The organism is Microbacterium invictum (genome assembly GCF_014197265.1).
GTDB lineage: Bacteria > Actinomycetota > Actinomycetes > Actinomycetales > Microbacteriaceae > Microbacterium > Microbacterium invictum.
In genome coordinates, this window is record NZ_JACIFH010000001.1 from 732,756 (window position 1) to 788,747 (window position 55,992).

A 55,992-nucleotide genomic window follows, 5' to 3' on the forward strand; every position below is an offset into this window, starting at 1 on the left:
AAGACAAGCCGCATGCGCCCCAGGGCCAGGACTGGGACGACGCGGTCGCCTATTGGCGCACGCTGCCGTCCGATGAGGGCGCCGTCTACGACGCCGAGGTGTTCCTCGACGCAGGTGAACTCGAGCCGTTCGTCACGTGGGGAACCAACCCCGGTCAGGGCGTGTCCCTGTCGGATGTCGTCCCCTCGCCCGACCAGTTCGACGACCCCAATGAGCGCGCCGCCGCCGAGCGCGCCTTGCAGTACATGGATCTGACGCCGGGCACTCCGCTGAAGGACGTGCCGGTGGATGCCGTGTTCATGGGCTCCTGCACCAACAGCCGCATCGAGGATCTACGACAGTTCGCGTCGATCATCCGCGGACACACGAAGGCCGAAGGCGTGCGTGTCATGGTGGTTCCGGGCTCCGCGCGCGTGCGGCTGGAGGCCGAGGCCGAGGGACTCGATAAGGTGATCACCGATTTCGGCGCGGAGTGGCGGTTCGCCGGCTGCTCGATGTGCCTGGGCATGAACCCCGACCAGCTCGCGCCGGGGGAGCGCTGCGCCTCCACCAGCAACCGCAACTTCGAGGGTCGGCAGGGCAAGGGCGGGCGCACGCACCTCGTGTCGCCGCTCGTGGCAGCCGCCACCGCAGTGCTCGGCCATCTCGCGAGCCCCAGCGATCTGCAGGTTCTGACCGGGGCGGAGGCCTGACATGGACAAGTTCACCACGCACACCGGCGTCGCCGCTCCGCTGAAGCGCTCCGCCGTCGACACCGACCAGATCATCCCGGCCGTCTACCTCAAGCGCGTCACCAAGACCGGCTTCGAGGACGCCCTGTTCTCCAGCTGGCGCCAGGACCCCGAGTTCGTGCTGAACCAGCCGGCGTTCCAGGGTGCGTCGGTGCTGGTCGCAGGACCGGACTTCGGTACCGGCTCGAGCCGTGAGCACGCCGTATGGGCGCTGCGCGACTTCGGGTTCAAGGTCGTGCTGAGCCCCCGATTCGCCGACATCTTCCGCGGCAACGCCGGGAAGCAGGGTCTGGTGACCGGTGTCGTCTCCGAGACGGACATCGACGCCATCTGGGCGAAGATCGACGCCGAGCCCGGCATCGTGATGACCGTGAGCCTCGAGGACCGCACGGCACGTATCGGTGACCTCCAGGTGGGTTTCGAGATCGATGATTACACTAGGTGGCGGCTCCTCGAAGGGCTCGACGACATCGGGCTCACACTGCGCAGCGCGGATGAGATCGCTGCGTTCGAGGCGCGCCGAGAGGCGTGGCGACCCCGGACGATCCCCGTTCCGTAGCCCGACTCCGGCTCCTCACAAGGGAGTACGGCAGAATACTTTCCTCGAGACCAAGTGAGGCCCATCGGATGAACACACTCCTCAGCGCGTCGGCATCATCGCACCCCGGCGGCGGGGAGGGCGAGCTTCCGGGCGAGATCCTCTCGATCCGCGGCGGCCGACCGCTGACGGGTCGTGTCGATGTGAAAGGTGCGAAGAACCTCGCCACCAAGGCGATGGTCGCCGCCCTCCTCGGCGGCACCGAGAGCGTCCTCCGTGACGTCCCGGTGATCAGTGACGTCCAGGTCGTACGGTCGCTCCTCGAGGTGCATGGCGTCACGGTCACCGACGACGGCGAGGGCGTGCTGCGCCTCGACCCGAGCGGCGCCGAGTCCGCGCACATGGAGGAGATCGACGCCCATGCAGGGGCCTCGCGCATCCCGATACTGTTCTGCGGGCCGCTGCTGCACCTGCTCGGTCAGGCCTTCATCCCCGACCTGGGTGGATGCCGGATCGGCGACCGGCCCATCGACTTCCACCTCGATGCACTCCGTGCTTTCGGCGCGGTCGTCGAGAAGCTGCCCAGCGGCATCCGGCTGTCCGCTCCTGACGGGTTGCACGGCGCGGACATCGAACTGCCGTACCCGAGCGTCGGCGCCACCGAACAGGTCCTGCTCACGGCGGTGCGCGCGAAGGGCACGACCGAGCTGCGGGGAGCGGCCATCGAACCCGAGATCATGGATCTCATCGCAGTGCTGCAGAAGATGGGCGCGATCATCTCGTATGAGCCGAACCGCGTCATCTTCATCGAGGGTGTCGACAGCCTGCGCGGGTACGACCACCGCTGCATCTTCGACCGCAACGAAGCAGCGTCCTGGGCATGCGCCGCGCTGGCGACCGACGGCGACATCTTCGTCGGCGGTGCGAAGCAGCAGGAGATGCTGACGTTCCTCAATGTCTTCCGCAAGGCCGGCGGCGACTTCGACATCGCCGAGGACGGCATCCGCTTCCGCCGTGGCGGTGCGCTGAAGCCCGTCGTGGTCGAGACCGACGTGCACCCGGGGTTCATGACCGACTGGCAGCAGCCTCTCATCGTGGCGCTGACCCAGGCCGACGGCGAGTCGATCGTGCACGAGACCGTGTACGAGAACCGCCTCGGCTTCACGCGGGCACTCGTGCAGATGGGCGCCGACATCGTGGTCCACCCGGAGGGCATCGCCGCGCCCGACCGGCGGGTGCCGCGTCGTGCGCTCGAGCAGGCGGCCGTCATCAACGGACCCACTCCGCTGCACGGCGCCGATGTGGTGGTCCCCGACCTGCGCGGCGGGTACAGCTATGTCATCGCCGCACTCGCGGCCGAAGGCGAGTCGACCGTGCGCAACATCGGCATCATCCGCCGCGGCTACGAGAAGTTCCTCGACAAGCTGACCGCGCTGGGCGCCGACTTCGACGTGGTGGGCTGAAGCGGTGGGGGGCAGCCCGCGTCGGCGCGCGTCGGCCGAGAAGACGCGACCGAGTGTCTTCTGGCCGGCCGCCGCGGTGGTCGTGCCGCTGGTCGGGCTGATCGCCAAGATCGAGGTCGACGGTGGCGAACACCTGCCGCTCGAAGGGCCGTACGTGCTCGCCCCCAACCACTACAGCGAGTTCGATCCGGTCATCGTCGCCGCCGCCACCTGGCGCCTCGGCCGCGCACCGCGGTTCATGGCGAAGGAGAGTCTGTTCACGGTCCCCGTCCTGGGCTGGCTGCTGCGCGCCACCGGCATGGTCCCCGTCGCCCGCACCTCATCGGCGGGATCGGCCAAGCAGTCCGTCGAACAGGGCGCGGCGCTGATCGAGCACGGTCGTGGCGTCATCGTCTATCCCGAGGGATCGCTCACCCGCGAGCCCGACCTGTGGCCGATGCGCGGCAAATCCGGAGCCGTGCGGCTCGCCCTCGCCGGCGACATCCCTGTCATCCCGGTCGCGACGTGGGGCGTCCAGCAGATCCTGCCGCGCTACGGCAAGCTCAGCCTGTGGCCTCTCCGCAAGCGCATGCGGGTCAAGCTCGGTCCGCCCGTCGACCTGTCGGCCTTCCGTCTCGACGACACGGTGGCCCGTCGCGGTGCGAGCAACATGAACGCGGCGACCGATGCCATCATGGCCGACATCGCCGGTCTGCTCGGCGAGCTGCGTGGGCAGACGCCGCCCGCCGAGCGCTGGAACCCCGCCGATCACGGGCAGAAGGAGACGGGTCGCCTTGAGTCGTAGGCATGAGGCTTCGATGCCCCGCATCGCCGTCGTCGGCGCCGGCAGCTGGGGCACCACGTTCGGCAAGGTCCTCGCCGACGGCGGCGCACATGTCACCATGTGGGCGCGGCGTGCAGAGCTCGCGCAGGAGATCCACGAGGGAAAGCGCAACAGCGAGTACCTGCCCGGCGTCAACCTGCCGCGCACGATGACAGCCAGCCACCACCTCTCCGAGGCGCTCGAGGGGGCCACGCAGGTCTACCTGGCCATCTCGAGCCAGGCGCTGCGCCAGAACCTGAAAGCCGTGCGCCCGCTCGTCAGCAGCGCCGACGTGCCGATCGTCTCGCTCATGAAGGGCGTCGAGAAGCGTACCGGACTGCGGATGAGCCAGGTCATCGAGCAGGAGCTCGACTGCGACCCGGCGCGCATCGCCGTGGCATCCGGACCCAACCTGGCCCTCGAGATCGCGCGGGAGCAGCCGACCGCCGCCGTCATCTCCTCGACGAGCCGCGAGACGGCCGAGGCCGTCGCCCGGCGCGCCCGCAACAGCTACTTCCGCACGTTCGTGAACACCGACGTCATCGGAACCGAGTTCGGCGGCGTACTCAAGAACCTCATCGCCGTGGCGATCGGCATCGTCGACGGTGTCGGATACGGCGAGAACACCAAGGCGTCCATCATCACGCGCGGCCTCGTCGAGATGACCGACTTCGCCGTCGCGCAGGGTGCTCAGCCCGAGACGCTGCAGGGACTGGCGGGGCTCGGCGACCTGATCGCCACGTGCCAGTCGCCCCTCAGCCGCAACAACACCGCCGGCCGCCTGCTCGGGCAGGGGTACAGCTTCCAGGATGTCGTCAAGCAGATGAACCAGACGGCGGAGGGACTCGGCTCGGTCGCTCCCATCCTCCAGCTGGCCAGGGAAGCGGGCGTGCAGATGCCGATCGTGGAACAGGTCAAACGCGTGCTCGACGGCACCATGAACCCGCGTGACATCGCCCCGCACCTGACCACAGACGACGAACGGCCTACGGGCGAGAGGACCCAGAATGAACACAGCGACGGTGGCGGTGCTCTTCGGCGGTCGCTCAAGCGAGCATTCGATCAGCTCCGCTACGGCGGGGGGAGTGCTTCGCGCGATTGACCGTGACCGCTACCGGGTGATCCCCATCGGCATTACCCGCGATGGCGCCTACGTCCTCGAAGACGACGATCCCGGCAAGTTCGCTCTCGATCCCGCGCACCTGCCCGAGGTGCTCGACAACGGCACGCGCATCATCTGGCCAGACTCGGCGCGCTCGCGCGAGCTGCGGGTGCGCGGCGCCGACGGCACCGAGCGGTCGCTGGGCGACGTCGACGTGGTGTTCCCCATCCTGCACGGGCGGTTCGGCGAGGACGGCACGATCCAGGGGTTCCTCGAGCTGCTCGACCTGCCCTACGTCGGGGCCGGGCTGCTGATGTCGGCGATCGCAATGGACAAGCACACCACCAAACGCATACTGAAGGCCGCCGATGTGCCCGTCGCGCCGTGGTGGAGCGTCACCCGCCGCGACGTCGAGCACGACGACGAACTGGTGCGTCGCCGCGTGCGATCGCTGGGGCTGCCCGTGTTCGTCAAGCCCGCGCGTGCGGGGTCGAGCGTCGGGGTGTCGAAGGTCGCGGACTGGAGCGAGCTGGATGCCGCGCTCGAGGCCGCGTGGGCCGAGGACGACACCGCGCTCGTCGAGCAGGCCGTGATCGGCCGCGAGATCGAGTGCGGTGTGCTGGCGGGCCGCGACGGCGGTGACACGCGGGTGAGTGTCGCCGGGGAGATCATCCTGGACGGCCCGGACTTCTACGACTTCGAGGCGAAGTACCTCGGCGGCGCGGGCGCCGAACTGGTCTGCCCCGCCGACCTGCAGCCGGGCGAGCTCGCCGAGATGCAGAGGGTCGCGGCCCGTGCCTTCGAAGCGGTCGGAGGCGAGGGGCTCGCCCGCGTCGACTTCTTCTACACGGGCACCGAGTTCATCGTCAACGAGGTGAACACGATGCCGGGGTTCACGCCGATCTCGATGTTCCCGAAGTGCTGGATCGCCTCAGGCATGACCTACGAGCAGCTCGTGAGCGAGCTGATCGAGATGGCCCACAGCTGACGCGTCAGGGCTCGACCGGCTCGGGCACGGGCGTCGCCTCGGTGCGCGGCACGCACGTGCGGCCGGGCTCGATGAACTGCCGGACGATCGGTGAGATGACGTCCAGCACCGTCCGGCTCGACACTCCGGTGCCGCCGTCGGTGGACGTGTCCAGGTACAGCTCGACAGCGGGGGAGCGCCCGTAGGTGGTGACCCGGAAATGGGGCGCCTCGGACTCGTCGATGACCCAGTCCACACCGTCGACCTCTTCGCAGCGCAGTGTCGTCGGCCCGGGCTCGTCACCGCCGCACGTGAAGAGGATCCGCGAAGGGGTGCCCCACGACGCCGTCGACTGGGCGTCGGTCCAGCGACGGTCTTCACCGCTCAGCGTGTCGGGCAGCCGCACCATCAGCTCCGCACAGAGCGGGTTGTTCGCGTCGTCGCCCGGAACCATCGACACGGTCGACGAACACCCGGTGAGGACCGAGGCTCCGGCCACCGTCAGCGCGAGCAGGGCGATGCGGGGACGGGACACCAGTCCAGGCTACCGTGGAGGGATGCCCACCCAGGTCGATCAGATCGACGGCGAGACCGTCGGTCAGCTCAGCGAGAGCGCGCTGCTCGCCCGCATCTTCGCGGTGCTGCGGGGCTCGTCAGAGGCCCTCGTGGGCCCCGGCGACGACGCCGCAGTCCTGGCCGTTCCCGATGGCCGAGTGGTCGTCACCACCGACACCCTCGTGCACGGACCCGACTTCCGCCTGGCGTGGTCGAGCGGCAGCGACCTCGGCTTCAAAGCGGCAACCGTCAATCTGGCCGACATCGCGGCGATGGGGGCGCGGCCGACGGCCCTGGTGGTGGCGCTGGCGGTGCCGGAGGACACGCCGGTCGCCTTCGTCGCCGACCTCGCCGCCGGACTGCGTGAAGCGTGCGACACGCTGTCGCCGGGGTGCGCGGTCGAGGGTGGCGATCTCACCGTGTCGGACACGCTGACGATCGCCGTCACCGCGCTCGGCGTCCTCGACGGTCACGAACCGGTGCTGCGCTCGGGCGCCCAGGCCGGCGAAGTCGTGGCGGTCTGCGGTGAGCTCGGCCGCGCGGCGCGGGGTCTGCGGCTGCTGTTCGACCGATTCCGGACGGATGCCGGGGACCCGGTGCCGGTGGACCGTTCGCGCCTGAGCCCCGAGGAGTCGGCCGACCTCGACGCACAGCTGCGCCCCCGCCCGCCGCTGGCGCACGGTCCGCTGGCCGCGCGTTCCGGGGCGAGCGCGATGATGGACGTCTCGGACGGGCTCGTGCTCGACGCGCGACGGATGGCGGATGCCTCGGGCGTCACGATCGACATCACGGATGTCGCCGACCCCGATGCCCTGGGAGGCGGCGAGGACCACGCGCTGCTCGCCGCCTTCCGCACCGGTGACGTGCCCGAGGGCTTCCGCATCATCGGCGTCGTGCGCGAGCGCGGGGACACGGCTGTCACGGTTGCCGGGCACGGCTATGACGGCACCGGCGGCTGGGATCCGTATCGCGACTGGGACGCGCATCGCGGCTGACGCGACTCAGGGTGCCGCGACGACCCACCAGAGGGCTGTGTCCCCATACCGCCTCTGGCGGTCGTGGCTGAGTCCCGGCGGGAGCGTGGGCTCGGGGGAGCGGGAGGCGCGCTCGACGATCACCACGGCATCCGGCGCCAGGCGCGGCACGAGAAGTGCGAGCGTGGCCGTCAGCTCCGTCTCGTCGAGGTCGTACGGCGGGTCGAGGAAGGCGAGGTCGTACGTCGCCGCGGCCGACCGCAGGAACTGATCGGCGCTCGCCCGGTGCACGCGCACCCGGGCGTCCGGAACGGCCCGGAGCACGGCGCGCGTGTTGCGCTCCGCGATCGTGGCCGCACGGGCGTTCCTCTCCACGAGATCGGCTGCCGTCGCGCCCCTGCTGACGGCCTCCAGCGCGAGCGCTCCCGAGCCGGCGTACAGGTCGAGCACCGTGCCGTCGAGTCGACCAGCCGCCTCCAGGCTTCCGAACAGCGATTCGCGCACGCGGTCGCTGGTGGGTCGGGTTCCGGCATCCGGAACCGCGAGAGAGAGCGAGCCGGCGCGCCCCGAGATGATCCGCGTCACGGTCTCACGATATCGGGGCCGCTTCCTCGCCATCGTCGGGCGAGGTGCGGGGCGTCTCGTCGCGCAGCCGCGGTTCGCTCCGAAACTCCGGGCGGAGGCCGGCCTTGTCGGCGTAGAACGCGCGGATGCGGTCCATGTCACCGGCGACATCGCCGGTGAGGTCGAGGGTGGGCCCGAGTCCCGTGGTCATCGTCGTGCGATCCACGTAGCCCAGCGTGACGGGCATCCCGGCCTCGTGCGCGATGCGATAGAAGCCGCTCTTCCAGTGCGCATTCGCGCCGCGCGTGCCGTCGGGGGTGACGACGAGCCCGAAGACGTCGCCGGAGTGCACCCGCGCGACCACCTCGTCGACGATGCGGCCGGCGTCGGCACGGTCGACGGGGATGCCGCCCAGCCGTCGCATGACCGGGCCCTTCCACCCGGCGAACAGGCTCGCCTTGCCCAGCCAGCGCACATGTATCCGCAGCCGCCAGGCGATGGCGAGCATGAGCACGAAGTCCCAGTTCGAGGTGTGCGGCGCGCCGATCAGCACGGTCGGTCGCGACGGGGCGGGCTCGGTCTTCAGCGTCCAGCGGCTGAAGAACCAGTAGACGCGGGCCAGGAAGTGCGTGATCACCGTCTCACCGTAGGCGGTGCGGGCTGTGCGTGCACTGTCGGTGACCGTGCCTAAACTCGTCTCATGCCGCCGGTGACCCTCGAGACCCCCCTCGACGGCGTCCTGGGCGAGCAGTCGGCCAAGTCGCTCGCGCGGGCGTTCGACATGACCACGGTCGGTGACCTGCTCGACCACTACCCGCGCCGGTACGCGCGCCGCGGTGAACTCACGCCCATCGCGTCGCTGGCGGTCGGCGAACTGGTGACGATCGTCGCCGAGGTGCGGTCTGTCTCATCACGCCGCATGAAGCAGCGCAAGGGCACGATCGTCGAGGTCGTGATCGGCGACGGGATCGGCACGGTCAAGCTCACGTTCTTCAATCCCAAGGCGGCTGGTCCGCTGAAGGTCGGGTACCAGGGCATCTTCAGCGGGCAGGTGAGCATCTACAACGGCCAGAAGCAGTTCGCCCACCCCGCGTTCGAGCTCTTCGACGACGAAGAGTCGGCGCGGCTGACCGCCGAGGAGAAGCGCCACCGTCCGATCCCGCTCTACCCGGCCACCAGCGCGCTGCCCAGCACGAAGATCGCGAAGTTCGTCGAGAAGGCGCTCGGCGAGATCGGCGACGTGCCCGAACCGCTGCCCGACGCAGTCCGCCGGAAGCATGGGCTGCTCGACGCCCGCACAGCACTGGCGCACATCCACGCGCCCGACACCATGGAGCAGATCGAACCGGCGCGGCAGACACTGCGCATGCACGAGGCGTTCGTGCTGCAGGCGGCACTGCTGCAGCAGCGTCAGGAGGTGCGCGCGCTGACGGCCACGGCCCGGCCCGGCGGCACGCTGCTGGAGCGGTTCGACGCGGCGCTCGGTTTCGCGCGCACGCCCGACCAGATCGCCGTCGGCGACCAGGTCGCCGAAGACCTCGTGGGTCCGTGGCCGATGAACCGCCTCGTCCAGGGTGAGGTCGGCTCGGGCAAGACGCTGGTGGCACTGCGGGCGATGCTGCAGGTAGCACAGTCCGGCGGGCAGTCCGCGCTCATCGCCCCCACCGAGGTGCTCGCGGCGCAGCACCTGCGCTCCATCGCGCGCATGCTGGGCCCGCAGCTCGCGCCAGAGCTCATGCCGACGCTCCTGACCGGGCAGATGCCGGCCGCCGAGCGCCGCAAGGCCGCTCTGCGGGTGGCGTCGGGTCAGGCGCTCATCGTGGTGGGCACGCATGCGCTCCTCAGTGCGTCGACGACCTTCGCCGATCTCGGCCTGGTCGTCGTCGACGAGCAGCACCGCTTCGGCGTCGAGCAGCGTGAGACGCTGCGGGCGAAGGGCTCCTCCCCGCACGTGCTGGTGCTCACCGCCACACCGATCCCGCGCACCGTCGCGATGACGGTCTTCGGCGACCTCGACGTGTCGACGATCCGGACCATGCCTGCCGGCCGCGCCGGGATCTCGACGTTCGTGGCGCCCCTCGCCGAGAAGCCGGGCTGGTTCGGCCGGGTCTGGGATCGTATCGCCGAAGAGGTCGCGAAGGGCTACCAGGCATTCGTCGTGTGCCCGGCGATCGACGCCGAGGCGTCCGTCAAGGCGAACGACCCCGAAGCGCCCGTCGCCGCTGCGGTCGAGGGCGAGCAGGCCAAGACCCGCTGGGGGGTCGTCCAGGTGAGCGAGCTGCTCGGGCGCCTCCCGGCGTACGGCGACATCCGCTACCGGACTCTGCACGGAAAGATGCCGTCGGAGGAGAAGGATGCCGTGATGCAGGCATTCGCCCGCGGTGAGATCGATGTACTCGTGGCCACCACGGTCGTCGAGGTCGGTGTCGATGTGCCCAACGCCTCGACGATGGCGATTCTCGAAGCCGACCGCTTCGGCGTCTCGCAGCTGCACCAGCTGCGCGGCCGGGTGGGCCGCGGGTCCATACCCGGGCTGTGCCTGCTCGTCACCGAGGCCGATCCCGGCAGCCCGGCACTCGCGCGGGTCGAGGCCGTAGCGAGCACGACCGACGGCTTCCTGCTCGCCGAAGTCGACCTCGAGCTGCGCGGCGAGGGCGATGTGCTCGGCGACGCGCAGTCCGGCGCACGGTCGTCCCTGCGCCTGCTGCGCGTCATCACCGACGCCGATGTGATCGTCGAGGCGCGCGAGGCGGCCGAGCGCGTGCTCGACGACGATCCGACGCTGGCACGGCACCCCGGGCTGGCTGCGGCCATAGAACGCCAGGTGGGGCTGCAGGAGCGTGCGGCTCTGGCGAAGAACTAGCCGCCCGGGTCCCCTAGGCTGGGAGTCATGAACAACCGGATCGCTGTCGTCCCCGGCTCGTTCGATCCTCCGACTCTCGGCCACCTCGACGTCATCCGCCGCGCCGCCGCGCTGTATGACGAGCTGCACGTTCTCGTGGTGCACAACCCCGGCAAAGAGGCCATGCTGCCGATCGCGCAGCGGTTGACCCTGCTGGAGCAGTCGATCGCCGAAGAGGGGATCGAGGGCGATGTCGTCGTCGCATCGTGGAGCATGGGCCTGCTGGTCGACTATGCCACCGACGTCGACGCGGGCGTGCTCGTGAAGGGGATCCGCTCGCAGGTCGATGTCGCCTACGAGACGCCGATGGCGATCGTGAACCGCCACCTGGCCCGGATCGAAACCGTCTTCCTCCTGCCCGACCCGGCCCACGCCCTCGTCTCCAGCTCGCTGGTGCGGCAGGTCGCAGCGCTCGGCGGCGACGTCACCCCGTTCGTGCCGGCTCCGGTGGCACGCTTCCTCGACACCGGCGCCCGCGGCATCTGACGTCGTGGTCGGCCCCCACGCGGCCGCAGACGACTACGATGGACGATCGTGACCAGAAAGCGCATGAACGGTCCGTTCATACTCTCCGCCCATGACATCGTCCGCCGGCCCGGTCAGATGCGCGAGTTCGCACTCGACGCGACGTCTCCCGAGAAGTGGGGCGAGGGTCTTCTCGCCGTCCCGGCCGGCCAGCCGGTCGAATTGGACGTGCGTCTGGAGGCCGTCCACGAAGGAATTCTGGTGTCCGCCGAGGTCGCGACGGTGGCATCCGGAGTGTGTGGCCGCTGCCTCACCGATATCACCCAGCCTGTCCAAGTCGAGTTTCAGGAGCTGTTCGGGTATTCTGAAGGGGAAGCGATCGACTTCGAGGTTCAAGACGACCACGTGGATCTTGAAACTCCGGTCAGGGATGCGATCGTCCTGTCGCTTCCGTTCCAGCCGGTCTGTCAGCCGGATTGCCCCGGCCTTGACCCGGCCTCGGGCGAGAAGCTGGCCCCGGGTACCGAGCCGGAAGCCCCGATCGACGAGCGCTGGGCCGCGCTGAAGGCCTACACCCCAGACCACGACGACAACGCACCGCGCCGCGTCGCCGACAACACAGAGAAGAGCTAGCCATGGCAGGTAACCCCCCGAAGCGGAAGGTCTCCCGCTCGAACACCCGCTCGCGTCGCGCACAGTGGAAGGCCGAGGCCCCCGCGCTGGTCAAGACGGTCGAGAACGGCAAGGTCGTCTACAGCCGCCCGCACCAGGCCAAGGTCGTCACCGACTCGCAGGGCACCGAGCTGTTCCTCGAGTACAAGGGCCGCAAAGTCGCCGACATCTGAGACTCGCGGCCGGTGCCGTGACGGATGTCTCAACTGAGCACAGCGTGCTCACCGACAAGCTCGGGGTCCTCGTAGACCCCGAGCTTCTGTCGCTTGCGCTCACTCATCGCTCCTTCGCGTATGAGAACGGCGGTATCGCGCACAACGAGCGTCTCGAGTTCCTCGGGGACTCGATCCTCGGGCAGGCCGTGACCGTGCACCTGTTCACGCACCATCCCGACCTCGAAGAGGGCGACCTGGCCAAGCGTCGCGCGAGCGTCGTGTCCACCGTCGCGCTGGCAGAGGTCGCGCGCGGCATCGGGCTGGGCGACCACCTGCGTCTCGGACGCGGCGAGGACCAGACCGGCGGACGCGATAAGGACTCGATCCTCGCCGACACCATGGAAGCGGTGATCGGTGCCGCGTTCCTCTCCGCTGGCGCCGACGCGGCGACCGCACTCGTGCTGCGCCTGGTCGCGCCGCTGATGGCGGATCCCGAGCGCTATGGCGCCGCCATGGACCCCAAGACGAGTCTGCAGGAGCTCGCCGCGCGCGGCGGGTTCGGCCCGCCGATCTACGTCGTCGAAGCGGACGGCCCCGATCACCACCGCGTGTTCACCGCCACGGTCACCGTCGGCGACGTCGCCCGTGCCGGGCAGGGCTCCAGCAAGAAGCAGGCGGAGATGGCGGCCGCCCTCGCCGTGTGGCGTGAGCTCTCCGCGCGTGCCTGAACTGCCCGAAGTCGAAGTCGTCCGCGCCGGCCTCGCTCCCGCCGTCACCGGCGCCACGATCGTCGGCGTCACCGTGCTCGACGAACGCGCGCTCACCCGGCACGACGGCGACGGCGCTCATTTCGAAGCCGCGCTCACCGGGCGCGCGGTCCGCGCCGCCGCGCGTCGCGGGAAGTTCCTGTGGCTGCCGCTGGATGATCCTTCTCAGGTGGATGCCGGGGGAGTGGATGACGGTGCCGGCACGCGTGCGCTGGTCGCGCACCTCGGGATGAGCGGTCAGATGCTGCTGCGCGCCTCTGGCGCACCGCCGGAACGGCACGAACGTGTGCGCCTCGACATCGAGCATCCGGAGCATGGCGAACTGGCCGTCGTGTTCGCCGACCAGCGCACCTTCGGCTCGCTGGCCGTCGACCACCTCGTCGCAACACCTGACGGTGCACCGGGCGGTCATGGCCTGACCGCGGCATCCGTCCCCCGCCAGGTCACGCACATTGCACGTGACCCGCTGGATCCCGCGTTCGACGACGGCGTATTCGTCCTGCGCGTGCGGCGGACCGCATCGGCCGTCAAGCGCGTGCTGCTGGACCAGACCGCCGTGAGCGGCATCGGCAACATCTATGCCGATGAGGCGCTGTGGGCGGCGCGCATCCACCCCGAGACACCGGGCGCGGCACTGTCGGGGCGCGCCGTCCGGCGCCTGCTGGCCGAGGTGCGCGCCGTGCTCGACAAAGCCCTGGCCGAGGGCGGCACGAGCTTTGACGCGCAGTACGTGAACGTCAACGGTGAAGCGGGCTACTTCGCGCATTCGCTCCATGCCTACGGTCGCACCGGTCAGCCGTGTCCGCGCTGCGGACGACCGATCGTGCGTGTCTCATTCACCAATCGATCGAGCCACTACTGCGCGCACTGCCAGCGCCGGTCCCGCGCGACTCCCAGCTGAAGTCGGGACCCGGGCACTGCGGGCCGATCGCGGCGACGGCTCCGGTCAGTCTGCCTCCTCGAGGTCGAGCTGCCAGGCGCCGGCGACGGTCAGCGGCCGGAAGCCGATCGCCTCGTTGACATCGAGCATGGGCCGATTCTCCTCGGCGTTGAACGTCGAGATCATCGGCGACTCCGGGATCAGCTCGCGCATGCGCAGGATGTTCGCGCACTTGACGATCGTGCCCAGTCGGTGACCGCGATGCTCGCGCAGCACCAGGGTGCCCCACTGGTCCGTGGGGCGGGTGCGGTCCTCCCCGATCGTGAGCTCGTTGTAGGCGACGAGCGTGCCGGTGGGCACGTGCTCGATGGCAGCCACCGAGACGGTGAGCCCGCCGGATCGCATGCGCGTCGCGCCGGATCACCCGCTCGGCGTCCCAGTGCTCCTCGGTGATGGTCATGCCCGCCGATGGGACGTCGGTCGCCATCCGTGACAGCACGTGGGCGAAGCCCGCGCGACGCTCTTCGGGCGTCGGGGCCGTCCAGGCGAGCAGTCGATACGCGTCACCCGCGACGGCCTGCGCGTCAGTGAGCAGCGTGCGCACGGCATCCGGCTCCTGTCGCAGATCGAAGACGCTGTTGCGCTCGACTTGCTGCAGGCGGAAACCGTAGCCGGTCAGCAGCCGGGTATGGACGTCTTCGGCGACGGCTCCGAACCCGGTGGGCGACGCGAGTCGCGCCCCGGGCGCGTCGGGTCGATGGATGGTGTAGGTCTGCACGCTGCGCCGGCCGAGGTCCTCAGCCTCGGCCAGCAGCATCTGCATGAGCGCCTCCTCGACGCCCCTGCCGCGGTCTTCGGGCAGCACGCCCAGGTCGAACTCGAGCTCGGTGGCCCCGGGTTCGGTCGGTGCGGTCAGCTGCAGTGCGCCCACCGCTCGGCCGCCCCGCCGCGCCACGAACCCCCGAATCAGGCGGTAGGTCTGGTCCTGCCACGAGGGCAGCAGCTCGGCTGCCGACCACCGCAGATGGTCCATGCCCAGGTCGCGCTCCAGGGCGGTGTTGATCACGTCCACCATCGCCCGCAGGTCGGCGGCCTCGGCCGCATCGAGTGTGGCCGGGACCGGGACGGCCGTGATGATCAACTCGTCGAGATCGAGGTCGAAGTGGAGGCTCACGCGAGCACCTTCTTCCACCCGGCACTGTACGACGCCGGGGCGAACCCGATCGCCTCGTTGATGTCGAGCATGGGCCGGTTCTCCTCGGCGTTGAAGGTGATCACGCGGGGCGAGTCGGGCGCGATCTCGGCGTGCCAGGTCTTCAGCCCAGCGCATTTGACGAGCATGCCGAGCCGATGACCGCGGTGTTCCTTGAGGACGAGGGTGTCCTCCTGGTGGGTGGCCGCGGTGCGGTCGGCGCCGACGACGAGCTCGTTGAAGGCGACCAGCTCGCCGGTGCCGACATGCTGTGCCGCGGTGACGAGCACCGTCTGCCCGCCGTCGAGATAGCGCTGGTCGTGACGCACGATCCGCTCGGCGTCCCACGTCTCCTCGTCGAACTCCATGTCGGCCGCAGGCACATCGGTGGACATCCGCGACTTGACCCAGGCATAGCCGTCCCGCAGCTCTGCCGGCGTCGGCGCCTGCCATTGGACGACGCGATAGCCGTGCGACGCCGCCAGGGCATCGAGGTGGTGCTGCTCCACCAGGGGCATGGCCGTCCGGAAGTCGAGCACGCTCTTGCGCTCGATCTGCTCGAGCGCATAGCCGTGGCGCTGGTAGAAGCGCGCGGCACGGTCGCGCGGGATGTCGCCGAATCCGGTCGGTGCCGTCAGGCGCTCCCCGGAGGCGTCGGGGTGCTCGGCCCACGATTGCAGGACGGTGCGGCCGTACTCGCGTGCGGTCTGCTCGACGAGGTCGTAAGCCCGCGATCCGATGCCGGCCCCGTGGTGAGCGCGCAGGATCTCGATGAGCCAGTAGGCGTTCTTCGATCCGGTCTCATGGGGGATGTCGACGCCGACGCGGCCGACCACGTCGCCGTCTCGGATGACGAGCCACATGTGCCGTGTCTCGTCGGGGTCGGGCTGGTAGTGGGGGAGGAGTGCCTCCGGTGTCATGGCTTCGTCGTCGTTGCCGGCGATCTCCGCGTACACGATATTGCGCACCCGCATCATCTCGACGAAGTCGGCGGCGTCGTCGGCATCGATCGAGGCGGGCACGGTCAGGGGCCGGAAGCCGACCCCGGTGAGTGCGATGGTCATGAGTTGATCCGTTCGGTGGGTGGGCCCCGGCACGCTGCCGGGGCCCCGCGTCAGATGACAGGGTTGAGAAGGCGGCGCTGCTCCCAGACCCGCTCGCGCTGGGCGAGCTGGCTGGCGAGCTCGTGCCGCTGGACACGCTCGTCCCGGTCGTCGCCGACCGGGCGTGTGCTCCAGATCAGCAGCCGGACCGCAACGCGCATGGCGATGCGGTCGACCGCTGAGGGGCGAGGCGTGCGCCCGAGCAATATCGACGTCTCAGGAGCCGTCGATCGCTGCTCGGACTCGAGCAAGGTATTCATGAGATCTCTTTCGTGGTGAAAGCGCGTGATGGGATGGAGGCCGCGATGGCGGCGGATGCGGGCGCGCAGAGAGCGAGCCGCGGTTGCGGTGGGCCAGGCAGGGACCGTCAGCGGGCAGCGAAGACTGCGAGCAGACGGGATACGCGGAACTCAGCCCGGTGGGCGGAGTCTTCCCCTGCGGCGGTCAGCCGGCGGTGGGAGTGGCCGGAGCCTGAGCGGCGCCGAAGGAGACGATCCCCGCACGAGCAGGCGTGAACGCTTCCGCTTCGGATGTGATGTAGAGCATCATTTCGGGGACCTCCTTTTCTCGACTTCTGACGCGATAGCCGACACTAGACCCGCAACACCGTCTGCGTCAAGACCTGTCCGCTAGCGTTGTGCCGTGATCACTTTGCGGAGGCCGACCGGATGCACCTGAAGAGCGTGACGCTCAAGGGCTTCAAGTCCTTCGCGCAGCCGACCACCTTCGTCCTCGAGCCGGGCGTCACCTGCATCGTCGGGCCCAACGGCTCGGGCAAATCCAATGTCGTGGACGCCCTCGCCTGGGTCATGGGGGAGCAGGGCGCGAAGACGCTCCGCGGCGGGAAGATGGAAGACGTCATCTTCGCCGGTACGGCGACGCGCGGGCCGCTCGGCCGCGCCGAGGTCCAGCTCACGATCGACAACGCCGATGGTGCGCTGCCGATCGAGTACAGCGAGGTCACGATCAGTCGTACCCTGTTCCGCAACGGGGCCAGCGAGTATGCGATCAACGGCGAGACCTGCCGGCTCCTGGATGTCCAGGAGCTGCTGAGCGACTCGGGCCTCGGACGGGAAATGCACGTCATCGTCGGGCAGGGACGCTTGGACACCGTCCTGCAGGCCAGCCCCGAGGACCGTCGCGGATTCATCGAAGAAGCCGCCGGCATCCTGAAGCACCGCCGTCGCAAGGAGAAGACCCTCCGCAAGCTCGAGGCGATGGAGACGAACCTCACCCGGCTGAGCGACCTCGCCGGCGAGCTGCGCAGGCAGCTGAAGCCCCTCGGCAAGCAAGCCGAGATCGCCCGCGAGGCGGCGACGATCGCGGCGGTCGTCCGCGATGCCAAGGCCCGGCTGTACGCCGATGAGCTCGTCGCCCTGCGCACGCAGCTGGCCGATCACGCGCGAAACGAGCAGGAGCGCCACGCCGAGCGCCTCGTGCTGCAGGACGAGGCCGACCAGCTGAAGGCTCGCCTGGAGTCCCTCGAATCACAGCAGCAGTCCGAGGCCGTCGACAAGGCACGCGCTGCCGCGTTCGCACTCGAGCAGGTGCAGGAGCGGCTGCGCGGGCTGTACTCGCTGGCCGGGCAGCGCCAGTCGCTGCTCGAGGACGACGGGCAGCTCGCGGTCGAGGTGACCACGGTGAGCCAGGCGGCGATCGATGAGGCGCGGACCGATATCGATGACATCGCCGGAGGGCTCGGCGCAGCGCAGGATGCCGCCGCCGCGGCCGGCCGGGACGTCATCCGGGCGCGTGCTGAACTGGACGCCTTGGACTCCGACATCGCTGCGCAGTCCGCGCTCGTCTCGGAGCACGACATGCGGCTGACCGCGCTGCGCGGGGCCGCCGATGCCGCGACCTCACGTCTCGAGGCCGTCCGCTCTGCCGTCGAGCGGCAGCAGAACGCGCTCGATGCCGCGCTGCAGCGTCGCGCGGAAGCAGAGGAGGCCCTGGCGGGCGTCGATCCCGGCCTCGTCCCGGAGAGCTCCTCCGCTGAGCATGCGGCGGCGTACGAGCGCGCGCAGCACGACGCGACGGACTGCGAGGCGAAGGTCGGCACGCTGCGGGAGCGACTGCACTCGGCCGAACGCGAAGTCGAGTCGCTCGCCGCACAGGCGGCGGCGCTGGGTCGTGCTCTGGATGTCCGCAATGCCGCCGCGGAGCTGATCGCGCGAGGCGGTCGCGGCATCCGCGGCATCGTCGGCGACGCGGTCAAGGTGCAAGCCGGCTACGAAGCGGCGATCGCCGCGGCGCTGGGGTCCCTGGCCGAAGGGGTTCTGGTCGATGACGCGGCCGCGGCGGTCGAGCTGGCGCGAACCGCACGCGACGCCGACCTCGGCACCGTGGACATCGCTCTGGCCGAGGCGGACTCCATGGCACCCGTGCTGACCGGCGTGGCGGGTGCGATTCCGGCGCGAGACGTGGTCACCGCGCCGGCGGGGGTGCTCGGGGTCCTCGCCTACATTGCGATCGTCGACGATCTCTCATCCGCCCACGAAGTCGGCCGCGCCCTGGCGGCGCAGGGGGCCGGCGGCCCGGTGACCGTGGTCACGCGTGCCGGCGAGGTCGTCACGGAATACACCGTCCGCGCAGGCTCGGGGGCGGGCAGGTCGCGCTTGGAGCTCGCCGCCGAACGCGACGCCGCACGGACCCGCCTGACCGAGATCGACGTCGTCGCCGACTCGCTGCGCGAGGCCCTCGCCGACGCCAAGCAGGCGTGGGAGCAGGCCCGCGCGCGCACGAAGCAGATGCTCCAGGCGCTGCGCGAGCACGATGCCGCGCTGGCGGCGCACACCGAGCAGGTCAACCGCGCCACGGTGCGGCACGAAGCGGCCCTGGCCGAGTGCGAGCGGCTCGAAGCAGGCCTCGCCCAGGCGCAGGGCGCCGTGGCCGACGCCGAGACTGCGGCCCGTGCGGCGGACGAGCAGCTGGAGCGGGCCGTGGCCGCACCGCGTCCGATTCTCGATGCCTCTGCCCGCGACGGCATGCTCGCCACTCTTGAACAGGCTCGGGATGCCGAGATGCGGTCGCGGCTGGATGTCGAGACGCTCCGCGAGCGCGTCCGCGCCGGCGAGGCGCGCGTGGTCCAGCTGGAGCGGCAGCGCGAGCGCGAGCGCTCCGCGGCCGAGGAGGCGGCCCGGCGCGCCGTCATCCGCCGGGCGCAGCGTGAGCTGGCGGCCGAGGTCGCCGAGCAGCTGCCGCCGGTGCTCGATTCGGTGGACCGGTCCGTCACCCAGGCGCGGGTGGAGCTGTCTCTCGCCGAGCAGACGCGCTCGGCGGTCACCGCCGAGCTCACCGAGCTGCGCACCCACGAGACGAACGTCCGCGAGCGCCTGAGCGGCCTCACGGAGAGCGTCCACGGACTCGAGCTCCAGATGCACGAGAAGCGTCTGCACGTCACCAGCCTGCTTGAGCGCGTGGCATCCGAGCTCAGCCTCGACGAGAATATTCTCGTTTCGGAATATGGTCCGGATCAGCCCATACCCGCCGACGACGGCGAGGGTGAGCCGTCACGCTTCGACGTGGCAGCGCAACGTCGCCGTCTGCAGGATGCCGAGCGCAAGCTCGGTCAGCTCGGCCGCGTCAACCCGCTCGCACTCGAGGAGTTCGCGGCGCTCGAGCAGCGCCACGCCTTCCTCACGGAGCAGCTGACCGATCTCACCGAGACGCGCAAGGACCTGCTCACCATCATCGAAGAGCTCGATGAGCGGATGCAGACAATCTTCCTGGCGGCGTTCGAAGACACCCGGGTCGCGTTCGGCGAGGTGTTCCCGATCCTGTTCCCCGGCGGCACGGGCAGCATCTCGCTCACCGATCCCGACCATCCGCTCACCACCGGCATCGAGGTGGCCGTCCGCCCGGTCGGCAAGAAGATCGAGCGGCTGTCGCTCCTGTCCGGCGGTGAGCGGTCGCTCGCGGCGGTCGCGCTGCTCACGGCGATCTTCAAGGCGCGTCCGAGCCCGTTCTACATCCTGGACGAGGTCGAAGCAGCGCTCGATGACGCCAACCTCGGCCGATTGCTCGGCGTGTTCGAGCAGCTGCGCGAGTCGAGCCAGCTCATCGTGATCACGCACCAGAAGCGCACGATGGAGATCGCGGACGCGCTCTACGGCGTGTCGATGCGCCAGGACGGCGTGTCGGCCGTCGTCGGCCAGCGCGTGCGCGAACGCGAGATCGCCTAGCCCGGCACGGCCGGGCGCTCGCCCGGCCCGACTCTAGACTGGACCCATGGCGGAGAACTCCTGGTCGCTCGGCCGCGCACTGCGCGGCATGTTCGTCAAACCCACCATCGACGACAGCACCTGGGACGACCTCGAGACAGCATTGCTGACGGCCGACTTCGGCCCCGACGTCACCGAGCGCATCGTGGACGAACTGCGCGAGAAGGTCGAGCGGTTCCGCACCACCGACCCGCGTGACCTGCAGCGCATGCTGAAGGAGACGCTCGAAGAGCACTTCGCGAAGTTCGACACGACCCTCAAACTCACCGAGCGTCCCGCCGTGGTCCTGGTCGTCGGCGTCAACGGGGTCGGCAAGACGACGACGATCGGCAAGTTCGCCCACTATCTGCAGCGCTTCGGCCGCTCGGTCGTCGTGGGCGCCGCCGACACGTTCCGCGCGGCCGCCGTCGACCAACTCGCCACGTGGGCCGAGCGCGGCGGAGCCGCGATCGTGCGTCCGCAGCAGCAGGGGCAGGACCCGGCATCCGTCGCCTTCCAGACGATCGACTACGCCAAGCAGACCGGCACGGAGATCGTCCTGGTGGACACGGCCGGACGGCTGCACACCAAAGGCGGCCTGATGGATGAGCTCACGAAGATCCGCCGTGTCATCGAGAAGCAGGCGCCCATCAGCGAAGTGCTCCTCGTGCTGGACGCCACGACCGGGCAGAACGGCGTCATGCAGGCCGAGGCGTTCCTGCAGCATGCGGGCGTCACGGGGCTCGTCCTCACGAAGCTCGACGGATCCGCCAAGGGCGGGTTCGTGCTGGCGGTCCAGGAGCGCACCGGCATCCCCGTGAAGCTGCTCGGACAGGGCGAGGGGATCGGCGATCTGACCGGCTTCACACCGCACGTCTTCGCGGCCGCTCTCGTGGAATGAGACCCAACTGCCGCGTCGGGGTCGCGCGCAGGCGCCCAGGCTGGTTTCATGGGCGTATGGCGATCGAGCACGACTACTTCGGCCTGCTGGAGTCTGGCCCGGACGGATCGATCTTCTGGTCGGAGATCGTGGATTTCGGCGACCAGCGGGTGACCGTCGACTTGACCGCGCCCGATCAGGACGACGTGTCCGCGGATGCGCTCGATGTGGCCGCGGCCATGGTGTCGTCCCTCGAGGCGATCGACCTGCGCGCGCGCAACGCCATGGTCGATGAGCTCGACGACCGCACGAGCGAGGTGACCGAGTACATCCTGCAGCAGCAGGAGCAGATGGGCGAGCAGCTCGAAGAGTTCCTGGTCGACGTCTCCGGCGACACCCACATGGATGTCATCCGCTCGCTGGAACTCGTGAGCATGACCATCCTGGCCGACGAGCACGGCGGCAACGATCCGTTCGCGGTGCTCGAGTACGCGCTCGATCGGGATGCCACGGACGAGGTGCTGCTGGTCAACCTCAGCTCCGACGGTTCGGTGCAGTCGGTCACGAGCGCGGACTGAGCCCGCCCGACAGCGGGGTGACCGCGTAGTCCGCCAGCGGGAGCAGGCGGATGCCGTCGTCCTTCGTCGCGGCGGCGATGACCGGCGCGGCCTCCGGGTCGGAACCGAGCACATCGTGCAGGTACTCCTGGACCGCCGCGGTCTCCGCCCGGTTGAGCCGTCGAGGTGCGGGCGCGGCGTCCGCCGTGCCCAGGACGGTCAGAAGCAGGCCGTGCACGCGGGGCAGGCCCGGGCCCATCGGCGCCTGGAAGTAGGGCAGGTCGAGGACGCCGGCGCTCGTCCGGGCGTAGAACGCCAGGCGCCGCGACGGATCGCCGTATACGGGGTGCGGGTCGAAGATATCGGGGCGCTCGACCTCGGCGAGCACGATGTCGGTGGCCGGCTGTGCCAGCCAGTGCGCCACGCCGGCGCGAAGCAGTGCACCGCCGACGCCGCCGCTGCGGCCCTGCGCTCCGACAGCGAGCCAGGCGATGAGGACCGCGCGGTCGTGCTGCTCGCCGACGATCGCCCCCTGGATGTGGCGCCCGTCTGTGGAGACGAGAACCTCGAGGCCACCGGTCTCGGCGGCGTGCAGGAACGCGTCGCGTTCGAGCAGTTCCGCGTCGGGGAAGCTCGGTCGCAGGATGTCGTCGTAGACCAGGCTCAGTACATCCGCGTGCGTCGTCGGTGCGATCATGGCCTCTCCTTGGGTGTGGGCCGGGCCGGGCGACGGGTGCGCGTCCATGCCAGCAGTGCGACACCGCAGCCCAGTGCGGCGACGAGGATGGCTGCCACGAGGACCCAGGAGATGGTGCCGTCCCAGTCCGGGTGACCCTCCTGCAGGATCGACACGAGCCCTGAGATGCCGATGACGGCGAATACGACGCCGAGGATCTCGAACGACCGCGCGACGCGGCGGTCCCGGTCTTCCTGGGCGACCGTCGCCGTGTGCTCACGGCGCTCGCGCTCGGCGTCCAGTGCCGCGCTCTGGGCCGCGTAGGTCTGCTGCATGCGGCGGTGGACGACATCGAGGAGAGGACGCAGCGGGGTGCCGACGACGTCGCGCACGGCTTGGGTGTACCCGGCCCGCAGGCGTGAGTAGCCGTTGGAGGCGAGGACCGTGTCGAGGTCCACCCGAAGCGGTGGTGAGGTGACGATGGCGGGTGACTCGATGAAGAGCATGGTGGCTTCGTTCGACTGCACGAAGGTCTGCAGAGCGAGCTCTGCGCGCTCGATCTTGCGCACCAGCCGCTCGAGGTCGTCGATCACGACGCCTCGGCGGGCCGAGATGCCGTGCGCGCCGGCGCGGTCGAGGGTATCGGCCTTCGCGAGCAGCCGTTCGGCGGTGCGCAGGAGCTTTGCGATCTCCTCGGCGTGCTCGCGCACGGTGTCCTGCCAGCCTTGATACACGCCATGGAGAGTGTGGGCGAAGGTGGCGAAGCTGCCCACCTCGTGCACGGCGTAGGCGGGAGAACTGAAGCTCGCCAGCAGGGTGACGTTGCTGTTCGCGGCGAGCAGCTCACGGTTGAGGTGCAGCAGCGGCCAGGTGGTGACGGCGTCGAGGTCGTACATCGACCAGTCGGCGATGCCGGCAGCGCCGCTGGGCAGCGGATGGATCAGCGGCTGCACACCCCACAGCTCGAGCAGTTCGCTCGCTGCGGTGAGCGGGACGACATGTTCCGGGCCGACGCGAGACGCCGCCAGGACGGTGACGATGACACCGAACGATCCCGCCCGGGCTGCCAGCTTCGGGCCGGTGTCCGCCGCAGCTGCGGGATGGAGTCGCGCGTGGACGGTGTCCAGCAGGGTGCGGACGCCGTCGAGCAGCGACTCCACCACGACCGGCAGTCCCGACAGCGCCGTCCCCGAGGACGTCGTGAGCTGCAGCAGATCCGAGATCTCGGCCAGGTCGCCGTACACCGGCGACGCGAGACTGATGGCCTCGGCGACGCGATACGCGTCGGCCTCGACGAGGTCGATGTCGAGCACCAGGGCATGATTGCCCAGCTGAGACAGCTGTATGCTCGGCCTGATCACCTCGAGCGGATCCGCTGCACCCGGCGTCCGGACGACGAGAGCGTCCAGCTCGATCGTGGCGCCCCGGTATCCGCGGCCGAACGTGTCGGTGCCCTGCCATACGTCGGCCAGGTCGAGGCGGGACCTCACCTCCTTGACGGCGAATCCGCCCAGGAAATCTTCCCCCCGACGCAGGTCTTCTGCAGCGGCGCCGAGCGCCTCGACGAGCGAGATCGGATCGTGGTCTGCGCTGGGACGGATGCCGAACGGGTAGACGATGCGCACACGTCCCTGGTGCACGTGCAACCGATCGCGGGCCCGCGCGGCCTCCAGCGCCTCCCACGCGGCAAGATGCCCCCGCAGTTCGCTGAGGTCTCTGGGCCGGAACTTCGCGGCATCCACTTGCCGACGCAGTTCGGTGAGGCGGGCCTCGGGAGCCTGACCGTTCATCAGTGCGCGCGCCGCGCCCGCACAGGCGGCGACCGTCGCGTAGTAGACGGCTTCGCGTGAGGTCTCGCGAATCAGGGCGGCGCGCGCCGGCGACCCCGGCAGCGCGTCGGCCGCGGCGAGGAGGGCCGCAGCCATCTCGGCAGCGCTGCGGCCGGCCTCCGCCGCGGCGTCGAGCCGTCCGGTGAGCAGCGCTGTCTCGACGCGGAACTCCGTGAGCAGGAAGCGCAGCAGCGCCCAGGCGTGCCGGGTGGTGGCGTCCTGCTCGAGCGGCTCGGCCGCATCGCACACCGTGGTGATCGCGAGGGCCAGCAGCGTGTGGTCCCAGGCGAGTTCCCATGCCTCGTTGACCAGATGCCGCAGGTAGAGGGCGAGGACCGTTCCCCCATCGGGGATCTCCGCTGCGGCCCGCACCGCGGGAGGGAGTCCGCGGCGGAGGTGGTCGGCAGCGGACTCAGCTCCGCCCTCGTCCTCGAAGACCCGTTCCCACCAAGAACCCGACAGCAGTTCGGCCAGCTCTGCGAGCTGCTCCCGGCTGAGCGCGAACGGGTCGGCGCGGCGCGCCTGCGCCGAGAACTGCACGGACAGCCACTCCCGCGCATCGGCGGCCGGCGTGTCGACCTCGGCGAACACGGGTGCATCGAGCAGCACATCGTCGGCGGGCACGGCGTCCTCCAGCATCGGGTTGGTGCGATTCTGCCCGACCCGGCCGCCCCGGCGCGAGGGTTTCGTCAGACCGCCTGCGCGAAGCTCCGATCGCCCGAGGCGATGTCGGCGGCCAGATGACCGAGCTCCTCGGGGATGGCGCGTCCCTTCGAGACCATCGACTGCGCCCACAGCCGGCCCGCGCGGTAGGACGAACGCACGAGGGGACCGGCGAGCACGCCGAGGAACCCGATGCGCTCGGCTTCGTCTTTGAACTCGACGAACTCGTCCGGCTTCACCCAGCGTGCCACCGGCAGGTGCCGGGGCGAGGGGCGCAGGTACTGGGTGATCGTGATGATGTCGGTGCCCGCATCGTGCAGGTCGTGGAGAGCCTGGACGACCTCTTCGGGCTCTTCGCCCATGCCGAGGATGAGGTTCGACTTCGTGATCAGCCCGGCATCCCGAGCCTGTGTCAGCACATCGAGCGACCGCTCATAGCGAAACGCGGGACGGATGCGCTTGAAGATGCGCGGCACCGTCTCGACGTTGTGCGCGAACACCTCGGGACGTGCGTCGAAGATCTGCCCGAGCAGCGCGGGGTCTGCGTTGTGCTCATTGGCGAGCAGCTCGACCCCCGTGCCCGGATTCTGCGCGTGGATCCGTCGCACCGTTTCAGCGTTGAGCCATGCCCCGGTGTCGGGCAGGTCGTCGCGGGCGACACTGGTGACCGTCGCGTAGCGCAACTGCATGCGCTGGACGCTCTCGGCGACGCGACGCGGCTCGTCGGTGTCGTACGCGTCGGGCTTCCCGGTGTCGATCTGGCAGAAGTCGCACCGCCGGGTGCACTGCGAACCGCCGATGAGGAACGTCGCCTCGCGGTCCTCCCAGCACTCGTAGATGTTCGGGCAGCCGGCTTCCTGGCAGACCGTGTGCAGACCCTCGTCCTTCACGAGCGCCTGCAGCGCCTGGTATTCCGGGCCCATCTTCGCCTTGGTCTTGATCCATTCGGGCTTGCGCTCGATGGGAGTCTCGGCGTTGCGGATCTCGAGCCGCAGCAGCTTTCGCCCGTTGGGAGCTGTGTGGGGGAGGGATGCCGGTGCGCCGCACGCGCTCATGCTGCGACCTCCGTCGCGTACGACGCCGCGAAGGCGGACGCCACGGTGCCCTGCACATCGGCGGGGGAGACGTCGGCGCCGACGACTTCGCTGATCGTGGTCACACCGGCATCCGCTATCCCGCAGGGGATGATGCTGCCGTACGCGGCGAGCGAGTTGTCGCAGTTGAGGGCGAAGCCGTGCATGGTCACTCCACGCTGGACGCGGACGCCGATCGCGGCGATCTTGTCCTCGGAGAGCGGGCGGCGCACCCACACGCCGCTGCGACCGTCTACGCGATAGCCGTCGACGTCGTACGCCTGCAGGACGTCGATGAGGATGTCCTCGAGGCGGCGCACGTGCGCGACCACGTCCACCGGTTCGGGCAGACGGACGATGGGATAGCCGACAAGCTGCCCCGGGCCGTGCCACGTGATCTTGCCGCCGCGGTCGACGTCGACCACCGGGGTGCCGTCGGTGGGACGCTCGTGCCGCGCGGTGCGGGCACCCGCCGTGTACACCGGCTCGTGCTCGAGGAGCAGCAGGGTGTCGGGACTGTCGCCGGCCACCACCTCGGCGTGGATCCGGCGCTGCAGCGCCCAGCCGTCGAGATACGGCACGTAGTCGGGCGCGAGGCCGACGGTCTGGACATCGAGCATGCTGCTCCTTCGCTTGTGGCGGTGGCATCGTTGGGCGCTTTCTGCACCGCGTCCAACAATACGCCCTGCCGGAGCCGGCGTCGTAGGCTGAGCGCATGTCCACCGCCGTGCCACGCTCAGCCGCAGCCGGTGCCGCCCGCGCGGGGCGGCCGCGCGCGACGTCGCGCGACACCCTCGCCGAGGCCGCCTGCGAGCTCTTCCTCGAGCAGGGTTTCGATGCGACGTCCATCGCTGACATCGCCACGCGCGCGGGGGTGAGCCGCTCGAGCTTCTTCAACTATTTCGCGTCCAAGTCCGACATCCTCTGGGCCGCCCTGGACGAGCGCATCGATGCGTTCACGACGCGACTGGAGGCCGATGACGCCGAGGCGGATGCCGCTGCCGCCGTTCGGGCGGCGCTCGTCGAGCTGGGTGAGGGCTTCGCGCCCGACAGCCTCGCCCTCGCGCTGGCGAACGCCGGGGCCATGGGCCTCGAGGAAGAGCTGGAACGGGAGCGGGCGCTCCGGCGCTCGCGGATCGCGGCAGTGATCGCCGCACGCCTGCGCGCGGCCGGAGCGGACCCGGTGCGCGCCGATGTCGCGGCGGCCGCCCACGCCGGTGCTGTGCTCAGCGCGATCGAGGCGTGGGCGCATGCCGGGGCCGGGCGGGTGCCGCTCGCGCAGACTCTGCGGAACGGGCTGGATGCCGCGTCTCCGACGCTCCCGGGTCGGGTGCAGCAATTGCGGGTCGTCGCCCGTGCCGAGCGGTTCGACGACGCTCTCGCGTTCTACCGGGACGTGCTGGGCCTGGTCGAGCAGGAGTCGTATCAGGGCGACGGGGGTGCACAGGTGGTGATCCTCGCGGCCGGCCGTGCGACGCTCGAACTGTCGAACGCTGCACAGATCGAGCTGATCGACCGCGTCGAGACCGACGGCGACGCGCCCAGCGATGACGTGCGCATCGCATTCGAGGTGGCCGACACCGTTGCGATGACGGACCGCTCGGCGAACGGTGGCGCGGCGGTGGAGGCCACCGCACGCGACACTCCCTGGCGGTCGGTCAACTCGCGGCTGCGGGCGCCCGGGGGACTCCAGCTCACCCTGTTCCAGGAACTCGGACCCGAGTAGGCGCGGACGTTTCGCGGCGTGCCGGACACCTACCGCTCGCGTAGAATCGGGGCATCATGGCGACTTTCGGCACTCTCTCCGACCGGCTCACAGAGACCTTCCGCAACCTCCGCAAGAAGGGACAGCTGACCCCGGCGGACGTCGACGGCACCGTCCGCGAGATCCGGCGCGCGCTGCTCGACGCCGACGTCGCACTCGTGGTCGTGAAGGACTTCGCCGCCAAGGTGCGTGAACGCGCCCTCGGCGACGAGGTCAACCGCGCGCTGAACCCTGCGCAGCAGGTCGTGCAGATCGTCAACGAAGAGCTCGTCGCGATCCTGGGCGGAGAGCAGCGCAGGCTGCAGTTCGCGAAGAATCCGCCGACGGTCATCATGCTGGCCGGGCTCCAGGGCTCGGGAAAGACGACGTTCGCCGGAAAGCTGGCCAAGCAGCTCGAGAAGGACGGCCACACGCCGCTGCTGGTCGCCGCCGACCTGCAGCGTCCGAATGCCGTGAACCAGCTCCAGGTGGTCGCTCAGCAGGCCGGCGCCACGATCTACGCCCCGGAGCCCGGCAACGGCGTCGGCGACCCCGTGAAGGTCGCGCGCGACGGCGTCGAGACGGCGCGTCGTCAGCAGCATGACGTGGTCATCATCGACACGGCGGGCCGGCTCGGCGTCGACGCCGAGCTCATGAAGCAGGCGGCCGACATCCGAAAGGCCACCGACCCTGACGAGGTCCTGTTCGTCATCGACGCGATGATCGGTCAGGATGCCGTCAACACCGCCAAGGCCTTCCAGGAGGGTGTCGATTTCACCGGCGTGGTGCTGTCGAAGCTCGACGGCGACGCCCGCGGTGGGGCGGCGCTCTCAGTGGCGTCGGTCACCGGGCGTCCGATCATCTACGCGTCGACGGGAGAGGGGCTCGACGACCTCGAGCCGTTCCACCCCGACCGCATGGCCAGTCGCATCCTCGACCTCGGTGACATCCTCACCCTCATCGAGCAGGCCCAGCAGGCGTTCGACGAAGACGAGGCGCTGAAGGTCGCTGAGAAGCTCGCGACCGAGCAGTTCACCCTCGAGGACTTCCTCGAGCAGATGCAGCAGATGCGCAAGATGGGCTCGATGAAGAAGATGCTCGGGATGCTTCCCGGCATGGGCTCGATGAAGCAGCAGCTCGAAGACTTCGACGAGCGCGAGATCGACCGCACCGAGGCCATCATCCGCTCGATGACCGTGGGGGAGCGCCGCAATCCGAAGGTCCTCAACGGCTCGCGGCGCCTGCGCATCGCCCGCGGCTCGGGCATGACCGTCACCGACGTCAACCAGCTCGTGCAGCGCTTCGAGCAGGCCGCGAAGATGATGAAGACGGTCGCACGCGGCGGGGTGCCCAACGTCCCCGGCATGGGCCCGATCGGCGGCAAGCCCGGTGCGTCGAGCAAGCGCGGCAAGCAGGCCAAGAAGAAGAGCGGATCGCGTTCGGGCAACCCGGCCAAGCGTGCGGCAGAGGACGCCGGTATCGCAGCCAGCGCGCCGACCGGCTCGGGCTTCGGTCTGGGCGGGGCGCCTCAGCCCACCGAGGCGGACCTCGCCGAACTGCAGAAGATGCTCGGCAAGGGCTGACGCCGCGCGGCTCTGTTCGCATCTGCTCGCCGACGTGATCGCGCCAGCCGAGTGCGGCCGGGCCGTTGCCGGGCGAAGGCAGATCGCCCGACGAAGGCTGAATGCCGGAGGAAACAGCCTTCCTCGGACGATTCGCCTTCCGCCAGCGACAGGCCGCGGCTCCGCGGTGAGCCCTGCGTCACCGCATGAGGTGCAGGCCCTGGGCCACCGCGGTGAGCACAGTGGACTGCACGTGCTCCCAGTCGTACAAGACCTGCTGGTAGTCGAACCGCAGCACCGTGTAGCCGCGGAGGATCAGCAGTGCGTCATGCCGCAGATCACGGCGCCGATCGGCAGCGCCGTGATGCGCGAACCCGTCGATCTGCACCACGAGGCGGTCGCCCACCAGGCCGTCTACCCGGTGGCCTGCAAGCTGCACCTGCTGCCGCACCGCGATGCCGACCGACCGCATTCCGTCTACGAATGCCGTCTCGATGCCCGAATCAGACAGGACGGATGCCACGCTCGCCAGTTCGGCGGCCTGTGTCGACCGCCATCGGGTGCGCACCAGCTCATCGGCGTTCACCGCTCTTTTGCGCAGGGCCGATTCCCACACCGCGAGAGCGTCGACGCGAGGCAGGCACCGGGCGATGTGGAAGAGCACGTTGACGACGGGATCGGCGACGGCCGTGGCGGCGACGGCAATCGGGCCGGTCGCCCAATGCAGGTGCACGCCGGTGGCGTGGATATGCGCGCGCGAGTGCGGCACGGCGACGTGCGCGGGTGGGGCGAGGCGGTCGTGTGACGGCACCCACAGGCCCAGGCGCTTCGCCGCGGTGACGCACGTCACCCGCCCGCTCACCGCGGCGGCCAGTTGGAGGTCGGGATCGGCGCCCGGCGCCGCCAACCACGAGCGGCGGATTCGGCGGAGAGCGTCGGCTGCGACGGCCTGCGCCACATCGTGCCGGGAGTATCCCGTGGCGTGGGCCTCGCGGCTGTGCGCCACCCCGCCACGTAGCGTGACCCATCTGACCAGTTCCGCAGTTCGTCTGGCGCGCGCGTCGTGGTCCATCGTTCCAGCATCCTCACGATGACGGGCGCCGTGCGGGGCCGGGGCCGCATCAGTGGACAAGTGTCGGCGGGCCGCCGTTGGGGAGGAGGCGTCCGGTGCTGTAGCCCGCCCGTCGCCCGGTGCTCCTGTTGCCAGGGGAAGGCAGATCGCCGGATGAAGGCTGGATGCCGGGGGAGACAGCCTTCCCCGGGTGATGTGCCTTCCGTCGGCGATGCAGGTGGTGGGATGCGCGGGGGCGTCAGTGTTGCCAGGGGAAGGCAGATCGCCGGATGAAGGCTGGATGCCGGGGGAGACAGCCTTCCCCGGGTGATGTGCCTTCCGTCGGCCGTGCGCGATATCGGGCGCCGCGAAGCGCGATCAGGCGCCGAGGGCCGCGAGATGGTCGCGCAGGGTCGGCCCGGCGCGGAACTCGCGGATCAGGTGCTGCACGACCTCACGCAGGTCGCCGTCGGCGGCCTCGGCGACCGCGAGCTGCCGCTGATAGCTGGCGCCGCCGTCGAGGATCGCGCCGAGCCCGGCGAACTCGCGGGCGCAGTGCAGGTCTTCTGCGACGGGTGCGAGCTGCTCGATCACTTCGCGGAGATGCTCGGAGACCAGCCGCTGCGTGCCGTCCGTGTCCACGATCACCCGCGCGTCGAGACCGTAGCGCGCGGTGCGCCATTTGTTCTCGCGTACGAACCACGGCTGCAGATGCGGCGGCGTGCGGCCCTCGTCGATCTCGCGTGAGAAGTGCTCGACGAGCACCTGCACCAGCGACGCGACCGCGGCGAGCTCGGGGAGCGTCGACATCCCGTCGCACGCGCGCACCTCGATGGTTCCCCACCGGGGAGCCGGTCGGATGTCCCAGCGCACTTCGGTTGCATCGGCCATGACTCCGGTGGTGACCATGTCGTCGAGGTAACCCTCGAACTCGGCCCAGTCCTGCAACGGCCAGGGAAGCCCGGCGGTCGGCAGCTGCTGGAACACCAGCGCGCGATTGGACGCGTAGCCGGTGCGTTCACCCGCCCAGAAGGGGCTGGAGGCCGACAGCGCCTGCAGGTGCGGCAGGTAGCCCGCCAGGGCGCCGATGATCGGGAAGACCTTGTTGACGTCCTCGACGCCGACGTGGACGTGGATGCCCCAGATCATCATGTTGCGTCCCCACCACTGGGTGCGCTCGATGAGCGTGTGATAGCGGGTCTTGTCGGTCACCTGCTGGTCGAACCACTGTGCGAACGGATGACTGCCGGCGCTGAGCAGCTCCACGCCCATGGGGTCGGTGACCGTACGGACTTCCGCAATGGCGTCCGCGATGTCGTCGACGGCGGCGGCCACCGTGTCGCCGACGCCGCTGGTGACCTCGACGGTGTTCGTCAGCAGCTCGCCCGTGATCGTGTGCCGTTCCAGCGCGGCGCGGTCAGCCAAGTCGGAGATGATCTCGGGCGCCTGGGGCACGAGATCGCCCGAGGCTCGGTCGGCGAGCATGACTTCCCACTCGAGTCCCACGGAGGACCGGGCAGAAGTGGCGAAGGGCACCGTCATGGGCACAGTCTGGCATGCGGCCCCCGCCGCTCGACATGTTCCGGGGGTCGGTTCGCGGCATCCGGTTCCATCTGGCAAAATGGATCCTTGGACCACGTGCTCGACCCTCTATCCGGCACGGTGGTCCACCGCAGAGCTTCCGCCGGGTGTGCACCCCACGCTCCAGGCGACGTTCAAAACTCATCTACCACTTTGGAGAATTGTGGCTGTCAAGATTCGTCTCAAGCGCTTCGGCAAGATCCGCGCGCCGTACTACCGCATCGTCGTGGCCGACTCGCGCACCAAGCGCGATGGTCGTGTCATCGAGGAGATCGGCAAGTACCACCCCACCGAGGAGCCCTCGTTCATCGAGGTCGACTCCGAGCGTGCGCAGTACTGGCTGTCGGTCGGCGCCCAGCCGACTGAGCAGGTTGCCGCACTGCTGAAGCTCACCGGTGACTGGGGCAAGTTCAAGGGTGACGCGAACGCTGTGTCGACCGTGAAGGTCGCCGAGCCCAAGCCCGAGTTCAACGTCGACGCTTCCAAGAAGTCGGTGCTCAAGCCCAAGGTCGAGAAGAAGGCCGAGGAGCCCGCCGAGGCTCCGGCAGCCGACGAGGCGCCCGCCGAGACCGAGGCCGAGTAATCCAGTGCTGTCGGCCGCGCTCGAGCACATCGTCAAGGGGATCGTCGATCACCCGGACGATGTCGTCATCCGTTCCTCCACGTCGCCCCGCGGCGAGGTCCTCGAAGTGCGCGTGCACGCCGACGACCGTGGACGTGTGATCGGGCGCGGCGGACGCACGGCCAAGGCCCTGCGGACGCTGATCTCCGCCCTCGCCGACGGCGCCCGCGTGCGCGTCGACGTCGCGGACGACTGACGTGGCCGCCAAGCCCGCCCGCACCCAGCTTCGCGTCGGGCGCTTGGTGAAGGCCCACGGCCTCAAGGGCGCACTGAAGGTCGAGCTGTACACGGACGACCCCGACGGGCGTTTCGTCCCGGGAGCCGTCTTCACCCTGCAAGTGCCCGAGTCGTCGCCGTGGCACGGCCAGACGGTCACCGTCCGCGAGTTCAAATGGCTGAACTCCAACCCGGTCGTCTTCCTCGAGGGGATCGACGACCGCTCCGCCGCCGAGACGATCGTGCGGGCCATCCTCTGGGTCGACCAGGACGAGCAGTCCGCACCCGTCGAGGACGACGCGTGGTACGACCATCAGCTCGTCGGCCTGGACATCGTCCGCGACGATGTCATCGTGGGACGTCTCATCCGCGTCGACCACCTTCCCGCGCAGGATCTGCTCATCGTGCGCCCGGTGGATGCCGGTGATCGCGAGATCCTGGTGCCGTTCGTGAAGGCCATCGTTCCCGAGGTGGACATCGCGGCCGGCCGGATCATCGTGACGCCGCCCGCCGGGCTGTTCGAAGAGCTCGAGCCCGAGCCGGAGGAGCGCTCCGACTCTCAGGCCGACGTCGACGACGGATCGGACGCGCGCGACGCCGACGCGCCCGGCACCGACGGTTCGGACGCCGGCGAGCCCAGCGCCTCGGCGTAACGCTGCACCGCGACCCGGGCGATCCGCGGGTCGTCGCCGAGCGGTGCGCTCGTGACCGCGCCACCTGTGCCGGCGACGAGGTCCGCGAAGTGACCCGGCGCCAGGAGATACGTCGCGACCGCGACCGGTCCGCCGTGCGCGGCCGCCGAGGCCACCGCTTCGGAGACGGTGGGGGCCATCGCGGCCACGAAACCGACGGTGACCGGTCCTTCCCACCGCTCCTCGACCAGAGCACGGATCGCGTCGACATCGTCGCGCGCCCGCGCATCGCTCGAACCCGCCGCGGCGATCACGAGCGGCCAGGTGGGATCAGCGCCGGCGGCCAGCGCGCGATCGGCGAGGACATCTGCCAGCAGCGGGTGCGGTCCGAGGGCGCGGGCCACGCTCACGTTCGTTCCGGCGAGCGCGGCGCGCCGGATGTCGACCTCGGTGTGGAACCCGGTCGACAGCAGCAGCGGCACGATGACCGCGCCCTGTGCCCGCGGCGCGGATGCCACGTCGTCCAGTTCGGGGCCGTGCACATCCACGTATGCCTCGGCGACGGGCACGTCCGGCACGAGCGCGGCGATCCGCGCCCGGAGAGCGTCGATGCTCGCGCGGCCCTGCTCGGAGCGGGTGCCGTGCGCGCAGGCGATCAGGGTTGCGGTCATTGCGCTGCTCCCACGTCGTCGGTGTCGAGCACGTCGAGGCGGTACCCCCGCTTGTAGACGGTCTTGACGAGATCACGAACCCCGAGCGCCTCCCTCAGGCGCGCGACGGCCACCTCGACGGCGTGCGCGTTCGCGTCGCTGCGCGGGAGCAGGGGGAGCAGGTCGGTGCGGCTGACGACGGCACCGGGACGACGGGCGAGCCGGCGGAGGATGTCGGCCGCCGAACGCGACAGCGGGATGAACCGCCCGTCCAGCACCGCACCGCCCGACCGCGGGTGCAGGAGACCAGCCGAGGTCGGCAGCCGCGCCGGCGCACCCCCGATCGTGGTCACGACGCTGCGCACGAGCGAGCCCAGCCGCCCCCGGTCGGGGACGAGCGGTTCGATGCCTGCGCTGTTCAGCGGCGCCGCGGTGATCGGGCCGACGGCCGCGATGAGCAGTTCACCGGTGGCCGCCCGCTGGACGATGGCCGGGAGCGCCCCGCTGCGTTCAGCCGCCCCGAGCCACTCCTGAGCGCCCGGTGCCGAGGTGAACAGCACGGCATCCACTTCGCCCGATGCGGTCAGCCGGGTCGACTGCTCGACCAGGGCCGCGTCCGGCGGCGGCCCCCAGCGGTAGACGGTCAGGCTGGTGGCACGCGCGCCTGCCGCGATGAAGGCCTCGTCGAGGCCGTCCGCGCCGGAGCCGTGGTGCTGCACGGCGATGTGCTTGCCGGCGACCCCTTCTGCCAGGAGGAAGTCGCGGACCTCCGCGGCCGTCTCGGACTCGGCCACCCAGTCGGCGACCAGCCCCGCCTGCTGGATCGCGCCGCGCGCCTTGGGACCTCGGGCGACGAGTTGCGTACCGGAGAGGACCTCGATCAGCCGGGCGTGCAGGCCGGCCTCGTCTGCCGCCTCGACCCACGCGCGGAACCCGACACCGGTGGTGGCCACGAGGACGTCGGGCGGGTCGCGCAACAGCTCCCGGGTGCGGTCGATCAGCTCCACGTCGTCGACGTGCGGCACGATGGTGAGCGCCGGGGCGACGATCACCCGGGCGCCGTGCCGTTCGAGCGCCGACGACAGCTCACCCGAGCGGCGGTCCACCGGCAGCAGCACCGTGCAGCCCGCGAGCGCGATCGACAGGGGCGCGACGGTCATGCGCGTTCGAGGGCCAGGTCGCTCACCGGCAGCAGCAGGTCGGCTCGCGCGACCTCTCCGATCACGATGACGCTCGGGTTGCGCAGCGCATGTCGTGCGGCGTCGTCCGCCGCTTCTCCGAGCGTCGTCCGGATCGTGCGCTGAGCGGGCGAATGTCCGTTCTCGATGAACGCGACCGGACGGCGGGGGTCGGTGCCGGACTTCAGTGCTGCCGCAGTGAACCGGCCGATTGCACTGACCCCCATGATGACGATGACGGTGGTCGCCGCATCGTTCAGGGCCGACACGGTGGCGGCGGTGACCTCGTCCTGACCGTTGACGACGTGCACCGCACCCGCGACGCCACGATGGGTCACCGGGATGCCGGCCGCCTGGGGCACCGCGATCACGCTGCTGATGCCGGGCACCACCTCGATCGGCACTCCGGCCTTCAGGCACGCCGCGACCTCTTCACCGCCGCGGCCGTAGACGAACGGGTCGCCGCCCTTGAGCCGGACGACCCGCGCTCCGGCACGGGCGCGATCGACGAGCACGCGGCCGATCTGCTCCTGGGTCATGGTGTGGCGGCCGGGTGCTTTGCCCACGTCGATGACCTCGACGCCCGGCTCCAGCTCGGTGAGCACACCGGTGGGGCCGAGGCGGTCGTGGACGATCACGTCCGCCTCGGCGATCAGCCGGCGGCCGCGCACGGTGATCAGATCCTCGGGGCCGGGTCCACCGCCGACCAGGTGCACGGACCCGGCGCCCTCGCGCACGCGCCGCACCGGGAGCGTTCCCTCTCGCAGGCGGGCGGCGATCGCGTCGCGCAGGCGGCCGCTGCGACGCGGGTCGACTCCGGATGCCGAGACGACGCCGATCTGCACATCATCGCTGCGCGTCTCGGCCGTGAAACGCGCGCTGCCGTGTGCGCCGCTGCCGGCGTTGACGCACCAGATGCGCGCGGCGTCGCAGGCGGCGACCACGGCGGCGTCGGCGGTGCGGTCGCCGGTAGCGGTGTGCGCGAGCCACGCTCCCTCGAGGTGAGCGGGACGGAACCTGTCGCGGACCCACTCCACGTGGTGGTGGGCGGCGAGCTCGGCCGTCCCCTCGGCGAGGTCAGGGGCAACGAGGCGCACCTGTGCACCGCCCTCGAGTAGCCGCCGCAGCCGTCGCCCGGCGACGTCGCCGCCGCCGACGAGCACGGCCAGCCGGCCGCTCAGTTCCAGGCCCATGATCGTCGTCATGGGCCCGACCGTACGCGCGCGGCTTTGCGGTCGGGTATGCCCCGTGTTTCGGGCATGTGACATCCCTCCCGACCCTCACATCCGGCGCAATCGGGCTCTGCGCGGAATGTGACGTGGCCGAAACATCGGGGGACATCCGCCGGAACCTCACGGCGGCAGGATCGGGCCATGAGCACTCCGACCGCGCCCGCGACCTCGCGTGCCGTGTGCTCGTACTGCGGGGTCGGATGCGGGCTCACCGTCACCCGCGAGCGCGACGACGCGGGTGTGGAGCGCGTGGGGGCGGTGTCCGGCGACAAGGCGCATCCGACCAACCGCGGCCGGCTGTGCACCAAGGGCGCGACCCACCTGGAGCTCATGACGGCGCCCGGCCGGATGACCAGCGCGCTCGTGCGGACGGCGCGGGGCGCGGCCCCGGGATCCGTCCCACTCGACGAAGCCGTCCGCCTGGCGGGGGAGCGGCTGCGCGAGATCGTCGCCGCGCACGGGCCGGATGCCGTGGCGGTGTACGTCTCGGGACAGATGTCGATCGAGGCCCAGTATCTGGCGAACAAGCTGGTGAAGGGGTACCTGCGCGGCATCCACATCGAGTCGAACTCGCGTCTGTGCATGGCCTCGGCGGGCACCGGCTACAAGCAGTCGCTCGGTGCCGACGGCCCGCCCGGCTCGTACGAGGATCTCGACCGGGCCGACCTGTTCCTCGTGATCGGCTCGAACATCGCCGACTGCCATCCGATCCTGCACCTGCGCATGGCCGATCGGCTCAAGCAGGGCGCTCGGCTGATCGTCGTCGATCCGCGGCGGACGGCGTCGGCCGAACGCGCCGACCTGTTCCTGCAGATCAGGCCGGGCACAGACCTGGCGCTGCTGAACGGGTTGCTCCACCTGCTCGTCGCCGCGGGCGACATCGACGACGCGTTCATCGACGCGCACACGAGCGGCTGGGAGGAGATGCCGGCGTTCCTGCTCGATTTCACCGCTGACCGCGTCGCGGCCGTGACGGGTCTGGCCGAGGAGGACATCCGGACGGCAGCACGCTGGATCGGCGAGGCCGGCGACTGGATGACCCTGTGGACGATGGGCCTCAACCAGTCCACGCATGGCACGTGGAACACCAACGCCATCTGCAACCTGCACCTCGCGACCGGCGCGATCTGCCGGCCGGGCAGCGGGCCGTTCTCGCTCACCGGCCAGCCCAACGCGATGGGCGGCCGTGAGATGGGGTACATGGGGCCGGGGCTGCCGGGGCAGCGCACGGTGCTCTCGGCCGAGGACCGGGCGTACATGGAGCACGCCTGGAACCTCGAGCCCGGTGCGCTGCGCGCGCACTCCGGGCCCGGCACCATCGAGCTGTTCCGCGGCATGGCCGCCGGAGACATCAAGGCCGCGTGGATCATCTGCACGAACCCCGTCGCCTCGGTCGGCAACCGGTCCACCGTCATCGACGGACTCCAGAACACGGATCTGGTGATCGTGCAGGACGTCTACGCTGACACCGCCACGGCCGCCTACGCCGACATCCTGCTGCCGGCGGCGCTCTGGGTGGAATCGGACGCGGTGAGTGTCAACAGCGACCGCACGGTGAGCCTCAGCGCACGTGCGGCCGACGCACCCGGCGATGCGCGGCCGGACTGGGACCTCATCTGCGGTGTGGCCCGCGCGATGGGCTATGCGGAGGGGTTCGACTTCGGCGCGGCGGAGGAGGTGTTCGACGAGCTGCGGCAGTTCTGGAACCCGCAGACCGGATGGGACATGCGCGGCATCACCTATGACCGGCTGCGCACCGGTCCCGTGCAATGGCCGAGCCCCGCCGGCGACGCCGACACCCGGCATCCCATCCGGTACCGCAATGACGGGGTGAGCCAGAGCCTGCATGTCGCCGGCGACGGCACCGTGCCGGCACTGGCATTCCCGACACCCGATCGGCGCGCACGCTTCCTCGCCCGGCCGCACATGGACCCCGCCGAGATGCCCGACGACGAGTATCCGTTCACGCTCAACACCGGCCGGCTGCCGCACCAGTGGCACACCATGACCAAGACCGGGCGGGTCGCCAAGCTGATGAAGCTCACGCCCGAGCCGTTCGTCGAAGTGCACCCCGTGGATGCCGCGGCTCTGGGCATCGCCCCGGGGGACCGCGTCGAGGTCACCTCCCGCCGCGGGAGCGCCGTGCTCGCCGCCGTGATCACCGATCGGGTGCACGCGGGAGGCGCCTTCGCACCGTTCCACTGGAACGACCAGCACGGCGAGCTGCTGACCGTCAACGCCGTCACCCAGGACGCCGTCGACTCCGACAGCCTGCAGCCCGAGCTGAAGATCACTGCGGTCGCGCTGCGGCGGGTCGGGCCGGCTCCGATGCCCGCGTCGATGCCTCTGCCCGCGGCGACCGCTCCCGAACTGGATGACACCGAGCGTCTGTACCTGGCGGCGTTCCTGTCCGCCGTGCACGCCGAACCGACGGTCGAAGGGCTCATCCCCGTGGTGCCGCCGAATGCCCCGGTCAGCGCAGCGGCGCGCGCCTGGTTCGACGGACTGCTGGCCGGCACGTACTCGCGCATCCCGGCCGCGGGGTCGCAGACCTCCGCGACCGACCGCGAAGTGGTCGTGCTGTGGGCCTCGCAGACCGGCAACGCCGAAGAGCTCGCGACCACCGCTGCGTCGACATTGGGCGGCCGGGGGTTCGCGGTGCGCACGGCCAGCATGAGCGAGGTGCGCGCGACCGAACTGACCGCGATGCGCGACGTGCTCGTGATCACCTCGACCTTCGGCGACGGCGAGGCACCAGACAACGGTCGCGACTTCTGGCGTGAGCTGGCCGACGACGCAGCGCCGGCCCTGCCCGGACTCCGCTACGCCGTACTCGCCATGGGCGACTCCAGCTACGACCGGTTCTGCGGGCACGGCCGCAGCATCGACGAACGGCTCGCCGCGCTGGGCGCGACGCCGTTGCTGCCTCGCCTGGACTGCGAGTCGGACTTCGCCGACGCGGCGTCGGCGTGGCTCGATGCGGCGCTCGAGGTGCTCCTCGACGGGCCTGCTCCTGCCACGACGCCGGAGGCCCCGGCATCCACCCCCGCCGCGCGCCTGTTCACCCGCGCGAACCCGGTGCCGGGTCGACGCGCCCTCAACCGGCTGCTCAGCGGCGAAGGATCGGCCAAAGAAGTGCGACAGATCGGCTTCGACCTGTCGATGACGGGCGCCCGGTATCGCGCGGGCGACTCGCTCGGCGTGATCTGCGCCAACAGGGCACCGCTGGTGGACGAGTGGCTGGCGGCGGCGGGCGTGTCGGCGGGTGAGATCGTCGAGGTCGATGGCCGGGAACGGACGATGGCCGATGCACTCCGTGACCGGCTCGACGTGACCAAGATCACACCGGCACTGCTGGACTTCCTCGCCGAGCGCAGCCGTGACGGCGAGCTGGCGGCGCTGCTCCGGCGTGAGAACAGGATCCGGCGCGATCAGTTCCTGTGGGCGCAGCAGGCGGTCGATCTCGTGCACCGGTTCCCCGTGATCGCGACCGCGCAGGAGTGGGCCGATGTGCTGCCGAAGCTGCAGCCGCGCCAGTATTCCATCTCGTCCAGCCCCAAGACTGACCCCGCCGAGTTGCAGCTGACCGTGTCGACGGTGCGGTTCACGACCGAGCAGGGACGTCGGCGGGGCGGGGTCGGTTCGACATTCCTCGCCGACGGCACGGGCGACGTCTCGATGTTCCTGCAGTCCACCGCGCACTTCCGCCCGCCGGCCGACCCGGGCGCGGCCATGATCATGATCGGGCCGGGCACCGGCATCGCGCCGTTCCGCGCGTTCCTGCACGACCGGCGCGCCGACGGCCACACCGGCCGGAACTGGCTGTTCTTCGGAGAGCAGCACGCGGGCTCGGACTTCTACTACCGCGACGAGCTGCTCGCGATGCACGACGACCGGTTCCTCACGCGGCTGGATCTCGCCTTCTCGCGCGACCAGCGGCAGAAGGTGTACGTGCAGCACCGGATGCTGGAACACGGCGCCCGGCTCTGGTCATGGCTGCAGGACGGCGCGTCGCTGTACGTCTGCGGCGACGCAGCACGGATGGCCCGCGACGTCGACGACACCCTGCTCGACATCCTCGCCCGGCACGGCGGGATGTCGGCCGAGGAGGCTGCCGAGTACCGGAGGGTGCTCGTCGCCGAGCACCGGTACGTCCGCGACGTGTACTAGATCCGCCGGTGCGCGAGCGACGCGCGGGGGACGATGTAGACGGCCACGGTGAGGGCGATCAGTGCGAGGTACGCGGCGACGAAGCCGTAGAAGGCGACGGCGTAGCCGCCCGTGACCAGCTGCGAGGCGTTGAGCACCTGCGGGATCACGAACCCGCCGTACGCGCCGATGGCGGAGATGAGGCCGAGGGCGGCGGCGCCCTTGCGGGCGAACACGGCCGCCGCGGCGCTGCCCGGTTCGGCACCGGTCGCGATCGCCCGGGCGGCGAAGATGCTCGGGATCATCCGGTAGGTCGAGCCGTTGCCGATGCCGGTGGCGGCGAACAGCACCAGGAAGCACGCCAGGAACACGCCGAAGTTCTGCAGCGGCATCGTCCACACCAGGCTCACCGCCCCCAGTGCCATGGCCGACAGCGCGACGACGGTCACCCGGGCACCGCCGAGTCGGTCGGCGAGGCGTCCGCCGTAGGGCCGGGCAAGCGACCCGATGAGGGCGCCGAGGAAGGCCAGCGAGACCGCGGCGTGCCCGATCTGGATCGTCGACAGCTGGGGGAACTGGTCGGCGATGAGCTTGGGGAACACGCTCGCGAACCCGATGAACGATCCGAACGTACCGATGTACAGCAGTGACATGAGCCACAGGTGGGGCTCGCGCAGGGCCGCCGCCGTGCCCGCGAAGTCGGCCTTCGCGTGGGAGAGGTTGTCCATGCACCGCCAGGCACCCAGCATCGCGACGATGATCAGCGGGATCCACATCCAGCCGGCGAGGGCGATGTTCAGCGTGGTTCCGGCGCCGAGGGTGACCACGATGGGGACGGCGAATTGCGCCACCGAGGTGCCGAGGTTGCCGCCGGCCGCGTTCAGTCCGAGCGCCCAGCCCTTCTCGCGCTGCGGGAAGAAGTACGTGATGTTCGACATCGAGCTGGCGAAGTTGCCTCCGCCGACACCGCCCAGCGCGGCGACGACCAGCAGCGCCCAGAACGGGGTACCGGGATCGGAGACCACGAAGCCCAGCAGCGTCGCCGGGATCAGCAGCAGGCCGGCTGAGATGATCGTCCAGTTGCGCCCGCCGACGACGGCCACCATGAACGTGTACGGGAAGCGGAGGGTCGCGCCCACCAGGCTCGGCACCGAGATGAGCCAGAACAGCTCCGAGCTGGTGAGCGTGAATCCGGCCGCCGGCAGCATCACCACGACGATGCTCCACAGCTGCCAGACGATGAATCCGAGGAACTCCGCGAAGATCGACCATCCCAGGTTCCGCCGGGCGATTGCGCGGCCCTCGGCTTCCCACAGCTGCGGGTCCTCAGCGTTCCAGCCGTCGATCCACCGGCCCGGCCTGCGGGAGAGGACACGGGGTGCGCCGGTGATCGGCGCGGACGTGACGGTGGTGGTCATGGCAGCCTCCTGAGATGCGTCTGGTCCCACGCTAGGAACGGCGTGTTTCCCCCGGCATCCCGCCACTGTGAAGCCTGCGTCACGGTTCGCTCACGCCGGCAGGGGGAGTCATGACGGCTTCCGGTCACATCTCGGAAACACGTCCCGGTTGCCTACACTCGAAACCATGCGCGTCGACATCGTCACGATCTTCCCCACGTTCTTCGACGTGCTCGACATCTCGCTGATCGGCAAGGCGCGGGGCAGCGGTCTGCTCGACATCCGCGCCCACGATCTGCGCGACTGGACGCACGATCGGCACCGCACCGTCGACGACACGCCTTACGGCGGCGGTGCCGGCATGGTGATGAAGCCCGAGCCCTGGGGGGAGGCGCTCGATGCACTGCTGACCCCCGAGGCCGTGCTGATCGTGCCGTCGCCGGCGGGCGAGGTCTTCACTCAGCCCACCGCGCGTGAGCTGTCGGCCGAGGCGCACCTCGTCTTCGCCTGCGGCCGGTACGAGGGCATCGACCAGCGCGTCATCGACCACTACGCGCAGTCGCATCGCGTACGGCTGATCAGCCTCGGCGACTACGTGCTCAACGGCGGCGAGGTGGCGGCCATGGCGATGGTCGAGGCGGTGTCGCGCCTGATCCCGGGCGTGGTCGGCAACCCGGCCAGTCTCGTCGAGGAGTCGCACGAGGACGGGCTGCTCGAGTACCCGAGCTACACGAAGCCTGCGCAGTGGCGCGGTGAGGACGTGCCTCCGGTGCTGCTGAGCGGCAATCACGGCGCGATCGCGCAGTGGCGGCGCGATCGCAGCCTTGAGCGCACCGAGCGTGTGCGGCCCGACCTGCTTCCGGAAGCGCCGGGCGCCTAGGACCAGCGCACGAGCACGTCGCCGTCGCTGACGGCCGTCGGCCACACCCGCAGCGCGGCGGGGTCTTTGCCCTGCGTGTCGAGGCACATCCCGGTGCGCAGGTCGAAGACCTGCTTGTACATGGGCGATGCGACCGTGGGCGCCTCCTGCCGCGTGCCGACGATGCCGCGGGAGATGACGTGGGCGCCGCTGTACGGGTCGAGGTTCTGCACCGCGTGCACACGCCCGTCGGCGAGCAGGAACAGGGCGATCTGGATGCCGTGGACCAGCGCCGCGCGCCCGCGCTCGGTCTCCAGCGCGTCCAGCGCGCACACCCGGATCCAGCTGGGCGACGTGACGGACGGCACCTGCTCGTCGATGAGGGTCATCGCCGCACCTCCAGAGTGGTTCCGGCGATCAGGACGCCGCCGGCCGATCGCTCCGCGACGGTCGCGGGGCGAGGCTGACCGCGCTCGGCCGTGTAGGCGAGCGAGGGATCGGGGGTGGCCGGCGCGTTGACGAACGACGCGAACCGGCGCAGCTTCTCGGGGTCGTCCAGAGTGGCCTTCCACTCGTCTTCGTAGGCGTCCACGTGCGTGGCCATCGCGGCATCCAGATCCGCGCAGATGCCGAGGCTGTCCTCGAAGATCACCTCTCGGAGGCCCTCGATACCCCGTTCGAGATCCTCGAACCACGGTGCGGTGCGCTGCAGCCGGTCGGCGGTGAAGATGTAGTACATCAGGAACCGGTCGATCGCGGTGAGCAGTTCGTCGTCGCTGAGCCCCTCGGCCAGCAGCACCGCGTGTCGCGGCGTGAACCCGCCGTTGCCGCCGACGTACATGTTCCAGCCCGCCTCGGTCGCGATCACGCCGACGTCCTTGCCGCGAGCCTCCGCGCATTCGCGAGCGCAGCCCGAGACCCCGAGCTTGATCTTGTGCGGTGACCGCAGGCCGCGGTAGCGGAGCTCCAGCTGAACGGCCATGCCGACCGAGTCCTGGACGCCGTAACGGCACCAGGTCGACCCGACACAGGACTTCACCGTGCGCAGCGACTTTCCGTACGCGTGGCCGGACTCGAATCCGGCATCCACGAGCCGGCGCCAGATGTCGGGCAGCTGCTCGAGGCGCGCGCCGAACATGTCGATGCGCTGACCGCCGGTGATCTTCGTGTAGAGGCCGAAGTCCCGGGCCACCTGCCCGATGGCGACCAGGCCCTCGGGGGTGATCTCGCCGCCGGCGATGCGGGGCACCACGGAGTAGCTGCCGTCCTTCTGCATGTTCGCCATGACGTGGTCGTTGGTGTCCTGCAGGGTCGCGTTCTCACCCTCGAGCACGTGCCCACCGACCAGGGTCGAGAGGATGCTCGCCAGCGCGGGCTTGCAGATGTCGCAGCCGCGGCCGGTGCCGAAGCGTTCGATGACGGCGCTGAAGGTGCGCAGTCCCGAGACGCGCACGGCATCGAACAGCTGTGCCCGCGACAGCGCGAAGTGCTCGCACATGGCGGTGCTCACCGTCGCGCCGCTTCGGGCGAGCTCGGTGCCGACGAGCTTCTTGATCATCGGGACGCACGACCCGCAGGCCGCCCCGGCCTTCGTGCATGACTTGATGGATGCCACGTCGGCGCAGCCCTCGTCATGCACGGCGCTTCGGATGCGGCCGGCGCTCACGCTGTTGCATGAGCACACCAGGGCCTCGTCGGGGAGGTCCCCGTTGGGCGCGGCGACGCCGTCCGCCGGGAGCAGGTATGCGGCCGGATCGGCGCCGAGCGCACTGCCGACGAGCGGGCGCAGCGAGCCGTAGGCGCGCGCGTCGCCGACGAGGATGCCGCCCAGGAGTGTCGTGGCGTCGTCAGACAGGACGAGCTTCTTGTAGACGCCGCCGACCGGGTCGATGTAGACGACGTCGAGGGCGCCCGGGGTGGTCGCGAAGGCGTCGCCGAAGCTTGCGACATCGACCCCGTTGAGCTTGAGCTTGGTCGAGAGGTCGTAACCCGGGAAGGAGGCCTGACCGCCCAGCAGGCCGGTCGCGGCGACCTCGGCCATCGCGTACCCGGGGGCCACCAGGCCGACGCACTGGTCGTCGAAGCACGCGACTTCGCCGATCGCGAGGATGCGGGGGTCGCTCGTCGTGCACGCCTGGTCGATCCTGACGCCGCCGCGGGGGTGCACGTTGAGGCCCGCTGCCCGCGCGAGGTCGTCACGCGGACGAACGCCCACGGTGAACACGACCACGTCGGTGTGCGCGTACGAGCCGTCGCGGAACTCGAGTCCGGCGACGTGGCCGGAGCGGTCCGGGTCGATCCGCGTGGTGATCGTCTCGGTGCGCACGCCGATGCCGCGCGCCTCGATGAGGCGCCGCAGCACACCGCCGGCGGCGTCGTCGAGCTGTGCCGACATGAGCCGATCGGCGGACTGGATGACGGTGCTGGTGACGTCGAGCTCCTGCAGCGCCCCGGCAGCCTCCAGGCCGAGCAGCCCGCCGCCGACCACGGTTCCGGTGAGCGGGCGGCCAAGCTCGGCGCGACGGCGCTGGACGAAGGCGCGGAGAGCCTCGACGTCGTCCAGCGTCCGGTAGACGAAGCACCCCGGGGTCTCGAATCCGTCGAGGGCCAGCTTGGCCGCGAGCGACCCCGTGGCCAGCACGAGCCGGTCGTACGCGACGCTGAGTCCGGAGACGGTCGTCACGCGCCGTGCCTTCCGGTCGATGCGCGCGGCCGCGTCCCCGCGGACGAACCGGACACGCGGGTCGGCGAGGACAGCGGCGTCGAGGGTGAGCTCGTCGGCATGCGCGGCGGTGAAGAACGAGGTCAGTGCGACACGGTCGTAGGGGTCGCGGTCCTCTTCGCCGATGACGGTGACGCGCCATTGTTCACCGGCGCGGCTGAGCAGGCTCTCCGCGAACCGGTGGGCCACCATGCCCGCACCCACCACCACGGCGTGCTGCGCTGTCGTCTCGTCCACGGCGTCACTCCCTCTCGCGATCATGGATCACGTTAGGGAAGCGGTGTTTCGCGGTCGCGGCCGCTGCGGTTACGCGCCGCGAACGTTTCTCTCACACCGGTGCGGGGGTCGGTGTGAGCCGGACGCGGTCAGCGGACGCCGAGGAAGGAGCGGTCGGTCAGGATGACGGGGCCGTCGTCGGTGATCGCGATGGTGTGCTCGGCGTGCGCGCCGCGGGAGCCGTCGACGCTGCGCAGCGTCCACCCGTCGGGGTCGGTGACCAGCTCGTCGGTGGTCTGCAGGAACCAGGGCTCCAGCGCCAGCACCAGCCCCGCGCGCAGCGGATAGCCGCGTCCGGGCTTGCCGTTGTTGGGCACGTGCGGATCGCCGTGCATGACCCGGCCGACGCCGTGTCCGCCGAAGTCCGTGTTGATGGAGTAGCCCTCGCCGTGCGCGACCTCGGCGATCGCGGCGGAGATGTCCCCGATGCGGTTGCCGGGATGCGCGGCCGCGATCGCGGCATCCAGTGCCCGTTCTGCCGTGGCGATGACGGCCAGGTCTTCGTCGCGCGCCGTGCCGATGACGAAGGAGACTGCCGAATCGGCGACCCAGCCGTCCACCGAGACGGCGAAGTCGAGCGAGACCAGGTCGCCGTCGCGCAGCGCGTAGTCGTGGGGGAGGCCGTGGAGGACCGCGTCGTTGATCGAGGTGCAGATGACCTTGCCGAATGGGCTCGCGCCGAACGACGGGTGGTAGTCGATGTAGCAGGACTCGGCGCCCGCCGCCCGGATCATGTCGTGCGCGCGGCGGTCGATGGACAGGAGATTCGTCCCGACCTTCGTCTCGTCTCGCAGGGTGGCCAGAACTTCGGCGACGAAGCGGCCGGCGGGGCGCATCGCCTCGATCTCGGCGGGAGTGCGCAGCTCGATCATGCAGGTCCTTTCCTCAGGTTCCATTCTGCCGGATGGGCGTACCATCGAAGGCATGTGGCTGCGACGCGTGTTCTTCCGGTGGCTGTTGCCCGCCGCCTTCGTTCTGCCGCTGTGGCTGCTGATCGGCTGGATCGCGTTCAGTGCGAGCGGCTGGGCGCTGCTCTGGGTGCTGGTCATCGCGATCCCCTCGGTTCTCGTGGGCCAGCTGGTGCTCACGCTGCTCGTCCGCGCGCGCGGCACCGTCCGCGCCTCGCGCGAGGTGTCCTGGCTGGATGTGGCCGGGTTCGGGGTGTGGCATCTGCTCACGATCGGCGTGGGCTTCTACTCGCAGGCGAGCTTCTGGCCGCTGCTGATCGGCGCGATCGTCGTGTTCATCGCGCTGTTCTGGATGGAGTTGTGGCAGCTCTTCCGTGAGGCGAAGCCGTCGGCGATGCTGCGCAGCAGCGGCGGGTTCTCATACCTTCCGGCCGCCGACGCCCCCGAAGCGGACGCGCCCGAGCCCGACGTGTTCATCGTCACCGAGAAGAACCAGCACCCGCACTCCTGACACCGGCGAGCCGCGGTTTGGCGGGTGCTCCCGTCCATGGCAGAATGGTTCTTTGTGCCCGGGACAGGCTCTGCCTCAGGGGAGCACGGCGCCGTCCGACGGATGCCGCGGGTGCACACAACTTTCATCCAACCCTCTCGCGATCGACCTGTGGCGGTCGCAGGAAGTGACGATCATGCAGATCCTCGACTCCGTTGACGCAGCCTCGCTGCGCAGCGACATCCCCGCCTTCGGGCCCGGCGACACCGTGAAGGTGCACGTCAACATCACGGAGGGCAGCCGCTCCCGTATCCAGGTGTTCCAGGGCATCGTCATCGGCCGTTCCGGCGACGGCGTTCGCGAGACCTTCACGGTCCGCAAGATCAGCTTCCAGGTGGGCGTGGAGCGCACCTTCCCCGTGCACAGCCCCGTGATCGACCACATCGAGATCGTCACCCGCGGAGACGTCCGTCGCGCGAAGCTGTACTACCTGCGCGAGCTGCGCGGCAAGAAGGCCAAGATCAAGGAGAAGCGCGCCAACTGACGCACGCGCTGTCTTCGACGATTGCCCCGGGACCTCCAGTCCCGGGGCAATCTTCGTTGGCAGGGGGATTCGGGCTGCGTGCCGCGGCACGGGGCGCCGCCGGAATGTGCGACCCTGGAGGGCAGGCCGTCTCAGTCGAGGCGTGGCGGGGTGAAGGACGGGAATGACTTCGGAGCAGACGGCATCCGCCGACGCCGGCGAGCCGACGCAGGCACGACCGAACAGCAGGTTCTGGACGCTGATGCGCGACGTGCTCGTGATCGTCCTGATCGCCGTCGTGGTGTCCTTCCTCGTCAAGACCTTTCTGGTCCGCTCTTTCTTCATCCCCTCCGGTTCGATGGAGAACACGCTCCAGGTGGACGATCGCATCCTGGTGGACGAGCTCACGCCGCGCTTCGGCGACTATGAGCGCGGCGATGTCATCGTCTTCCGCGATCCCGGCGGATGGCTGCCGGTGACCGTGGAGCCGCCGCGTCCGCCCGTGGTCGAGGCCCTGGACTGGGTGCTGGCGCTGGTGGGCATCTCGGCTCCGGACAGCAAGGATCATCTGATCAAGCGGATCATCGGCACACCCGGTGACCACGTGGTGTGCTGCAACCCGATCGGGCAGATCACGGTGAACGACGTGCCGATCGACGAGACCGCCTACGTGAAGCTCGCCCCCGGGCAGACCGCACCGAAGGAGTCGCTGTTCGACGTGGACGTGCCGGACGGCTCGCTCTGGGTGCTCGGCGACAATCGCGACAACTCGCGCGACTCGAGGGCGCACACCGATCAGCCTTCGCACGGGTTCGTCCCGATCGACAACGTCGTCGGCCGCGCGTTCCTGATCACCTGGCCGCTGAACCGCTTCGGGCCGATCGACTTCCATCACGAGGTCTTCGCCGGAGTGCCGGAGCCCGGATCGCCATGACCGTGCCGACCCCGAAGCTCACCGTCGAACGGCGGCTGCTGCGCGAGCATGCGCTCGTGATCGCGTGCGACGAGGTCGGACGCGGTGCATTGGCGGGGCCGGTGGCGGTCGGCGCGGCGGTCGTGGACGCACGCCTGTCACGCTCCCGCGTGCCCGAGGGCCTGCGCGACTCGAAGCTGGTGGCCGAAGCACGCCGGCCGCTGGTCGCGCGGCGTGTAGCCGGATGGGTGCCGGCCTCGGCCGTCGGGTGGGCCAGCGCTGCGGAGATCGACGATGTCGGCATCATGCGCGCCCTGGGGCTGGCCGCATTGCGCGCCATCGAGGGCTTGCTGGCCGCCGGGGTCGACGCGGAGGGTGCCGTGGTGATCCTCGACGGGAACCACGACTACATCACCCCCGCGGGCGGCACACTGCCGGTGCGCCCGATCATCAAGGCCGACCGCGACTGCGCGGGCGCCGCGGCCGCGTCGGTCCTCGCCAAGGTCGCGCGCGATGAGCTGATGGTCGAGATGCATGAAGAGCTCCCGGTCTATCAGTGGGCGCGGAACAAGGGCTATGGGAGCCTCGATCATCGCGACGCCATCCGCGACCACGGGCTGAGTCGTCACCACCGTGCGTCCTGGGCGATCTCGGCTGCCGCAGCGGCGGACACGCTCACCTTCAGCGTCTGAAGCACGGGCCACGACCGACCGGCCCGGCCCATCGCGACGGCCTAGGATGGAAGCACCATGGACGACGAAGTATTCGAAGACTACGACCGCGAGCTCGAGCTGGCGCTGTTCAAGGAGTATCGGGACGTCGTCTCTCAATTCCAGTACGTCATCGAGACCGAGCGCCGGTTCTATCTGGCCAACGATGTCAACGTCGTGCGGCGCGATACCGAGCACGACTTCTATTTCGAGATCTCGATGACCGACGTGTGGGTGTGGGACATCTATCGCGCGGATCGGTTCGTGAAGTCCGTGCGGGTACTGACGTTCAAGGACGTCAACGTCGAGGAGCTTCAGCGACGCGACTTCCAGCTGCCCGAAGAGCTGTCGCTCGACAGCTGACGCAGCTTCCTCCACAGGCGACTGATTCGCCGGACTGTCCACGGATGGCGGAGATCGCGGCCGCCGGAGTCGGGTCCGCGGGCACGATGCCTTCATGGCATCAAAGGACGAGCGCGGCAGGCAGGGCGAACAGCGCGCGGCGGACCACCTCCAGGCACGCGGCTTCCGGCTGCTCGACCGCAACTGGCGGTGCACCCAGGGCGAGATCGACATCGTGGCCGCCCGTGGCGGTGACCTGGTCGTGGTGGAGGTCAAGACCCGGCGTACCGAGTGGTTCGGGCACCCCTTCGACGCCGTGGATCGGCGCAAGCGGGCGCGGCTGTGGCGGCTGTCCTGCGCCTGGGTCGCCGCCCACCCCGAGCTGGCCCGCGGACGACGGCTGCGCCTGGATGTCATCGGCATCACCGGCGAGGATCCCGCCACGGCGGTCCTCGAGCACATCGAGGATCTGGCGTGACCGTCGGGCGGACGTGGTCGGTCGTCCTGACCGGTCTGGCCGGCGACACCGTCGAGGTCGAGGCGGACGTGTCGAATCAGACCCCGCAGTTCGTGATCATCGGGCTCGGCGACAAGGCGATCGGCGAAGCGCACCAGCGTGTGCACAACGCGTGCGAGAACAGTGACCTGCGGCTGCCGCGCCGGCGTCTGACCGTCAATCTCTCGCCGGCAAGCCTCCCCAAGCAGGGGACCGGGTTGGACGTCGCGATCGCACTGGCGGCTCTCGCGACCGAGTATCGAATGGATGCCGCGTCCCTCGCGGCCACGGTGCATCTGGGCGAGTTGGGGCTGGACGGCAGGCTGCGGCCGGTGCCCGGAATCCTGCCGGCTGTCGTGGCCGCCGCGACGGCCGGCTTCCGACGCGTCGTGGTGCCGGAGGCTGCGGTGGCAGAGGCGCAGCTCGTGGCCGGTGTCGACGTGCAGGGCGCGGTGAGCCTGCGCGATGTCGTCAGGCTGCACGGGCTCGAGGTCCCCGAACTCGCTCTTCCGCCCGTCCCGCTGCCCGAGGCAGGTTCCAGCGGCGACCCGGACCCGATCCTCGAACTGGCGGACGTCATCGGTCAGCACGACGCGGTGGGCGCCCTCGTCGTCGCTGCGGCCGGCGGCCACCACCTGCTCATGACGGGGCCGCCCGGTGCCGGCAAGACGATGCTCGCCCGGCGCCTCCCCGGCATCCTTCCCGCGCTCGATGACGCCGCGGCCCTGCAGGCGGCCTCGATCAGGTCGCTCACGGGCGCGTCGGTGACCCGCCTCGAGCGCACCCCGCCGTTCGAAGCGCCGCATCACTCGGCCAGTGCGGCCGCCCTGGTGGGCGGCGGGACGCGCGTCGTCCGTCCCGGGGCGATCGCCCGTGCCAGCGGCGGTGTCCTCTTCCTGGACGAGGCCGGGGAATTCGGCGGACACACCCTCGACGCGCTGCGCCAGCCGCTGGAGTCCGGGCGCATCGAGATCCATCGCGCGGGCTTCCGTGCGACCTTCCCCGCCCGGTTCCAGCTGGTGCTGGCCACCAATCCGTGTCCGTGCGGCAACTACGGGGTGCCCGGAGGGGCCTGCACCTGCCCCTCGCTGGCGATCCGCCGCTACCTGGGCCGGCTGTCCGGCCCGCTGCTGGACCGCATCGACATCGAACTCGGCATGCAGCGCGTGTCCATCGCGCACGCGGACCGCACCGGGACCACGACTCTGACGACCGCGCAGGCTCGCGCGCAGGTGGTGACCGCACGCGAACGCGCCGCCCGGCGGCTGCGGGATACCCCCTGGCGCACGAACGCCGAGACGTCGGGGTCATGGCTCAGATCCGGGCCGCTGGCACCCGAACCCGCCGTCCGGCGCCCCCTCGATGCCGCACTTCACCGCGGCTCCCTCACCCTCCGCGGATACGACCGGGTGCTGAGAGTGGCCTGGAGCGTGTGTGATCTGGCGGGCCGCGATCGTCTGCAGGTGGGGGACATCGGACGCGCGCTCTACCTGAAGAAGGGAACGACCCGATGACGACCATTCCGCTCTCGGACGAGACCGCGGCCACCGCGCTCGGCCTCAGGGTCGAGGAGATCGATGAGTCCATGCGAGACCGCTACGCGCGAGGCATCTGGTCGTGCCTGACCGAACCCGGCGACGGCGTGGCGGGTGCGCTCATCGCCGCGTTCGGCGCTCGGGAGGCACTCACGATCGTCGACATCGACGACCCGCTCGCCGGCGCGGCCGCCGGAGTGGATGCGAAGACGCTGGCGCAAGCACGCTCGCGATGGCGGCCGCGGCGGGGCGACGTGCGTCGCGCGTTCGACGCGGCTCGCCGCTGCGGCGCACAGCTCATCACCCCCGCCGACGCGGCGTGGCCGCAGCGCGTCGATGATCTCGGCATCCACGCACCTGTCTGTCTCTGGGTTCGCGGTGACGCGAGCCTGCTCCCGGCGCACGGAGGCGCTGTGGCGATCGTCGGCTCACGTGCGGCCTCTTCGTACGGTGAGCACGTCGCGATGGAACTGGCTGCAGACCTGGCAGGCTCGGGTGTCATGATCGTCTCGGGCGCCGCGTACGGCATCGACGGCGCGGCGCACCGCGCGACGCTCACCGCCGGTGGCACGACCCTCGCCGTGCTGGCCGGTGGCATCGACCGACCCTACCCGGCCGGCCACACCGATCTGCTCAGCCGCGTCGTGCGCAGCGGCGTCGTCGTCGCAGAGGTGCCCTGCGGGACGGCACCCACCAAGTGGCGCTTCCTCTCGCGCAATCGCCTCATCGCGGCGATGTCGGATGCGACGGTGGTCGTCGAGGCCGGATGGCGCAGTGGCTCACTCAACACCGCGCACCACGCGGCGGATCTGAGCCGGCCGATGGGTGCCGTGCCCGGCCCCGTGACCAGCGCGAGTTCGATGGGCTGTCATCGGCTGCTGCGCGAGACCGAGGCCCATTGCATCACCCGGGCCGACGATGTGCGCGAACTGATGGGACTCGACGCCCGGATCGGCGCCGTCGACGCCGGCGCGCGCACCGACGAGCGCACGCGGGTCCGCGACGCTCTCAGCACCCGTGGGGGCCGGACCACCGACGACATCGCCCGCCGCAGCGGACTCTCACCGTCCGAGACGGGCGCCGTGCTGGCACTGCTCGAACTCAGCGGTGAGGTGGAACGCCGAGGCGAGGCGTGGCGACGGCGTCCGGCGAGCTGACCGCGCAGCGGTGCGGCGTCGCCTCCGCGCCGGCGGTCCGGGGCAGAGTGGAGCCGTGCGATTGTCCGAGGCGACCTCAACATATGCCATCCACCTGGCGCAGGTGCGGCGGCTGTCGCCCGCGACCGTGCGGGCGTACCGCGCCGATCTGACCGATCTCGGCACCGTCATCGGCGATCAGGAACTCGATGCCATCGACCTCGAGAGCCTGCGCGAGTGGCTGTGGACGGCCACCAAGCGCGGCGAGGCACGGGCGACGATCGCGCGCCGGACCGCATCGGTGCGCGGCTTCTTCGCCTGGGCCCACGAGCGCGAGATGATCGTCGTCGACCCGAGCATCCGGCTGGTGGCCCCCAAGCGCGGGCGCACACTGCCGCAGATCGCGACGGCGGGCACGATGACCGACGTCCTGGAATCGGCGCGCGAGGCCGCCGCCGAGGGAGACCCCATCGCTCTGCGCGATGCCGCACTCCTGGAACTGCTGTACGGCAGCGCGGTGCGCGTCTCCGAGCTGTGCGGGCTGAACGTCGATGACCTCGACATGGGTCGCCGCACGATGCGCGTGACCGGAAAGGGCGACAAGCAGCGGGTCGTGCCTTTCGGGGAGCCGGCGGCACGGGCGCTCGACGCCTACCTCGTGCGCGCCCGGCCGGCACTCGCGGCGCGCGCCGGACATGCCGGCCCGGCACTGCTCATCGGCGTCCGTGGCGGGCGGATGGGCAGCCGCGCGGTGTACGACGTGGTGGATCGCACGATCGGTCCCGTGCTGGGCACCGCGCATGTGGGCCCGCACGCGCTGCGCCACTCCGCCGCCACCCATCTGCTCGACGGCGGCGCCGACCTGCGCACGGTCCAGGAGATGCTCGGTCACGCGAGCTTGGGCACCACCCAGATCTACACGCACGTGTCGGCCGAGAAGCTGGCAGCCACGTATCGACTCGCGCACCCCCGCGCGTGAGCGCGTCCCGGGTCTAGCAGCACGGCAGCAGCACCGCGCGCGGGACCGCCTCGAACAGCAGCATGGGGTTGATGTACTCGCCTTCCCGGCGCACCCCGAAGTGCACGGTGCCCGGGGGTGCGTGCCCGCCGGCGCCGATGTGCCCGACCGGGTCGCCCGCGGCCACGAAGGTCCCGGCCACCGGAGCATCGCGGACAGGCTCGAGGGTCGTCACGAGGCCGTTCCCGTGATCGATGGTCATCACGGCCCGGTCGACGACCGTGCCCGAGAACGCCACGACGCCCGTCGCCGGTGCGCGCAGCTCGTCCGTCCCGGCGGGCAGCAGGTCCACGCCGCGGTGGCCCGGTCCGTACCGGTGGGCCGGCGCTTCGTAGGGCAGGACGAGTCGGAATGAGTCGAGCGGCCACTGCCAGCCGATGAGCGGGGCAGCCGCAGGCGCGTTCACCGGCGCGTCCGAGGTCTCCGGAGCCGCGGTGGCAGCGCTGGGACCACCCCACGCGAGGAGGACAAGGAGAGTGAGTGCGGCCAACCGGCCCACTCGGCGACGAGACATGCTTCGAGGATTGCGTCAGGCGCTCCGCCGCCGTCAGCTCCGGCGCCGATCTGTGGAGGAATCGGTGGCGGACGGGGCAGGGGAGGAGGCGGTGCTCCTGATACACTGGAAGTCGCACCCCGCATGTCGGGGTGACTACGCGTGCCCACAGCGCGCTTCACCCGCGAGGGTTCGAGCACGTGGCATCCACACCCCAGGTCTTTCCGCTCCGGCGGAGAGTGGGTGTGCGCCGGGCGCCAGGATTGCCGCGACCATCCGGTCGGGCGAACAAAACCGAAACACGGCGCTCCGGCGCCAGAACAGGAGAACGGCCATGGCCGTCGTCACCATTCGCCAGCTGCTCGACAGCGGCGTTCACTTCGGACACCAGACCCGCCGGTGGAACCCGAAAGTCAAGCGCTTCATCCTCACCGAGCGCTCGGGCATCCACATCATCGACCTGCAGCAGTCGCTCGCGTACATCGACCGCGCGTACGAGTACGTCAAGGAGACGGTCGCCCACGGCGGCACCGTGCTCTTCGTCGGTACCAAGAAGCAGGCTCAGGAAGTCATCGCCGAGCAGGCGACCCGCGTCGGCCAGCCCTATGTCAACCAGCGCTGGCTCGGTGGTCTGCTGACCAACTTCGCGACGGTCAGCAAGCGCCTCGCCCGCATGAAGGAGCTCGAGGAACTCGACTTCGAGAACCCGGCCGAGAGCGGCTTCACCAAGAAGGAGCTGCTGCTCAAGAAGCGCGAGCTCGACAAGCTGCACAAGTCGCTGGGCGGTATCCGCAACCTGCAGAAGACCCCGTCGGCTATCTGGGTCGTCGACGCCAAGCGCGAGCACCTGGCCGTCAACGAGGCCAAGAAGCTCGGCATCCCCGTCATCGGCATCCTCGACACCAACGCCGACCCGGACGAGTTCCAGTATGCGATCCCCGGCAACGACGACGCGATCCGCTCGGTGGGCCTGCTCACCCGCATCATCGCCGACGCCGCCGCCGAAGGCCTGATCCAGCGCCACCAGCCCGCCGACGAGGCCGAAACGGCCGAGCCGCTGGCCGAGTGGGAGCGCGAGCTGCTCGAGTCGGGCGCGCCGGAGCAGTCCTCCGCCACCACCGCGAAGGTCGCCGACGAGGCCGAGGCTGCTGTCGAGACCGCTGAGGTCGTCGCCGAGGAGCAGGCCGCCGAGGTCGAGGCCGCCGCTGAAGCCGAGGCTCCTGCAGCCGAGGCTCCGGCAGCCGAGGAGCCGGTCGTCGAGGCCGAGGTCGCCGCCCAGGCGCCCGCCGAAGCCGCCGCCGAGTAACAGCGATCCACTTCCCGACGGGGCGGGCTCCGGCCCGCCCCGTCCCCAGATCATCCAGACAACCTAGGAGCCACCACCCATGGCAAACTTCACCATCGCGGACATCAAGACCCTGCGCGAGCAGCTCGGCACCGGCATGGTCGACACCAAGAAGGCACTCGAGGAGGCCGACGGCGACCTCGAGAAGGCTGTGGAGATCCTGCGGCTCAAGGGCGCGAAGGGCAACGCGAAGCGTGCCGACCGCTCGACGAGCGAGGGTCTGGTCGCAGCCGTCCGTCAGGGCGACGCGGTCACCATCATCGAGCTGAACACCGAGACCGACTTCGTCGCCAAGAACGAGCGCTTCGGCGCATTGGCCGACAAGGTGCTCGCGGCGACCGCCACGGCCGGCGCCGACTCGGTCGAGGCCGCCCTCGCCGCCGACGCCGACGGCACGCCCGTCGCCCAGATCATCTCGGACGAGGCCGCAATCATCGGCGAGAAGGTCGAACTGCGCCGCGTGCGCACCCTGACCGGTGACAACTTCGAGATCTACCTGCACA

The 55,992-nt window shown here is 70.2% G+C and carries 54 protein-coding genes and 1 pseudogene (2 of these 55 running past the window's edge); 34 read left to right on the plus strand and 21 right to left on the minus strand.

Translation table 11 applies throughout. The annotated features are described in order from the left end of the window. The 6 genes from leuC to BKA10_RS03605 form a co-directional block, all read left to right on the plus strand. Window positions 1-692, plus strand: partial view of a 3-isopropylmalate dehydratase large subunit gene (gene leuC / locus BKA10_RS03580; protein WP_183498626.1) — the final stretch only. The gene continues 754 nt to the left of window position 1, outside the view; the window shows 692 of its 1,446 coding nt (coding positions 755-1,446); its start codon lies off the left edge, out of view; it ends in the stop codon at window positions 690-692. 1 nt (window position 693) lies between these two features. Next, window positions 694-1,290, plus strand: coding sequence for a 3-isopropylmalate dehydratase small subunit (gene leuD / locus BKA10_RS03585; RefSeq protein WP_183498627.1), 597 nt, complete (start codon window positions 694-696; stop codon window positions 1,288-1,290). Window positions 1,291-1,358: 68 nt separating this feature from the next. After that, window positions 1,359-2,732, plus strand: a complete 1,374-nt coding sequence (murA, locus tag BKA10_RS03590) for a UDP-N-acetylglucosamine 1-carboxyvinyltransferase (protein ID WP_183498628.1) — start codon at window positions 1,359-1,361, stop codon at window positions 2,730-2,732. A gap of 4 nt (window positions 2,733-2,736) precedes the next feature. Then, window positions 2,737-3,516 carry a 1-acyl-sn-glycerol-3-phosphate acyltransferase gene (locus BKA10_RS03595; protein ID WP_183498629.1) on the plus strand — a complete coding sequence of 260 codons (780 nt, stop codon included), beginning with the start codon at window positions 2,737-2,739 and terminating at the stop codon, window positions 3,514-3,516. 13 nt (window positions 3,517-3,529) lie between these two features. Continuing rightward, the gene (locus BKA10_RS03600; RefSeq protein WP_183498630.1) at window positions 3,530-4,636 is read left to right on the plus strand and encodes an NAD(P)H-dependent glycerol-3-phosphate dehydrogenase; all 1,107 of its coding nucleotides are present in this window, start codon (window positions 3,530-3,532) and stop codon (window positions 4,634-4,636) included. Continuing rightward, window positions 4,542-5,624, plus strand: a complete 1,083-nt coding sequence (locus tag BKA10_RS03605; RefSeq protein ID WP_183498631.1) for a D-alanine--D-alanine ligase family protein — start codon at window positions 4,542-4,544, stop codon at window positions 5,622-5,624. The genes BKA10_RS03600 and BKA10_RS03605 overlap by 95 nt, the downstream gene beginning before the upstream one ends. A 4-nt stretch (window positions 5,625-5,628) precedes the next feature. Here BKA10_RS03605 and BKA10_RS03610 read toward each other — a convergent pair whose 3' ends face one another. Then, entirely contained in the window at window positions 5,629-6,138 is a 510-nt protein-coding gene (locus tag BKA10_RS03610) for a DUF3515 family protein (RefSeq protein WP_248198985.1), read from the minus strand. A 22-nt stretch (window positions 6,139-6,160) separates the two neighbouring features. On the opposite strand from BKA10_RS03610, the gene thiL reads away from it, so the two are divergent. Beyond that, the gene (thiL, locus tag BKA10_RS03615; RefSeq protein WP_183498632.1) at window positions 6,161-7,153 is read left to right on the plus strand and encodes a thiamine-phosphate kinase; all 993 of its coding nucleotides are present in this window, start codon (window positions 6,161-6,163) and stop codon (window positions 7,151-7,153) included. Between the two features lie 6 nt (window positions 7,154-7,159). Here the strand turns inward: thiL and rsmD are convergent, their stop codons facing one another. After that, window positions 7,160-7,717: a 16S rRNA (guanine(966)-N(2))-methyltransferase RsmD gene (gene rsmD, locus BKA10_RS03620; RefSeq protein ID WP_183498633.1), complete on the minus strand. Its 558-nt coding sequence runs from the start codon at window positions 7,715-7,717 to the stop codon at window positions 7,160-7,162. Window positions 7,718-7,721: 4 nt separating this feature from the next. Continuing rightward, on the minus strand, window positions 7,722-8,333 hold the full coding sequence (locus tag BKA10_RS03625; protein ID WP_183498634.1) for a 1-acyl-sn-glycerol-3-phosphate acyltransferase: 612 nt from the start codon (window positions 8,331-8,333) through the stop codon (window positions 7,722-7,724). 63 nt (window positions 8,334-8,396) lie between these two features. Here BKA10_RS03625 and BKA10_RS03630 point away from each other — a divergent pair, with 63 nt between their 5' ends. From BKA10_RS03630 to mutM, 6 genes are all read left to right on the plus strand, one after another. Next, window positions 8,397-10,559 (plus strand): ATP-dependent DNA helicase RecG, encoded by a 2,163-nt coding sequence (locus tag BKA10_RS03630; RefSeq protein ID WP_183498635.1) that lies wholly within the window; start codon window positions 8,397-8,399, stop codon window positions 10,557-10,559. Between the two features lie 27 nt (window positions 10,560-10,586). Then, window positions 10,587-11,084: a pantetheine-phosphate adenylyltransferase gene (gene coaD / locus BKA10_RS03635; protein WP_183498636.1), complete on the plus strand. Its 498-nt coding sequence runs from the start codon at window positions 10,587-10,589 to the stop codon at window positions 11,082-11,084. A 63-nt stretch (window positions 11,085-11,147) separates the two neighbouring features. Beyond that, entirely contained in the window at window positions 11,148-11,696 is a 549-nt protein-coding gene (locus BKA10_RS03640; RefSeq protein ID WP_183501047.1) for a YceD family protein, read from the plus strand. 2 nt (window positions 11,697-11,698) lie between these two features. After that, window positions 11,699-11,908, plus strand: a complete 210-nt coding sequence (gene rpmF, locus BKA10_RS03645; protein ID WP_040165203.1) for a 50S ribosomal protein L32 — start codon at window positions 11,699-11,701, stop codon at window positions 11,906-11,908. A gap of 17 nt (window positions 11,909-11,925) precedes the next feature. Then, entirely contained in the window at window positions 11,926-12,618 is a 693-nt protein-coding gene (gene rnc / locus BKA10_RS03650) for a ribonuclease III (protein ID WP_183498637.1), read from the plus strand. Further along, entirely contained in the window at window positions 12,611-13,558 is a 948-nt protein-coding gene (gene mutM, locus BKA10_RS03655) for a bifunctional DNA-formamidopyrimidine glycosylase/DNA-(apurinic or apyrimidinic site) lyase (protein WP_183498638.1), read from the plus strand. Before rnc ends, mutM begins: the two co-directional genes overlap by 8 nt. Before the next feature lie 45 nt (window positions 13,559-13,603). Here the strand turns inward: mutM and BKA10_RS16595 are convergent, their stop codons facing one another. The 4 genes and pseudogenes from BKA10_RS16595 to BKA10_RS03670 all read right to left on the minus strand — a co-directional run bounded on the left by BKA10_RS16595 (window position 13,604) and on the right by BKA10_RS03670 (window position 16,092). Continuing rightward, window positions 13,604-13,942, minus strand: coding sequence for a hypothetical protein (locus tag BKA10_RS16595; protein ID WP_241739913.1), 339 nt, complete (start codon window positions 13,940-13,942; stop codon window positions 13,604-13,606). Between the two features lie 424 nt (window positions 13,943-14,366). Beyond that, window positions 14,367-14,612, minus strand: a pseudogene (locus BKA10_RS16890) (GNAT family N-acetyltransferase); the annotation flags it as partial. 95 nt (window positions 14,613-14,707) lie between these two features. Beyond that, window positions 14,708-15,793, minus strand: coding sequence for a GNAT family N-acetyltransferase (locus BKA10_RS03665; protein ID WP_183498639.1), 1,086 nt, complete (start codon window positions 15,791-15,793; stop codon window positions 14,708-14,710). A 50-nt stretch (window positions 15,794-15,843) separates the two neighbouring features. Continuing rightward, window positions 15,844-16,092 carry a hypothetical protein gene (locus BKA10_RS03670; RefSeq protein ID WP_183498640.1) on the minus strand — a complete coding sequence of 83 codons (249 nt, stop codon included), beginning with the start codon at window positions 16,090-16,092 and terminating at the stop codon, window positions 15,844-15,846. A gap of 408 nt (window positions 16,093-16,500) precedes the next feature. On the opposite strand from BKA10_RS03670, the gene smc reads away from it, so the two are divergent. The 3 genes from smc to BKA10_RS03685 are packed head-to-tail and all read left to right on the plus strand — an operon-like array spanning window position 16,501 to window position 21,489. Beyond that, window positions 16,501-20,013, plus strand: a complete 3,513-nt coding sequence (gene smc, locus BKA10_RS03675; RefSeq protein WP_183498641.1) for a chromosome segregation protein SMC — start codon at window positions 16,501-16,503, stop codon at window positions 20,011-20,013. 46 nt (window positions 20,014-20,059) lie between these two features. After that, complete coding sequence (gene ftsY / locus BKA10_RS03680) at window positions 20,060-20,932, plus strand: signal recognition particle-docking protein FtsY (protein WP_183498642.1); 873 nt, start codon at window positions 20,060-20,062, stop codon at window positions 20,930-20,932. 56 nt (window positions 20,933-20,988) lie between these two features. After that, a complete protein-coding gene (locus BKA10_RS03685) occupies window positions 20,989-21,489 on the plus strand; it encodes a DUF2004 domain-containing protein (RefSeq protein ID WP_183498643.1) in 501 nt (166 codons plus the stop codon). Here the strand turns inward: BKA10_RS03685 and BKA10_RS03690 are convergent. The 4 genes from BKA10_RS03690 to lipB are packed head-to-tail and all read right to left on the minus strand — an operon-like array spanning window position 21,473 to window position 26,329. Continuing rightward, window positions 21,473-22,165: an N-acetyltransferase gene (locus BKA10_RS03690; protein ID WP_183498644.1), complete on the minus strand. Its 693-nt coding sequence runs from the start codon at window positions 22,163-22,165 to the stop codon at window positions 21,473-21,475. The two genes, BKA10_RS03685 and BKA10_RS03690, sit on opposite strands and share 17 nt — an antisense overlap. Continuing rightward, window positions 22,162-24,612: a hypothetical protein gene (locus BKA10_RS03695; RefSeq protein ID WP_183498645.1), complete on the minus strand. Its 2,451-nt coding sequence runs from the start codon at window positions 24,610-24,612 to the stop codon at window positions 22,162-22,164. Before BKA10_RS03695 ends, BKA10_RS03690 begins: the two co-directional genes overlap by 4 nt. Window positions 24,613-24,662: 50 nt before the next feature. Then, a complete protein-coding gene (gene lipA / locus BKA10_RS03700) occupies window positions 24,663-25,691 on the minus strand; it encodes a lipoyl synthase (RefSeq protein ID WP_183498646.1) in 1,029 nt (342 codons plus the stop codon). Then, on the minus strand, window positions 25,688-26,329 hold the full coding sequence (gene lipB / locus BKA10_RS03705; RefSeq protein ID WP_183498647.1) for a lipoyl(octanoyl) transferase LipB: 642 nt from the start codon (window positions 26,327-26,329) through the stop codon (window positions 25,688-25,690). Before lipB ends, lipA begins: the two co-directional genes overlap by 4 nt. A gap of 95 nt (window positions 26,330-26,424) precedes the next feature. On the opposite strand from lipB, the gene BKA10_RS03710 reads away from it, so the two are divergent. Continuing rightward, window positions 26,425-27,435 (plus strand): TetR family transcriptional regulator, encoded by a 1,011-nt coding sequence (locus tag BKA10_RS03710; RefSeq protein ID WP_183498648.1) that lies wholly within the window; start codon window positions 26,425-26,427, stop codon window positions 27,433-27,435. A gap of 56 nt (window positions 27,436-27,491) precedes the next feature. Continuing rightward, a complete protein-coding gene (gene ffh / locus BKA10_RS03715; protein ID WP_183498649.1) occupies window positions 27,492-29,036 on the plus strand; it encodes a signal recognition particle protein in 1,545 nt (514 codons plus the stop codon). A gap of 178 nt (window positions 29,037-29,214) precedes the next feature. Here the strand turns inward: ffh and BKA10_RS03720 are convergent, their stop codons facing one another. Together BKA10_RS03720 and BKA10_RS03725 are read right to left on the minus strand one after the other, a co-directional pair. Further along, window positions 29,215-30,021, minus strand: a complete 807-nt coding sequence (locus BKA10_RS03720) for an endonuclease domain-containing protein (RefSeq protein ID WP_248198983.1) — start codon at window positions 30,019-30,021, stop codon at window positions 29,215-29,217. A gap of 423 nt (window positions 30,022-30,444) precedes the next feature. Then, window positions 30,445-31,608 carry a glutamate--cysteine ligase gene (locus tag BKA10_RS03725; protein ID WP_183498651.1) on the minus strand — a complete coding sequence of 388 codons (1,164 nt, stop codon included), beginning with the start codon at window positions 31,606-31,608 and terminating at the stop codon, window positions 30,445-30,447. A 202-nt stretch (window positions 31,609-31,810) separates the two neighbouring features. Between BKA10_RS03725 and rpsP the strand changes: the two genes are divergently transcribed. From rpsP to rimM, 3 genes are read left to right on the plus strand one after another with little or no spacing between them, the layout of a single operon-like run. Continuing rightward, entirely contained in the window at window positions 31,811-32,230 is a 420-nt protein-coding gene (rpsP, locus tag BKA10_RS03730) for a 30S ribosomal protein S16 (RefSeq protein WP_183498652.1), read from the plus strand. Between the two features lie 4 nt (window positions 32,231-32,234). Continuing rightward, entirely contained in the window at window positions 32,235-32,465 is a 231-nt protein-coding gene (locus BKA10_RS03735; RefSeq protein ID WP_183498653.1) for an RNA-binding protein, read from the plus strand. A 1-nt stretch (window position 32,466) separates the two neighbouring features. Further along, window positions 32,467-33,138, plus strand: a complete 672-nt coding sequence (rimM, locus tag BKA10_RS03740) for a ribosome maturation factor RimM (protein ID WP_183498654.1) — start codon at window positions 32,467-32,469, stop codon at window positions 33,136-33,138. Here rimM and BKA10_RS03745 read toward each other — a convergent pair. The 3 genes from BKA10_RS03745 to cobA are packed head-to-tail and all read right to left on the minus strand — an operon-like array spanning window position 33,045 to window position 36,150. Further along, window positions 33,045-33,788, minus strand: coding sequence for a sirohydrochlorin chelatase (locus tag BKA10_RS03745; RefSeq protein ID WP_183498655.1), 744 nt, complete (start codon window positions 33,786-33,788; stop codon window positions 33,045-33,047). The genes rimM and BKA10_RS03745 overlap by 94 nt on opposite strands. Then, window positions 33,785-34,927 carry a uroporphyrinogen-III synthase gene (locus BKA10_RS03750; RefSeq protein ID WP_183498656.1) on the minus strand — a complete coding sequence of 381 codons (1,143 nt, stop codon included), beginning with the start codon at window positions 34,925-34,927 and terminating at the stop codon, window positions 33,785-33,787. Before BKA10_RS03750 ends, BKA10_RS03745 begins: the two co-directional genes overlap by 4 nt. Then, window positions 34,924-36,150, minus strand: a complete 1,227-nt coding sequence (cobA, locus tag BKA10_RS03755) for a uroporphyrinogen-III C-methyltransferase (RefSeq protein ID WP_183498657.1) — start codon at window positions 36,148-36,150, stop codon at window positions 34,924-34,926. The genes BKA10_RS03750 and cobA overlap by 4 nt, the downstream gene beginning before the upstream one ends. A gap of 168 nt (window positions 36,151-36,318) precedes the next feature. Here cobA and BKA10_RS03760 point away from each other — a divergent pair, with 168 nt between their 5' ends. Further along, window positions 36,319-40,347 carry a bifunctional nitrate reductase/sulfite reductase flavoprotein subunit alpha gene (locus tag BKA10_RS03760; RefSeq protein WP_183498658.1) on the plus strand — a complete coding sequence of 1,343 codons (4,029 nt, stop codon included), beginning with the start codon at window positions 36,319-36,321 and terminating at the stop codon, window positions 40,345-40,347. Here BKA10_RS03760 and BKA10_RS03765 read toward each other — a convergent pair. Then, window positions 40,344-41,744, minus strand: coding sequence for an MFS transporter (locus BKA10_RS03765; RefSeq protein ID WP_183498659.1), 1,401 nt, complete (start codon window positions 41,742-41,744; stop codon window positions 40,344-40,346). The genes BKA10_RS03760 and BKA10_RS03765 overlap by 4 nt on opposite strands. A 166-nt stretch (window positions 41,745-41,910) precedes the next feature. Between BKA10_RS03765 and trmD the strand changes: the two genes are divergently transcribed. Further along, window positions 41,911-42,603: a tRNA (guanosine(37)-N1)-methyltransferase TrmD gene (trmD, locus tag BKA10_RS03770; RefSeq protein WP_183498660.1), complete on the plus strand. Its 693-nt coding sequence runs from the start codon at window positions 41,911-41,913 to the stop codon at window positions 42,601-42,603. Here trmD and nirD read toward each other — a convergent pair. The 3 genes from nirD to map form a co-directional block, all read right to left on the minus strand. Next, window positions 42,600-42,971 carry a nitrite reductase small subunit NirD gene (gene nirD, locus BKA10_RS03775; RefSeq protein ID WP_183498661.1) on the minus strand — a complete coding sequence of 124 codons (372 nt, stop codon included), beginning with the start codon at window positions 42,969-42,971 and terminating at the stop codon, window positions 42,600-42,602. The genes trmD and nirD overlap by 4 nt on opposite strands. After that, window positions 42,968-45,541, minus strand: coding sequence for a nitrite reductase large subunit NirB (nirB, locus tag BKA10_RS03780; protein ID WP_338402959.1), 2,574 nt, complete (start codon window positions 45,539-45,541; stop codon window positions 42,968-42,970). The genes nirD and nirB overlap by 4 nt, the downstream gene beginning before the upstream one ends. A 128-nt stretch (window positions 45,542-45,669) precedes the next feature. Further along, the gene (gene map, locus BKA10_RS03785; RefSeq protein ID WP_183498663.1) at window positions 45,670-46,452 is read right to left on the minus strand and encodes a type I methionyl aminopeptidase; all 783 of its coding nucleotides are present in this window, start codon (window positions 46,450-46,452) and stop codon (window positions 45,670-45,672) included. A gap of 52 nt (window positions 46,453-46,504) precedes the next feature. Here map and BKA10_RS03790 point away from each other — a divergent pair, with 52 nt between their 5' ends. The 9 genes from BKA10_RS03790 (at window position 46,505) to BKA10_RS03830 (ending at window position 53,612) form a co-directional block, all read left to right on the plus strand. Beyond that, window positions 46,505-46,999 (plus strand): MFS transporter permease, encoded by a 495-nt coding sequence (locus tag BKA10_RS03790; RefSeq protein ID WP_183498664.1) that lies wholly within the window; start codon window positions 46,505-46,507, stop codon window positions 46,997-46,999. A gap of 175 nt (window positions 47,000-47,174) precedes the next feature. Further along, a complete protein-coding gene (gene rplS / locus BKA10_RS03795) occupies window positions 47,175-47,522 on the plus strand; it encodes a 50S ribosomal protein L19 (protein WP_183498665.1) in 348 nt (115 codons plus the stop codon). A 163-nt stretch (window positions 47,523-47,685) separates the two neighbouring features. Beyond that, window positions 47,686-48,435 carry a signal peptidase I gene (gene lepB, locus BKA10_RS03800; RefSeq protein ID WP_183498666.1) on the plus strand — a complete coding sequence of 250 codons (750 nt, stop codon included), beginning with the start codon at window positions 47,686-47,688 and terminating at the stop codon, window positions 48,433-48,435. Beyond that, on the plus strand, window positions 48,432-49,106 hold the full coding sequence (gene rnhB / locus BKA10_RS03805) for a ribonuclease HII (protein ID WP_183498667.1): 675 nt from the start codon (window positions 48,432-48,434) through the stop codon (window positions 49,104-49,106). The genes lepB and rnhB overlap by 4 nt, the downstream gene beginning before the upstream one ends. 57 nt (window positions 49,107-49,163) lie before the next feature. Further along, the gene (locus tag BKA10_RS03810) at window positions 49,164-49,487 is read left to right on the plus strand and encodes a DUF2469 family protein (protein ID WP_183498668.1); all 324 of its coding nucleotides are present in this window, start codon (window positions 49,164-49,166) and stop codon (window positions 49,485-49,487) included. 94 nt (window positions 49,488-49,581) lie between these two features. Then, window positions 49,582-49,944 carry a YraN family protein gene (locus BKA10_RS03815; protein WP_183498669.1) on the plus strand — a complete coding sequence of 121 codons (363 nt, stop codon included), beginning with the start codon at window positions 49,582-49,584 and terminating at the stop codon, window positions 49,942-49,944. After that, window positions 49,941-51,476 (plus strand): YifB family Mg chelatase-like AAA ATPase, encoded by a 1,536-nt coding sequence (locus BKA10_RS03820; RefSeq protein ID WP_183498670.1) that lies wholly within the window; start codon window positions 49,941-49,943, stop codon window positions 51,474-51,476. Before BKA10_RS03815 ends, BKA10_RS03820 begins: the two co-directional genes overlap by 4 nt. Further along, entirely contained in the window at window positions 51,473-52,654 is a 1,182-nt protein-coding gene (gene dprA, locus BKA10_RS03825) for a DNA-processing protein DprA (RefSeq protein WP_183498671.1), read from the plus strand. The genes BKA10_RS03820 and dprA overlap by 4 nt, the downstream gene beginning before the upstream one ends. A gap of 55 nt (window positions 52,655-52,709) precedes the next feature. Then, window positions 52,710-53,612, plus strand: coding sequence for a tyrosine-type recombinase/integrase (locus BKA10_RS03830; protein ID WP_183498672.1), 903 nt, complete (start codon window positions 52,710-52,712; stop codon window positions 53,610-53,612). A 13-nt stretch (window positions 53,613-53,625) separates the two neighbouring features. On the opposite strand, the gene BKA10_RS03835 is transcribed toward BKA10_RS03830, so the two are convergent. Then, entirely contained in the window at window positions 53,626-54,165 is a 540-nt protein-coding gene (locus BKA10_RS03835; RefSeq protein WP_183498673.1) for a murein hydrolase activator EnvC family protein, read from the minus strand. Window positions 54,166-54,478: 313 nt separating this feature from the next. On the opposite strand from BKA10_RS03835, the gene rpsB reads away from it, so the two are divergent. Next, window positions 54,479-55,450: a 30S ribosomal protein S2 gene (gene rpsB, locus BKA10_RS03840; RefSeq protein ID WP_183498674.1), complete on the plus strand. Its 972-nt coding sequence runs from the start codon at window positions 54,479-54,481 to the stop codon at window positions 55,448-55,450. Window positions 55,451-55,529: 79 nt separating this feature from the next. Continuing rightward, window positions 55,530-55,992 carry the 5' portion of a translation elongation factor Ts gene (gene tsf / locus BKA10_RS03845; protein WP_183498675.1) on the plus strand. It continues 365 nt past the right edge of the window, so only the first 463 of its 828 coding nucleotides appear in the window; its start codon is at window positions 55,530-55,532; its stop codon lies off the right edge, out of view.

Bases quoted from the DNA above. Each gene is read 5' to 3' on its own strand.
- rpmF (WP_040165203.1), top strand. From the start codon at position 11,699: ATGGCAGGTAACCCCCCGAAGCGGAAGGTCTCCCGCTCGAACACCCGC.
- BKA10_RS03605 (WP_183498631.1), top strand. From the start codon at position 4,542: ATGAACACAGCGACGGTGGCGGTGCTCTTCGGCGGTCGCTCAAGCGAG.
- BKA10_RS03745 (WP_183498655.1), bottom strand. From the start codon at position 33,788: ATGACCGCAACCCTGATCGCCTGCGCGCACGGCACCCGCTCCGAGCAG.
- thiL (WP_183498632.1), top strand. From the start codon at position 6,161: ATGCCCACCCAGGTCGATCAGATCGACGGCGAGACCGTCGGTCAGCTC.
- BKA10_RS03640 (WP_183501047.1), top strand. From the start codon at position 11,148: ATGAACGGTCCGTTCATACTCTCCGCCCATGACATCGTCCGCCGGCCC.
- BKA10_RS03725 (WP_183498651.1), bottom strand. From the start codon at position 31,608: ATGACGGTGCCCTTCGCCACTTCTGCCCGGTCCTCCGTGGGACTCGAG.
- BKA10_RS03790 (WP_183498664.1), top strand. From the start codon at position 46,505: ATGTGGCTGCGACGCGTGTTCTTCCGGTGGCTGTTGCCCGCCGCCTTC.
- ftsY (WP_183498642.1), top strand. From the start codon at position 20,060: ATGGCGGAGAACTCCTGGTCGCTCGGCCGCGCACTGCGCGGCATGTTC.
- rnhB (WP_183498667.1), top strand. From the start codon at position 48,432: ATGACCGTGCCGACCCCGAAGCTCACCGTCGAACGGCGGCTGCTGCGC.
- BKA10_RS03765 (WP_183498659.1), bottom strand. From the start codon at position 41,744: ATGACCACCACCGTCACGTCCGCGCCGATCACCGGCGCACCCCGTGTC.
- BKA10_RS03690 (WP_183498644.1), bottom strand. From the start codon at position 22,165: ATGATCGCACCGACGACGCACGCGGATGTACTGAGCCTGGTCTACGAC.
- BKA10_RS16595 (WP_241739913.1), bottom strand. From the start codon at position 13,942: ATGCGATCCGGCGGGCTCACCGTCTCGGTGGCTGCCATCGAGCACGTG.
- trmD (WP_183498660.1), top strand. From the start codon at position 41,911: ATGCGCGTCGACATCGTCACGATCTTCCCCACGTTCTTCGACGTGCTC.
- BKA10_RS03670 (WP_183498640.1), bottom strand. From the start codon at position 16,092: ATGAATACCTTGCTCGAGTCCGAGCAGCGATCGACGGCTCCTGAGACG.
- rpsB (WP_183498674.1), top strand. From the start codon at position 54,479: ATGGCCGTCGTCACCATTCGCCAGCTGCTCGACAGCGGCGTTCACTTC.
- BKA10_RS03600 (WP_183498630.1), top strand. From the start codon at position 3,530: ATGCCCCGCATCGCCGTCGTCGGCGCCGGCAGCTGGGGCACCACGTTC.
- lepB (WP_183498666.1), top strand. From the start codon at position 47,686: ATGACTTCGGAGCAGACGGCATCCGCCGACGCCGGCGAGCCGACGCAG.
- BKA10_RS03760 (WP_183498658.1), top strand. From the start codon at position 36,319: ATGAGCACTCCGACCGCGCCCGCGACCTCGCGTGCCGTGTGCTCGTAC.
- BKA10_RS03630 (WP_183498635.1), top strand. From the start codon at position 8,397: ATGCCGCCGGTGACCCTCGAGACCCCCCTCGACGGCGTCCTGGGCGAG.
- ffh (WP_183498649.1), top strand. From the start codon at position 27,492: ATGGCGACTTTCGGCACTCTCTCCGACCGGCTCACAGAGACCTTCCGC.
- map (WP_183498663.1), bottom strand. From the start codon at position 46,452: ATGATCGAGCTGCGCACTCCCGCCGAGATCGAGGCGATGCGCCCCGCC.
- BKA10_RS03685 (WP_183498643.1), top strand. From the start codon at position 20,989: ATGGCGATCGAGCACGACTACTTCGGCCTGCTGGAGTCTGGCCCGGAC.
- nirD (WP_183498661.1), bottom strand. From the start codon at position 42,971: ATGACCCTCATCGACGAGCAGGTGCCGTCCGTCACGTCGCCCAGCTGG.
- BKA10_RS03695 (WP_183498645.1), bottom strand. From the start codon at position 24,612: ATGCTGGAGGACGCCGTGCCCGCCGACGATGTGCTGCTCGATGCACCC.
- BKA10_RS03835 (WP_183498673.1), bottom strand. From the start codon at position 54,165: ATGTCTCGTCGCCGAGTGGGCCGGTTGGCCGCACTCACTCTCCTTGTC.
- BKA10_RS03665 (WP_183498639.1), bottom strand. From the start codon at position 15,793: ATGACCATCGCACTCACCGGGGTCGGCTTCCGGCCCCTGACCGTGCCC.
- murA (WP_183498628.1), top strand. From the start codon at position 1,359: ATGAACACACTCCTCAGCGCGTCGGCATCATCGCACCCCGGCGGCGGG.
- BKA10_RS03750 (WP_183498656.1), bottom strand. From the start codon at position 34,927: ATGACCGTCGCGCCCCTGTCGATCGCGCTCGCGGGCTGCACGGTGCTG.
- BKA10_RS03815 (WP_183498669.1), top strand. From the start codon at position 49,582: ATGGCATCAAAGGACGAGCGCGGCAGGCAGGGCGAACAGCGCGCGGCG.
- coaD (WP_183498636.1), top strand. From the start codon at position 10,587: ATGAACAACCGGATCGCTGTCGTCCCCGGCTCGTTCGATCCTCCGACT.
- BKA10_RS03710 (WP_183498648.1), top strand. From the start codon at position 26,425: ATGTCCACCGCCGTGCCACGCTCAGCCGCAGCCGGTGCCGCCCGCGCG.
- lipA (WP_183498646.1), bottom strand. From the start codon at position 25,691: ATGAGCGCGTGCGGCGCACCGGCATCCCTCCCCCACACAGCTCCCAAC.
- rplS (WP_183498665.1), top strand. From the start codon at position 47,175: ATGCAGATCCTCGACTCCGTTGACGCAGCCTCGCTGCGCAGCGACATC.
- lipB (WP_183498647.1), bottom strand. From the start codon at position 26,329: ATGCTCGATGTCCAGACCGTCGGCCTCGCGCCCGACTACGTGCCGTAT.
- cobA (WP_183498657.1), bottom strand. From the start codon at position 36,150: ATGACGACGATCATGGGCCTGGAACTGAGCGGCCGGCTGGCCGTGCTC.
- leuD (WP_183498627.1), top strand. From the start codon at position 694: ATGGACAAGTTCACCACGCACACCGGCGTCGCCGCTCCGCTGAAGCGC.
- BKA10_RS03810 (WP_183498668.1), top strand. From the start codon at position 49,164: ATGGACGACGAAGTATTCGAAGACTACGACCGCGAGCTCGAGCTGGCG.
- smc (WP_183498641.1), top strand. From the start codon at position 16,501: ATGCACCTGAAGAGCGTGACGCTCAAGGGCTTCAAGTCCTTCGCGCAG.
- dprA (WP_183498671.1), top strand. From the start codon at position 51,473: ATGACGACCATTCCGCTCTCGGACGAGACCGCGGCCACCGCGCTCGGC.